The organism is Legionella shakespearei DSM 23087 (genome assembly GCF_000373765.1).
Lineage (GTDB): Bacteria > Pseudomonadota > Gammaproteobacteria > Legionellales > Legionellaceae > Legionella > Legionella shakespearei.
Genome location: NZ_KB892381.1, coordinates 200695 through 258365 on the forward strand (window position 1 = coordinate 200695; position 57671 = coordinate 258365).

Below are 57671 nucleotides of genomic sequence, written 5' to 3' on the forward strand. Positions count from 1 at the left end.
ACAAATAAGGGTGAGCAATACTGCTGGTCCCAGTGATTGCCAGAATGCGTAACCTAAGAGCGGCACTCCATTAGTCATGGCAAATTTGGCTAATGTATAGCCCGAACCCCAAATAAAGCCTAATACAATCAGCAGCAGTATTGCTTTAATGGATTTGAAGTGAGTCATAGGCTGGTCTGATAAATTGAGAGATAAAGGTTGAGCCATTATGCCATCCTATAAATAAATTAACTATAAGATGCAGGGCTTTCACAGATAAGAACTTCCATTTTATCATTAACATCGGTAACATCGAGGCATTAAATTTTTTAGGGAAAGAGCATGAATCTTAATGAAATCCCGGTTCCACATTTGACTACAGCTCATTCGGGTCCCTTGCATCATGTGGAAAAAGTCATTTTAAACCATGTTGCAGTTATCGAAGCCTGGTTCAGGAAAAAATGGAAGGAAACCCCGGCCCCATTGACTTCTTCAGTGGATTTGCGCCATGCAGGATTTAAACTGGCACCGGTGGATACCAATCTTTTTCCTGCCGGTTTTAATAACCTGAATCCGGATTTTCTTCCTTTATGCATTCAGGCAGCTCAGTCCGTGTTGATTGATAATATTCCAGGATGTACTAAAATTCTGATTTTACCTGAAAGCCATACTCGCAATAAATTTTATTTACAAAGTTTAAATGTGATACGCACCATCCTGGTTAAAGCGGGTTTCATTGTCCGCATTGGCAGCCTGGATCCGGAATTGAAAGATCCTGTTGAAATGGAATTGGAGCACGGCGAGAGTGTGTTGATTGAACCCTTGCAAAGGCAAGGTGACAGGGTAGGGCTGGATGGTTTTAGTCCTTGTTTCCTTTTATTGAATAACGATTTGTCATCTGGCATCCCCCCTATTTTGGAAGGCATACAGCAACCCATCAGGCCCACCGCTAAACTGGGATGGGCATCGCGCTTGAAATCCAGTCATTTTCAGTTTTTTGATGAAGTAGCTCAGGAGTTCGCCGCTTTAATCGATATGGATCCCTGGCTCATTGATCCCTATTTCAGTGCTATAGATGGCGTTGATTTTATGGCTCAGGAAGGAGTAGAGCAATTGGCGCTTGAAGTAGATAAAATTTTAGCTTTAACACGAGATAAATACGCCACTTATGGTATAGAAGACAAACCCTTTGTCGTAGTCAAAGCGGATAATGGTACTTATGGTATGAGCGTGATGATGGTTCATGATGGGGAGCAAATCCGTCAATTGAACCGAAAACAACGTACTAAAATGTCTGCGACCAAAGGAAGCCGTAAAGTAGACAGAGTCATGATTCAGGAAGGTGTCTATACTTTTGAAACCATGCCTGATGGAGCAGTTGCCGAGCCGGTAGTGTACATGATTGGTCAATTTGTCGTGGGCGGATTTTATCGGGTACATCAGGGAAGGGGAATAGATGAAAATTTAAATGCCCCCGGAATGCACTTTGAGCCTTTGGCTTTTGCCCAGGCCTGTAATATGCCCTGTGATGAACTTGAAGTGATTGATTATCCTAACCGTTTTTATGTGTATGGTGTTATTGCCCGATTGGCTGCATTGGCAGCTGCAAGAGAAATCAGGGCTGCGGGAGAAGAGTGATGAAACTTGCGGTATTGATGGATCCAATACATCATTTGAAACCTTATAAGGATTCTACGGTTGCGATGATACGCAGTGCCAGAGCATTAGGCTGGTCTTGTGCGTATTTTACTTTGGAAGATTTGTTCTGCCGCGAAGGTAAGGCTTATGCTCGCGCTCATGACATCACTGTTGGTGATGTACATAGCAGTGGTTGGGCAACAACAACAGATTTGGGTGAGCAGCCATTAAGTAATTTTGATATTATTTTAATGCGTAAAGATCCTCCTTTTGACATGGAATATATTTACGCCACCTATGCACTCGATCTTGCTGAGCGGGATGGTGTATTAATAGCCAACAAGCCGCAAAGCCTTCGTGACGCTAATGAAAAATTCTTTACTTTGAATTTCCCCCAGTGCTGTCCAGAGACTTTGGTTTCCAGAGACATTAACAGATTAAAAGCTTTTTGGAAAAAGCATTCCAATGTCATCTTTAAACCATTGGAGGGCATGGGAGGGAATGCTGTTTTCCATGTCGATGAGCAGGGTAGAAATTTATCCGTTATTTTGGAAGTACTGACTAAAAGCCAAACGGTTACTATTATGGCTCAGACTTACATACCCGAGATAAGCACAGCAGGGGATAAACGTGTCCTTATCATCAATGGAGAACCTGTTCCCTATGCTTTGGCGCGAATTCCCGCCAAAGGGGAATTACGTGGTAATTTAGCCGCTGGAGCTACAGGTGTAGTGGTACCCATCACGGACAGGGATCGATGGATTTGTGCACAACTGGCACCTACTCTAAAAGCAAAGGGCTTATATTTTGTCGGTATCGATGTGATCGGTAATTATCTAACCGAAATTAATGTCACCAGCCCAACCTGTGTGCAAGAAATCAGTGCTGAAACAGGCCTGGACATAGCAGGAGATTACATGCGTTGTCTGGAGCAAATCAAGTCAGGAGTAATAAATATATAAAAAACTGTAGCCTATTTTAAATCAGCCGTGCCCTATCATGATTACTTAGGAAGTGGCAATAAACAGCTCAGGCAACATTCTGGATGGTCTGTTTTCCTCTGGCTCGAAATGAATCCCTTCTAACAATCGTGCACCTACTGCAGAATGTTTAAATTCCTGGTAGGATTCACTTGAGACAATCTCTTTGGGCAACATTTGCTCATAAAACGAATAGAAATCCTCTGCATCATGCAGTTTAAAGCCAAAACGATCAAGTAATATCATAACTTCAAAATAGGAATGATGACCTTTGGCTATAAGAGTTGCTGCCACTGATACAAATAACAGTTTTATTTCCCTGGGCTCAAGTGGAATGGCTGTAATGAGATAACTTAAATAGTCACAGGCCGAGCCAGAGGATCCAGAAATGATCGGGAAATTCCGCTGCGTCATCCATCGACCAACATTACTGTTCCTGTCGGGTTTGTATTCAAATTGGGCGGGTGAATAGGATTCAGGGAAATACGCATTGAGATCCTGTGGTGTATTTTCTATGGTTGTTATTCCCAATTTTCTGGTTGTTTGCAAATTGTCTGATTCAGTTGACTTGGCTCCGCGATTATTTTCATGAAATAATTCTTTGGGTCTCAAATGGGAAGCCAATGACTTACGGCCGGATTGAGATTTAAATAATGAGTAGAGGCATAATTCAGTAAGCGTTGGAATGTGCGACTTAGGTGCTTCTGGAACATGTTTAATTTTGTCTGCTTTTAAAAAATAGTCGCAATACAGTTTTAGAAAATAGTTTATTTTAAAAAGATCGGGGCTATCTTTAAGAAATTGCAGTCCTTTAAATTCTTTATATTCATCCTTCATCACAGTATGAAGGCTATACATAATCCGATCATAATTTCTATCAGACTTGTTTAATTCGTGTATCGCTTCCAAACCCTTAAGTATTTTTTCGTATACAGGGGTAAAAAATTCGGGATGTTCGATAAGGTATTTAGCGAGATAGCTTTCAAACAGAGTTATTTCAATGATGTTACCTTCAGAGTCTTTCACGGCAGTTAATTTTAGATATTAAATTGAGTTTAAAATGATATCACAGTGGTTAATATAATTCCAATTTTATTGATCACTATTGTGGATAGCCGATTCACGTCGTCCTGAGCGCGTCTTTTTGCGCGAAGGATCTCAAAATATTTAGCACCATGCCACGTTCAGGAGATCCTTCGCGCCAAAAGACGCGCTCAGGACGACGTAGATCGGGGATGGTATATGCAGGGTGTGATCCCGGCTGCAAGCAGACCGGGCTACGTTATTCATCTACATAATCAGCAGCCGCAGCTTCCTGGTCCACAGCCATATCCTGGGCATAAAGAGCACCATTATCCTGCTCAGCGCCGCTGATCAGATAATTTCTATGTTGCAGATAAGCATCCCTTACAAAGCTGTATTTATCCAATGCTTCATTCATCAAACGCTCTGAATCAAAAAGTTGTGAGCGTAAATCCAGATATCTGAGTCCTACCAATCCATAGGCCAGCGGTGCATTATCGATGTATACATAAGGACTCCAAAGCGCAAATTGGAATAACCACCCAGAACCGTCACGTATGGTGCTTGGTCCTATGAGAGGAATAACCAGATAAGGCGACTTCTTGTCACCCCATTTTGCAAAGGTAAGTCCCAAATCATTGTAATGGGGAGGCAGGCCAAATTTTTCTGCAACGTCAAAGATACCCGCAACACCCAGAGTGGAGTTAATGGCAAAACGCCAGGTGTCTCGGATTGCCCATTTTCCTTTAGCCTGAAGCAGGTCATTCGCTACTGTAGGAAGCATGTCCAGGTTATTGAAGGCATTATTCACCCCTTTACGAACCAGGCGCGGAACCACTTTGACATATACAGTAGCTACTGGCTTTAACATAGTCGCGTCAAAGGCCATATTAAAATTATGTACTTTGCGGTTAAAGGGTTCATAGGGGTCAACCGGATTTGTCCCTCTATGAGCACATCCTGTTAACAATAAGGAACTGACCAGAGTTGCAAACGTTACATTTAAGCGCATATTTTTCTAATTATTTAGAGACTTACGGATGATGTTACACCAGTTTATGCCACTTGAAAACGGGAAGTGTGACAATTCTGAATGCCAGGTAATCCCGACAGTTCAAAATTGCAGTAAAAAGGTAACCGGACCATCATTACAAAGATAAACTTGCATGTCAGCACCAAAACAGCCAGTCTGCACCTGTGGGTGCAGTTGTTGTGCAAGGGTACATAACTGATCAAAAAGTGTTTTACCCAATTCGGGCGGAGCTGCTCGTGAAAAACTGGGGCGCAAGCCTTTTTGGGTATCAGCCATTAACGTAAATTGTGGTACCAATAATAAACCGCCGTTAACCTCTTTAAGGCTTAAATTCATTTTTCCCTGGCTGTCAGAAAAAATGCGGTAATTGATGCACTTGTCCAACATGCGTTTTAAATTCTGCTCTGTATCCTGAGGTTCAAAACCACAGAGTATCATTAAGCCCTGACTGATTTTTCCTACAGTACGAGAGTCAACATCGACTCTCGCTTCGCTGACACGCTGTACTACAGTTAGCATGCATCCAGCCCCTGTTTGGATATTTCTTTGGTAGCATAAATCAAGGCATCAATAATTCCTGACTCACGGTCAGAGTGTCCGGCATCCCGCACGATTCTCAGATTTGAAGCCGGTATGGCCTGATGAAGTTCCCAGGCATTCGCCAACGGAGTAACCAAATCAAAGCGGCCGTGCACTATGTAAGCAGGAATGTGCCTGATTTTATTCACATTAGCCAAAACCTGATTTTCCTCAATAAAGTAATGGTTATTGATAAAATGAGACTCCAGAGTGGCAAGTGCCAGGGCAAAATGAGGATCACTGTATTGGTCTATGACGTAGAGATGCGGTTGTAAACTGCTGCAACGAGCCTGCCAGAGCGCCCAGTTTTTCGCAGCACTCATGCGCGCCAATTCATTAGAGCCTTGTAAACAATCTGCATAGAATTGAGGAATATTAGCCCGCATATTTTCAGGAACCAGGCTCACGAACTCCTGCCAGTAATCCGGATAAACCAGGCTGGCGCCGTGTTTATAAAACCAGTCAATATCTTTTTGCCTTCCTAAAAAAATCTGGTGCAACAAAAGCGCTTTAATCTGCTGTGGAAATTTTTCGGCATAAAGAAGCGCTAAAAGAGAACCCCAGCCACCACCACAGAGGATAAACTCGGAAAGCCCTAAATAATCTCTGATGGCATCAATGTCATCCAGCAATAATTGGGTATTGTTTTCGCTGATTTCCAGATGAGGGGTAGAACGTCCACAACCGCGTTGATCAAAAAGAATTATTCTGTAACGCTGAGGATCAAAAAAACGTCTCAGGTGCGGGTCGGCTTCTGCACCTGGCCCGGGATGAAGTACGATTACAGGCAATCCCTTGGGGTTTCCAGTTTCTTCTATATAGAGCAGATGAGGCTCACTCACTTTTAACTCATGTTGCGCATAAGGCTTAATAGCTGGATATAGGGAATGCATAGTAATCCTTTATTGGTGTAACGTTCGTTAGGTAGTTTAAAGGTAACTCTGATTTAATCGAGTATACTTTAATTAAGACATATTGGCATTTTATATCATATTCAGGTTTATTGAGAAGTGATTTTAGCTCATAAACTCTTTGTCTTTAGCAGTTAAATTGAAGATAATGCAGTCAATTTATTTTGTTGGAATTAAAAATATGAGCATGACCGGACTTCTTAATGGATTGAATGACAAACAATATGAAGCGGTTACCTCCGAATTGGGTAATACCTTGATTCTGGCAGGTGCCGGCAGTGGAAAAACCAAAGTTCTGGTAAGCCGTATTGCCTGGTTAATTGAACAACAGCAATTGTCTCCTCATGCTATTTTAGCGGTAACCTTTACTAATAAAGCTGCGGGTGAAATGAGAAGTCGTCTGAGTTCTATATTGTCTACACCCGTTATGGGTTTGTGGGTTGGGACGTTCCATGGACTCTGTCATCGTTTACTACGCCGTCATTTTCAGGAAGCCAGGCTTCCTGAACAGTTCCATATCCTTGATTCCGAAGATCAGGCACGAGTGATTAAAAGGGTAATTGCTTCATTAAATCTGGATCCTGAACAATGGACGGTAAAGCAGTCGCAATCCTTTATTAATGCGCGCAAGGATGAGGGGCTTCGCCCGCAGCATGTTCATGCATTGAATTATGGACCGACCAGAACCCTGCTTGCTATTTACAGCGCTTACGAACAGGCTTGTCAGGTAGCCGGGGTAATTGATTTTGCCGAGTTATTATTGAGGACTCATGAGTTATTGCGCGATAATCCGGATATCCTTGCTCATTATCGCCAGCGCTTTCAGGCCATACTGGTCGATGAGTTTCAGGACACCAATACCATCCAGTATGCCTGGATCCAGCTTCTTGCCGGTGAACACGCCGCTGTATTTGCAGTAGGCGATGACGATCAGTCTATTTATGGCTGGCGCGGTGCCAAGGTAGAAAATATTCAACAGTTTTCCAAAGATTTTAAAAATACAAAAATCATAAGGCTGGAACAAAACTATCGTTCCACAGCGACCATACTTGAAGCGGCTAATGCGTTAATTACCAACAACAGTTCACGCATGGGGAAAGATTTGTGGACTGCCGGAACATCTGGTGAAAAAATTCTGATCTACAGTGCCTTTAACGAGATCGAAGAAGCGCGGTTTGTCTGCGAACGGATTATGATGGAAATTAACCAGGGAGGCAGCGCTGAAGAAATAGCTGTTTTATATCGTTCAAATGCTCAGTCTCGAGTTATAGAAGAAGCGTTGCTACGTGCCGGTATAGCCTACAGGATCTACGGAGGAGTCCGATTCTTCGACCGGGCTGAGATTAAAGATACTCTGGCTTATTTGCGCTTGCTGATTAACCCTGATGACGATACCGCCTTTGAGCGAATTGTTAATTTTCCTACGCGTGGCATAGGTGAAAAGACTCTGGATGATGTGCGCCATTATGCGAAAGCAGAACAGACGTCCTTATGGCAAGCCGCAAAGGCATTGTTAGGCACAGGTGATATGGCGCAAAGAGCAGGTTCGGCATTAGCTCGTTTTATTGCCTTGATGGAGCAAATGCAGGTCAGAACAGCGGGTATGGAACTGGATGGGCAAATCAGTGATGTCATTCAATCAAGTGGTTTATACGCGCATTTTGCCAAAATAAAAGGGGATAAATCAGAATCCCGACTGGATAACCTGCAAGAATTGATTAACGCGGCCAAACAGTTTCGTTATGAGCAGGACGAAGAAGACGAGCTTCCTCTGGTCAATGCTTTCCTTGCCCATGCCTCTCTGGAAGCTGGGGAAATGCAGGCGGAAGAATACGAGCGGTCAGTCCATCTCATGACCTTGCATGCGGCAAAAGGCCTTGAATTCCCAATAGTGTTTCTGGTAGGGATGGAAGAAGGGGTCTTTCCCGGCAAACAATCTCTGGAGGAGCCAGGTCGTCTGGAAGAAGAGCGGCGCTTGTGTTATGTGGGAATGACACGAGCCATGCGCAAGCTGGTAATTTCCTATGCGGAAGTCAGACGGCAATATGGCCGTGAAGAATACCACAGGCCATCACGTTTTTTACGCGAGTTACCCGAGCAATTACTTGATCAGGTTCGTGTTCAGGCCCGCTATCAGTCTGCTCCATCCCCGGCATTCCGCAACAAAGCACCTTCAGTTGCTGAAAATACGGGGATGCCATTGGGACAAGCCGTGGTTCATGCCAAATTTGGCCAGGGCGTTATTCTGGCTATGGAAGGAAGTGGGGCGCATACACGTGTTCAGGTTAAATTCAGCGAACATGGTGTAAAATGGCTGGTTCTGGCCTATGCTAATTTAACTGTAGTTGGAGAGTGCTCCCATTTTTGAAATTTCAAAGGCTTGTAGTTGATATTTTGGGATTTTTTCGCAAGTCTTGTTGAATTTTTCTTAAGTCAATGCTAGGGTGCGTCTGACTAAAAGTAATTAGGGTAGTGTTCATCAGAACTTTGTTCTGATTTAGGCTTGACTGCCAAATTTATTAAACTATTGATTAATTTATAAGGGGAATTGTGTGAAATTTACAAATTTATTAACGGCAGGAGCGCTGGCAACTTCTCTGGTATCACCCGCAATTATGGCCGCTGATGCTGCTACTGTTGCTCCTATGTCTGATGTACAAAAAAAAGAAATTGAAAAAGTAATTCATGACTACCTGATAAGTAATCCTGAGGTTTTACTGGAAGCATCACAAGCTCTGCAGCAAAAACAACAACAAAACATGCAGCAACAGGCTCAATCGGCAATTCAGGAAAATGCGGATCAATTGTTCCAGGGTAAATTGACTACCGTGGGTAATCCTAAAGGTGCTGTTACTATAGTTGAATTCTTTGATTATCAGTGCATACATTGCAAAAAAATGTCCCCTACACTGGATAGTCTGATTAAAAAGGACAGTGGATTAAGAGTAATTTACAAAGAGTTCCCAATTTTCGGCAAGAGCTCTGAAACAGCTTCCAGAGCTGCTTTGGCTGCTGGCATGCAAGGTAAGTATCAAGCCATGCATAATGCTTTGATTACAACTGAAAAAAGACTCGACAATCAGATCGTTATGGATTTGGCTAAGTCAGTAGGCCTGGACATGAATAAATTAAAGAAAGACATGGACAGCCAGGAAGTAACTGATATGTTGGATGCTAACCGTCAATTGGCTGAAAAGTTACATCTGATGGGTACTCCAGCCTTTATCGTTGCCTCTACTCCAGATGGCAAGTTTAAAGCAGGAAGTGAACCTTCATTTGTTCCTGGTGCTGCAAGTGAAGAATCATTACAAGAGATGATCAAAAAAGCCGCTGGCAACTAGGGTCAGTTGACATTTCTACTATTTTGGCCAAAATGGGCAGATTTTCTACGCTCCGATGCTCACATACTTCATGTATGCTGCGCTTCGGTGCTCAAAAATCTACCCATTTTGGCTCAAACTAGCGAAATCTCAACAGACCCTATGGTTCTAAAATAGTAACGGAATATGAGGTGAGCGGGATCCTGTTTTTTCCTGACCCAACTCCCTCAATCAAAAAACCAATGGAAACGGTATTGAATAAAAATCGCTAATTTTGAGACTTTCATGACAAAACCAACTACATTTCAGGACATCATTTTAACTTTGCAGCACTATTGGTCTGCACAAGGTTGCGTTATTTTACAACCACTCGATATGGAAGTTGGAGCAGGTACTTTTCATCCTGCAACGTTCCTGCGAGCGATTGGCCCTGAGCCCTGGTCGGCTGCTTATGTACAACCGTCCAGAAGACCTACCGACGGTCGTTACGGTGAAAACCCTAACCGTGTCCAGCATTACTATCAGTTTCAGGTGGTATTAAAGCCTTCACCTTTAGACATTCAGGACAAATACCTGGATTCATTGCGTGCGCTGGGAGTAGATCCGCTGGCTGATGACATACGCTTTGTTGAAGACAACTGGGAATCACCTACCCTGGGAGCCTGGGGTTTAGGCTGGGAAGTCTGGCAAAATGGCATGGAAGTATCTCAATTCACTTATTTCCAGCAGGTGGGTGGCCTGGTGTGCAAGCCAGTGACCGGGGAGTTAACCTATGGATTGGAACGAATTTCAATGTATGTGCTGGGCGTAGACAATCTGTTTGATTTACCCTGGTGCAGGACTGCTGCTGGTGTAGTAACTTATGGGGACGTGTTCCATCAAAATGAAGTGGAAATGTCAGCCTATAATTTTGAACATGCCAATGTTGACGAATTGTTCAGACAGTTCGATTATTATGAGAGCGAAGCGCAGAAACTGATTGGGTTGCAATTGCCTCTTCCCGCCTATGAAATGGTAATGAAAGCATCTCATTCATTTAATTTACTTGATGCACGTAAGGCCATATCAGTTACCGAGCGACAGCGGTTTATTTTACGTGTAAGACAATTATCGAGAGCTGTAGCTCAGGCTTATTATGAAGCCCGCGAAGCTTTGGGTTTCCCTATGCAAAAAGGTGTGTAATGGTCAATGATTTTATTTTCGAATTAGGATGTGAAGAGCTTCCTTCTGCAGCTGTCTGGCCGCTGGCTGATGAACTTGCCAAACACCTCTCAGCCGCTTTGGATAAAGCGAAATTAAGCTATGGTGAAGTAAAACGATTTGCCACACCAAGACGTATCGCTGTAGTTATTAAAGAGTTACAGGCTGAACAACCCAGTCAGACGATCACGCGAAAAGGACCTGCAGCTGTTGCTGCATTTGATCAGGAAGGCAAGCCAACTCAAGCTTTGGCAGGTTTTGCCAAGTCATGCGGTGTAAGCGTTGATGAATTAACACGGATTCAAACCGATAAAGGTGACTGGATGGTTTATGAGGCACTGAGTGCCGGTGTTGCAACAAAGCAACTGATGCCTGAACTGGTGAGCCAATCACTGGCTGCTTTACCTATTGCCAAACCCATGCGATGGGGTAGTGGTGATGATGAATTTGCAAGACCCGTTCACTGGGCGGTGATGCTTTACGGTGATGAAGTGCTAAAGCATGAGGTTTTAGGGGTTAAAACAGGTCGTTTGAGCAGGGGACACCGTTTCCATCATCCTCAGGAAGTCAGTATTTTCTCAGCAGCGAGCTATGAATCCCAGATGAAAGAAGCTTTTGTTATTGCTGATTTTGCTGCCAGACGCCAGATGATTAAAGATCAGATAAAGCAATTGGCCGCACCCCTGCATGCAATTGTAGTCATGCCAGATGAGTTGGTTGATGAAGTGACTTCTATAGTGGAATGGCCCGAAGCTTTGATTGCGGGTTTTGAAAAGGAGTTTCTGGATGTTCCTGCCGAAGCTCTTATTGCCTCAATGCAGTCACATCAAAAATGTTTTGCCCTGAAAGACAAAGAAGATAAATTGTTGCCTTATTTTATCACGGTTGCCAATATTTCCAGTACGAAACCGCAACAGGTAGTGGCCGGAAATGAAAAGGTGATGCGAGCGCGCCTGAGTGATGCAGCCTTCTTTTTCAGGCAAGATAAAAAGTCACCCCTAAGTCAGCATATAGCGGCTACCGGACAAGTAGTATTTCAAGTAAAACTTGGCAGTTTGCAAGATAAAACGAACCGTGTGAACGCATTGATGAAGTATTTAAGCAAAGAGCTGGATTTGTCTTTGCAACTGGCTGAACGGGCAACTTTATTAAGCAAATGTGATTTGCTTACCGGTATGGTTGGTGAATTTCCCGAATTACAAGGGCTAATGGGTTATTACTATGCATTGAATGACGGAGAGGACGAACAGGTTGCTCATGCATTAAATGAACAATACATGCCGAGGTACGCTGCGGACAATTTACCACAGTCCGTTTTAGGTTGTGCGCTCTCTCTGGCGGATAGAGTAGATACTTTAACAGGTATTTTTGCCATTGGCCAGAAGCCTTCCGGAGTAAAAGATCCTTTTAAATTGCGTCGTCATGCTTTGGCTGTTGTACGCTTACTTATTGCAAGTCCACAGGCACTTCATTTAAGTTCCCTTATAGATGTCGCTGTTGCTCAATATACGCAGATACTTCCAGTAGAAAAATCACTGATTAGTGAATTAAAACCGTTCATTCTTGAACGGTTACAGTCTTATTATCTGGGATTGGGGGTTAATGCCGATTTGGTGCAGGCTGTTCGTGCGCGCCAGGATGAGTGGCTGTACGATTTGGATAAACGCCTGAATGCTTTGAGCATTTTTGTCACCATGCCTGAAGCGGCATCACTTTCTGCTGCATGCAAACGGGTCAATAATTTATTGAGTAATGTTGCGAGCACTGATTTGAGTGCAGAAATAAATGAGGAATTGATAGAAGAGGGGGCGGAAAAAGCGCTTTATACTCATATCAAACAAATAACAGAAGCAGTTGAGCCTTTATATCGTGATGCAGATTATGGTGCTTTATTAAAATGTCTGGCCAGTCTTAAAGAGCCAGTGGATGCATTTTTTGATAACGTCATGGTTATGGTGGATGATGTTGCGGTAAAAAGGAATCGTTTGGCCATTTTGGCTCGCCTTAAAGTTTTATTACAAGGTGTTGCTGATATATCGATGTTACAACTTACATGACACGATTAATTTTATTAGACAGGGATGGAGTGATTAATCACGACTCTTTGCATTATATTAAAAATGTTGACGAGTTTCTCTTCATTCCAGGCAGTATAGAGGCTATTGCCCGTTTAAAAGCTGCCGGTTATACCATAGGTCTGGCTACCAATCAGTCTGGTGTGTCCAGAGGGCTTTATACTGAAAATGAATTGGCTTTGATTCACGACAAATTAAATCAGGCCGTTCTGGCAGCAGGCGGAGCTATTGATGCTATTGAGTATTGCACTCATTTGCCTCAAGAGCTTTGCGCCTGCCGTAAGCCACAGCCAGGCATGCTCTTTGCCCTGGCCAGGCGTTTTAATTGTTCGCTTGAATCCGTACCCTTTATTGGTGACCGAGTTTCCGACATACAGGCAGCTCTTGCTGCAGGAGCGAGTCCGGTGATGATTTTATCAGCCATGACTGATCGTGAGGGATTGAAAGAGTACCCGCAAGTGCCTGTCTTTTCTTCTCTGGCAGAATATGTGGATCATCTTTTGGTAAGCTCATGAACTCTGTAGTGGCTGCTGTGGGTTATGCCAGTGACGAACTGTATACTGAAGCGCAGGAACTTGCACAGCGATTAGATTTTAGTCTGGATAAAGAGGCTGCTTCCTGTCTGTTTATTTCTGCTGAACGGCTGGCTTTGAAAATACCTGGCTTTTCTCCTCTTTATGCAGATTTTAGTGCAGCTACATGGAGTAAAAGACGAGGTGAGGGGAAAAAGCAGGGATTAGTTCGTGCCTGCAAGCCTGCTGAAGGTTTGAAAATTATTGATGCAACCGCAGGCTGGGGTAGAGATGGGGCTGTTTTAGCAAGCTTTGGTGCGGAGGTGTTGTTATTAGAACGTCATCCGGTGATGGCCTCTTTATTAGCCGATGCCTTAAGCCATCAGACAGAATCCGACCAGCAAAAATTGAAACTATCCCTGAAAGAAACGGATGCTTATTCTTTTTTAAGCACTCTATCAGAAGAAGAATACCCTGATATTGTTTATATAGATCCCATGCATCCTGAGCGACAAAAATCCGCGTTGGTAAAAAAGGACATGCAAGCTTTGCAGCAGATGATTGGTGCTGATGAAGACGCGTTACAGTTGATTGAAATGGCAATTTCCAGAGTGAAGCAAAGGGTGGTGGTGAAATGGCCGCAAAAGGTTAAAACCTTGTTAAAGCCTGACTTAAGCGTTGAGGGTAAAACCGTACGATTCGATATTTACTTTCCGTCAAAGTATAAAAACTGTAGCCTTGATGCAGCGCCAGCGTAATCAAGATTTTCATTGTTGAAAAAGGCCAATTACAAAGGAAAACCTTGATTACGCTGGCGCTGCATCAAGGCTACACTATTTAAAAATGCTTTGCAGCTATTAAGCAAAATCTTCCAACTCTTCCCTTAATCTTTTTTCTTCAAACAAATCTTCAATCTTACGGCGACGTTCTAACTTGGTAGAGGGACTGGCCTCTGGTATTACCGTTGGTGCATCATTTATTTCTTCTATATCATTGTCAAAGTCATCATAACCACGAGTACTCATAGCCGTCTCCTTAGCTAACCCGTTAACTCCATTTAGGGGCTGTTGATATACAGCGAAATGTCAACAGTATGATACGAATATTTTACCCGTTTAAAATAACAGAATTTGGGGTTGAGGAATAGTGGAATTTTTTGAGCAGGTGGGACATTTAATTAAATGTAGCTCGTATTAGCACGCAGCAAATTCTCACGTCGTCCTGAGCGCGTCTTTTTGCGCGAAGGATCTCCAAATACTGGCACCATGCCGCTTTCGGGAGATCCTTCGCGCAAAAAGACGCGCTCAGGACGACGTGGATCGGGTAATAGCAAAGGTGTGTAGAGTCAGCTGTAAGCAGCCGGGCTACGTTTAATTTCAAAGCGTTGCTTGTGGCCCAGATTTCGGTTCCTCTGGTACTTCTGTTTTGGCAGCATTAATCTCACGCTGTTTCGCCATAGCAGCTCTGACTACAGCCGTATCTCCAGGAGCATTTTCTGGCTGTTTATCAGCTTTTCTGTCAGCAGCTAACTGCGATGCTTTTCCATGTAATTTCTGATATGTCTCCGCGTGTTCTTTAAAGAGTTCATCAGGTTTCATTTCTTTACCATTTACCTTGATAATTATTTTATCTGGATCAAACCCTTGATTGATACATGCTTCATAAGCTTGTCTGCCTCGCTCCATACCAAGCTCGCCTTTAAAATTCACATTCATGGTAATGGTGTCATAGCCAGATGCTTTAACTGCCATAGCGATTTGTGACATATCAGCCAGTGGCTTTTGTCGGGGATCCTGATAATAAAGCGGATCAATTCTGGGCATTTCTATACTAAAGGTGCCTGGAGGGTTTTGTACTATTGTCTTACCCGTCAAGGTTTTAAAGTGAGGCAGGTCTGATATTTTTATCCCGGTAATCCTGGTCTTGTCTTCATCAAAATTGACGTCTACACCTGTTCGGTGCTCGGGATTTTCTATCCCTTTCTTTTTCCTCATTTCCTCAGCAATTGCTTCAATTTGTTTACGATTTGTATCATCGAGTCGAGCAAGATGTGCGATAAAGGCAATTTGTTTGTTCTCTTCTGCCGAAGAGCCATGTAATTTGCTTAATGCGTCTGAAGTTGACTTATCAAACTCCTGAAGTTGCTTCTTGTGAGATTCAGAAAGATCCTTCATTAAGGCATTTTTTACTAACTCAACCGATTTTTTTGCTTCAGCATCTTCAGGATTTCCAGGAATATCCAGAGTCGTCATCAAATGTCCGATAAAATCCTTGTTTTTAAATTGCTCTTCCAGGGATTCTTTTTCATGAGTTTGCTGAGTGACAATAGCCGCTCGTGCCTCATCTCTATTCTCTTGCATGGTAGTGATTAATGCTTGTGCTGAAAAAGTTCCTGGCACTTTTTTTACCAGCTCTTTAAATGTGGCTGCTGATTCCGCGTACTCCGCTTTTGCTTTTTGGTATTCCGGAGTTGTCTCCAAGGCTTGCGCTATGCCTGCTCGAACTGCTTTAGCTGCATCATCATTCGCATTAAACTTTTTAAAAAGAGAAGCACCACCGGGACCTTTAGTATTTTCAAAACCATGGTAATCGCTAATTCGTGCAGCATCCAGTGCGTTGAATGCACCAGAACCAAAAGAAACGTTATCTCCTAATCCTATTGCCTCTCTGTATTCGGCCTCCAGTGCTTTTTGCTTTTCAGGTGAGATTGAGTTAAGCAAGGCTTGTGATCTCAGGTATTTACCGATTAGAGGGATATCGTTATAGAAAGGCATATCGTTCACCACATGGAAATGAGTTAAATAAAGTATAACATCTTTTGGTTAAGATAAAATTATGATTTTTCAGGGTTGATTATCAAGAAAGTGCAAAGAAAGCACTAAGGTATTCCAGTAGTATCGCAATTGTAGCCCGTATTAGGCGTCAGCCGTAATACGGGATCGGAGTAGCAAAGAGGTCATTTCCCGTATTACGGCTGATGCCTAATACGGGCTACAAATCGCTTACCAGGCAGGGATAGCCGCATCACCAAACAATTCTTTGGCTTTGGCTTTTACTTCTTCAGAGTTCAAGGCTTTAACAAGTAACTCAAGTTGCGGCCGTTTCTGGGTGTCTTTACGAATTACTATAATATTGGCATAGGGGGAATCTTTCCCTTCCGTAAACAGAGCATCTTTTAAAGGGCTTAAGCCTGCGGGCAGGGCAAAAGTTGTGTTGATGACCGCTGCGTCAACATCGGGTAAAGCACGGGGTAACTGAGCTGCGTCCATTTCCTTGAATTTTAAGTTTTTAGGATTACTTTCCAAAGTAGGCATGCCTGTATTGGTAGCATCCTTTAAAGTGATGAGCTTGGATTCTTCCAGAAGCAGGAAGGCGCGCATTTCATTGCTGGGATCATTGGGTACAGCGATCACACCATTTTCTGGCAGGTCTTCCAGCGATTTATATTTTTTAGAATAAATTCCCATGGGATAAACGAAAGTTCTTCCTATGGCCTGTAAATTATAACCATGGGTAAGGATAGCGGCTTTCAGATAAGGCAAATGCTGATAGACGTTAGCGTCCAGACTTCCATCTTGCAAGGCTTCATTGGGCAGATTGTAATCGTTAAACTCTACAATCTTGATGGTTAAGCCGTACTCTTCTTCAGCGACTTGTTTCGCTGTTTCTATAAGTTCCGTCTCGGGGCCTGCGATGGTTCCTATAACCAGAGTGTTAGGTGATGGTTTGCTGCTGCAGGCCACCAGACTAAGTATTAAAAGCAGATAACTGAGGATTCGCATTAAGGGCTCCAATTATGGGACTGTTTTTTGTTTTTGCCAAACTGGCAAATGACAACAGGCCTAGTTATGTACAAAACGCTTTGCTAAATAATCACCACTCATTTGCATGAGCTGAACTAAAACAATTAACACTACAACGGTTGCTATCATAATTCCAGCGTTAAATCGTTGATAACCATAGTTTATTGCTAAAGTTCCCAGACCGCCAGCCCCCACAGTACCCGCCATGGCCGAGTAATTGACCAGAGTGATTGCTGTTACTGTGATTGCGTGAATGATGCCTGGCTTTGCTTCAGGCAAGATAATGTGACGGATAATTTGCCTGGTACTGGCACCCATTGCATATCCTGTTTCTATCAGGCCGGAAGGTAAAGACTGAAACACGTTATCAACGAGTCGCGCGAAAAATGGGGTTGCACCCAGAGTCAAAGGTACTATGGCGGCATTCATGCCTATGGACGTGCCTACTATGAGTCGGGTTAGGGGAATAATCGCCACTAATAAAATAATAAAGGGGATGGAGCGGAAAATATTAATCAATGCCGACAAGGCTTTGTGAAGCTTGGGATTGGGTTTAATGCGTTTGGACGAATAGAGTAAAATGCCCAAAGGCAAGCCAAGCAGCACTGCAAAAAAAGTACTGATAAACACCATATAGAGTGTTTCGCCAGTTGCGTTAAGTAAATCATATACCATCGGGAAGGACATATCCTAAAATCTCCACTGTTAAATTGGCTTGTTTGCAGCGTTCCACAAAGGCATCCAGTAATAAAGGGTTGGCGGTTAACTCTATGACTACTACACCACAGGTCACTGAGTCAAAACGATCAATATTGGCCAATAGAATGTTAATGTCGACGTTTAATTCACGGCTAGTCTGGCTGATAAAGGGAACTGTTGCTTCTTCACCCTGAAAGAACAGGCGTAATAAAGGCTTATTCGTTGCATAGTCAGCAAGCCTGCTGGTAAGGCACGGAGGTAATTCCGGGCTTAATTTGGCGTAGAGCATGGAACGCGCCAGACTGTCTTCTTTGTTAAATACATTCGACAGGGCCGTTGTTTCTGCCATAGTACCATCCACCATCACAGACAAACGTTTACAGATTTTTTTTACTACGTCCATTTCATGGGTGATAATGACTATTGTTATCCCGTATAGAAGATTAATCTTTTTTAACAAAGCCAGGATGGCATCAGTAGTTTCCGGATCAAGTGCGGATGTTGCTTCATCGCAGAGTAATATTTTGGGAGAACAGCTCAATGCACGGGCTATGGCGACTCTTTGTTTCTGGCCGCCGCTCAGTTGTGATGGATAGGCATGTCTTTTGTCTTCAAGTTCTACAACGGGAAGCAGTTCGTCAATTTTTTGTTTGATGGACTCTTCATCTATGCCCTGGATTCGCATGGGCAGGGCAATATTGTCGTAGACATTTTTTGAGTTTAATAAATTAAAATGCTGGAAAATCATGGCAATTTTATGGCGTGCTATTGCAAGTTCTTTTCTGGATAACTCGGTCAGATACTGGCCATCAATAACGACATCACCCTGTTCAGGGCGTTCTAATAAATTGATGCAGCGCAAAAGGGTAGATTTTCCCGCACCACTTTTTCCTATAATGCCGAAAATCTCACCTTCCTGAATAAACAAATTAACATCTTTCAGGACGGCCTTACCCGCAAAGGATTTATGTAATCCACACAGTTCTATCATTATGTAATAACCTGATTATGGCTGCGGAAGGCTTAAGGGGATAGGAGACACTGCCCGCTTTAGCCGTATTTTCAAAAAAGATAACTCTTTTGAGCGTCCGCAAGCTGAGTTTTCAAATCGACGCTTAGAATCTAGTATACACAAAATAATGCGCTTCACAAAGAGAAATGTGTTTTTTATAGGCATGTTTATTGATGAACCAGTTTGAGATGTGGCAGGGAGTGTAGCTCGGTTGCTTGCAACCGGGATCGAAGTGGCCATGAGCATATAGTCCGGAGCAAGAAACCCCTTGACCCAAGCCTGTCTTTTAGGGAAACCTGCATCCATGCGGTCGATGTGCGCATCCCTGCGCACAACGCCCTAAAAGACAGGCTTGGGTCAAGGGGTTTCCGAGAGATTGTGCCGGTGGCAGGGAGTGTAAAACTGAATCTTGGCACGGTCCGTAGCCCGGTCTGCTTGCAGCCGGGATGGTGCTACTTCGATCCCGGCTGCAAGCAGGCCGGGCTACGGGACTGTGCCATTCCCGAAAGCACGTCGTCCTGAGCGCGTCTTTTGGCGCGAAGGATCTCCCGAAAGCGGCATGGTGCTACATATGGAAAATTAACTTCTTAACTCTTCCCTGTTTTTAAAATAATCCAATGCGGAAGGGTTGGCTAGTGATTGTAAATTGTTTACTGTCTGCCCATGCACTACTTGCCGTACGGCAATTTCGACAATTTTGCCGCTGATTGTTCTTGGAATGTCATTTACCTGCAGAATTTTGGCTGGCACATGTCTTGGGGAGGCGTTCTGGCGAATGGTATGTTTTATGGTGTTAATTAATGCTTCATCGAGTACTTTTCCTTCACGCAATTTAACGAACAATACAATGCGCACATCGTCTTGCCAATCCTGACCTATTACTATGCTATCAATTACGGCATCAACTTTTTCAACCTGCCTGTATATTTCCGCAGTGCCTATGCGTACTCCACCAGGATTTAATACGGCATCAGAACGGCCGTAAATAACCAAACCATGATGGGCTGTTATTTCAGCAAAATCGCCATGGGCCCAGATCCCGGAAAAGCGTTCAAAATAAGCATGAGTATACGCGGTTCGCTCTTTATCATTCCAAAAACCTACTGGCATGGAAGGAAAGGGGCTGGTACATACCAGTTCACCACGCTCTTGCCGAACGGAAACGCCTTCTTCATTAAATACATCAACGTCCATTCCCAAACCAATGCATTGTAATTCACCCCTATAAACAGGCAGAATCGGATTCCCCAGGGCAAAACAGGATATAATATCAGTACCTCCTGAAATAGAACTGAGTTGTATGTCTTTTTTGATTTGTTCGTACACAAAGTCATAATTTTTCGGCAGCAAAGGCGATCCGGTTGACAGAATGCAGCGCAGATGTGAACAATTAAATTGTTCTTTCGGTGTTACGCCAGCTTTTTCAATAGAAGAAATAAATTTGGCACTTGTTCCAAATACAGTCACTTTTTCTTCGTCAATCAATCTGAATAATCGGTCAGACTCAGGATAGGTAGGGGAGCCTTCATATAAAGTCAAGGTAGCTCCAAGAGCTAAAGCTGAAACGGTCCAGTTCCACATCATCCAGCCGCAGGTGGTGTAAAAACATAAATTGTCTTCAGCGCTCAAATCAGTATGTAATCCTAATTCCTTCAGGTGTTGGATGAGCGTGCCGCCTGCGCCATGAATAATACATTTAGGTTTACCCGTAGTACCTGAAGAAAATAAAATATATAAAGGATGATCAAAGGGAAGGGACACAAAATCACAATCACTGGCTTCTTTTATAAAGTCATTCCAATACAGGGCGTTCTTTAAACGTGATGTGTCTATCTGTACATTGATATTGGGGCAAATGACTACTTGTTCCAATGACGGAATGGCCGTACTTAATTGAGCAATTTTTTCAGCACCGCTGTGTTTTTTGCCTTGATACTGATGGCCATCACAGATGAACAATACTTTAGGTTCAACCTGTCCCAACCTGTCTATTGCTGCCTGTGCACCAAAATCAGGGGAGCAGGAGGACCAGGTTGCTCCCAAGGATGCAGTTGCCAGCATGGCAATAATGGTCAATGGCGTATTGGGCATTAAAGCAGCAACCCGGTCACCAACGGTTATACCAATTGCCTTAAGTCCAGCAGCACATTGTGCTACTTCGTTGTATAACTGCGCATAGCTTAGAACCGATTTGTTATTGTCTTCAGCGATACTGACTAAAGCAGGATGAGCATCACGGCGATTTAATAATTTTTGAGCGAAATTGAAGCGGGCACCATTAAACCAGCGAGCGTTTAACATATCATCATAATCATTGAGAATTTGCTGTGGAGGTGTATCAAAAGTTAAACCGAAAAAATCACATAAGCTTTGCCAGAATGATTCGGGATGCCTGACGGACCAGGTATGCAAATCTTCATAGTGTTTAAAATCCTGGCCATTCTTTTCTGCGGCAAAAATCATAAATTGCCACATTCTGGTTTGTTTGGGCTGTTTTGGTGTCCACACTATGTCATTCATGAATCATTCTCTTTAAGTACAGGGATTTGCCAATAATGCATTGGCAACTTTTGATTGGTTCTTTTTACCTAAGACTTTACAAATCATGTCACCGGCCGCAACAATTTTGAAAATATCAACTCCGGTCTCAATACCTAAGCCGTGCATCAGATAAAGCACGTCTTCTGTAGCCACATTACCACTGGCTCCGCGCGCATAAGGGCAGCCGCCCAGGCCTGCAACCGAGCTGTCAAAGCGATGTACGCCGTAGTCCAGTGAGGCATAAATATTGGCTATGGCTTGTCCATAAGTGTCGTGAAAGTGCATGGCTAACTGATTGAGTGATAATAAGCCCAAAGCTTTGTCCAACAGTAAACGGGTTTGTCTGGGGGTGCCTACACCAATAGTATCTCCCAGGGAAATTTCATCCACGCCAAGATCCAGCAGTTTTTGAATGACATCAGCAACCAGTTGGGGCTTGATTTCACCCTGATAAGGACAACCTAAAACACAGGAAATATAGCCTCTTACTTTAATGCCATTATCTTTGGCAAGAGCCATTACTGGCTTGAAGCGCTCTATACTTTCGTCAATGGTACAATTAATATTGCGCTGATTGAATTGTTCGCTGGCGGCGGTAAATACGGCAATTTCTTTAACCCCAACTTCCAGTGCCTTTATCATTCCCCGTTCATTAGGCACCAGGGCTGAATAAGATACTGAAGGGGTTTTCACAATGGAATTAAATACCTGTTCGTTATCTGCCAGTTGTGGTATCGCTTTAGCAGAAACAAAACTGGTTGCTTCTATATGCTTCAATCCGGATTGGCTGAGCAAATTAATTAATTCAATTTTAGCTTCAGTGGACACAAAAGATGACTCATTTTGCAGACCATCGCGGGGGCCTACTTCTATTAGTGTCACATGTTTTGGATAGTCCATAATTATCTCATTTAAGAATCAGTTTCGCTGAGTGAAAGCAATTCTGCACCTTCACTTACCTGTGACCCTACGGAATAAAAAATATCCGACAACACGCCATCCATTGGTGCATGTATGGTGTGTTCCATTTTCATCGCTTCCAGTACGATCAGGCGTTCACCTGCCTTAACCTGTTCTCCTATGTTTTTCAGAACAGCGACTACTGTCGCGGGCATAGGGGCGGTTAATTGGCCTTTATGAGAAGCTGCTTGCGAATTTTGTTTATTCCAGCTAAATCGTTCTATGCTTACTGAACCCTGTTCAGTGAATAAAACAAGCTCTTGTTCTTTGTCATCTACCCAGGCGCGGCAATTGTATTCTTCTGATGTAAGCCTTAGCGTTCCATTCGTCAGATGGGCACTGATAAGCTGTTCTTTATTTAATTTTAGTAACTGCTCGTTACCGTGTAAAGAATCAGGGGATGAGGCTAACTGCAGTTTAAACTGATTTTTATTTACAGGCGTTATCTTGAGTTCAATGGTTTGCTCCTCATGCAGATAGCGCCATATCCAATGAGTTGGCACATGCATTTGCCAGGCAAAAGTTTCTTGTAATAAGGGATCTGTAATGCTGTTGACCACAGCCAGATAATCAAAGCTTGCAGCCATAATGAGAGCCGCGGTTTTATCCGGACTTTCCAGTTGAATGTGTTCTTTAGTCAAAAAATCCGTACTAAGATGGGCTTGCCTGAATTCAGGATGTTTGCAAATAGCCTGTAAAAACGGAATATTGGTTTTTACTCCGCCAATAAAGTAATGCGACAGAGCCTGCTCCAGACGCTGTAATGCTTCTTCTCTGTTTTCACCCCAGGCAATGAGTTTCGCTATCATTGGGTCATAATACATAGTGATTTGTGAAGAGAGGGTCACTCCGGTATCAATACGAAGTCCGTCACCACTAGGTTCTTGCAGAAAGTTCAAGTGGCCAATGGATGGAATAAAGCCATTGCGCGGGTCTTCGGCATAAATACGGCATTCTATCGCATGCCCCCAGGCTTGAATTTCCTCCTGTGACAAAGGAAGTGGCTCGTTAGCTGCAATTTTTAATTGCCATGCGACCAGATCAAGTCCTGTAATCATTTCAGTGACCGGATGCTCTACCTGTAAGCGGGTATTCATTTCCATGAAATAGAAATGCTCGGCTCCATCTACTAAAAATTCAACAGTACCTGCCCCCCTGTAATTAATGGAGCGAGCTACTTCACAAGCCGCTTCAGCCAGGCGTTGTCGTATCTCAGGAGATAAATCAGGTGCCGGTGCTTCTTCAATTATTTTCTGATGCCGGCGTTGAATAGAGCAATCCCTTTCAAAGAGATGAACTACGTTGCCATGATTGTCTGCCATAATTTGTAATTCAACATGGCGTGGGTTGAGTACCAGTTTTTCTATGATCATCGTGTCATCAGCAAAGCTGGCTATGGATTCTCTTTTGGCACCTGCTAACGCATCACTAAACTCAGACTCGTTGTGAACAGCGCGCATTCCTTTTCCGCCACCCCCATTCGCGGCTTTTATTAAAACGGGAAAACCTATTTTTTTTGCCTCATCAAGCAGCCTTGCTTCGGACTGATCGCTGCCGTGATATCCCGGAGTCAATGGGACCTTGGTTTTTTCCAGCATTTGCTTGGCTAATTGTTTTGAAGCCATAGCATCCATTGCTTCGATAGAGGGACCTATGAACACAATACCTGCCTCTTCACAGGCTTTGGCAAATTTGGGGTTTTCAGATAAAAAGCCATATCCTGGATGAATGGCTTGAGCACCACTTTCCCGGGCAGCCTTAATAATATGGTCAATATTCAAATAACTGTCTTTAGCAGCCGCCTCTCCTACATAAAAAGCGCTGTCAGCCAGTTGCACGTGCAGGCTGTCTTTATCCACAGAAGAATAAATAGCGACTGAGTGTATGCCCATGGAACGTGCTGTTTTAATGATTCTGCAGGCAATTTCGCCGCGGTTGGCAATAAGAATTTTATTAAACATGCAAGCCTCTAGTTCCAGTTAGGAGTTTCTTTATTTAAAAATGCCTTAAGGCCTTTTTGTCCTTCAGCAGAGATTCTCTTATGTGCTATAAGTGACGCAGTGTGATACACCAGTTCTTCATTAATTGTCTTATCTGCAACATAACGAGCGAGCGCTTTAGACTGTATTACAGCTTCGGGCGCATTATTCGCGATTTGTTGGGCATAATTGATTGTAAAATCCAGCAGGCTGTCTTCAGGCACACAATGTTGCACCAGATTCATAGACATGGCTCGCGGAGCATCAAATACTTCACCACTCATAAACAGCATCTGAGCGATTCGTTCGCCTATGGCCTTAACTACATAGGGGCTTATCACGGCCGGGATCAAGCCTAGTTTTGCCTCCGAAAAACAAAAGCGGGCTGAGCTGGTTGCTATGGCAATGTCACATGCTGCAGCAAGACCTGCGCCACCACCAAAGGCTGCGCCATGTATCATGGCAATAGTAGGTTTTGGGCTTTGGTGTAAATGAAACATCAGATTGCCCAGCACCATGGTGTCTTTAAGATTTTCTTCTTCACTAAAATCAGCCATGCGTTGCATCCAGGCCAAATCTGCACCGGCACAAAAATGCTTGCCATTAGCTTTCAGGACAATGACCCGTACTTGGGGATTTTCAATAGCTGATTGCAGCTGGTTGTCCATTTCAGTCAGGAGATGATTGTCAAACGCATTGTTTTTACTTACTCTGTTGATGGTAAGAAAGCATACTTTGTCCTGAATTTCACTTAATAAATCACTCATCGCTTTGGCCTCTTGTTACATGCGGAACACGCCGAAACGTGTTGCTTCAATAGGTGCGTTTAATGCAGCAGATAATCCCAGCCCCAGAATTCTGCGTGTGTCCTGAGGTGCTATTACTCCATCATCCCACAAGCGGGCGCTGGCATAGTAAGGATTACCCTGAGTTTCGTATTGAGAACGCATTTGTTCTTTAAACAGGGTTTCTTCTTGCTCGGACCATTCTATTCCCTGTTTGCTGTATTTTTCTCTGTTCACCTGGGCCAATACATTCGCAGCCTGTTCTCCTCCCATAACTGAAATACGGGAGTTAGGCCAGGTCCAGATGAAGCGCGCATTGTAGGCGCGTCCACACATGGCATAATTTCCTGCACCAAAACTGCCGCCAACAATGACGGTAAATTTGGGGACATTGGCATTGGCTACTGCAGTGACCATTTTAGCCCCATGCTTGGCAATTCCAGAGGCCTCATACTTGGAACCCACCATAAAGCCGGTGATGTTCTGCAGGAATATCAAGGGAATTTTACGCTGACAGCAGAGTTCAATAAAATGGCTGGCTTTTAAAGCACTTTCACTGAATAAAATACCATTATTGGCAATGATGCCAACGGGATAACCATATAAATGAGCAAAGCCGCAGACTAATGTGGTGCCAAACAATGCTTTGAATTCATCGAATTCTGAGCCATCAACAAGGCGAGCAATGATTTCACGAATATCGAAGGGCTTTCTGGGATCAACGGGTACTATTCCATTCAGTTCCTGAACATCATAAAGAGGCTCAACAGTCTCAATGCGTTTGATGGTTTCAATTTTTTTGCGGTTGAGATTGCTGACTGCTGTTCGTGCCAGATGCAAGGCATGGGCATCACTGTCTGCATAGTGATCCGAAACACCAGAATGACGGCAATGAACTTCTGCCCCACCCAGTTCTTCAGCTGAAATGACTTCTCCGGTAGCTGCTTTAACCAGAGGAGGGCCGCCTAGAAAAATAGTGGCCTGATTTTTTACCATAATGGATTCATCAGCCATAGCCGGAACATAAGCACCTCCAGCCGTGCAGGAGCCCATGACTACTGCTATTTGCGGTATGTTCTGAGCTGACATTTGCGCCTGATTATAGAAAATACGCCCGAAATGATCCTTGTCGGGGAATACTTCGTCTTGCAAAGGTAAAAATGCACCGCCAGAATCAACCAGATAAATACAGGGCAAATGGTTTGCCAGGGCAATTTCCTGTGCTCTGATGTGCTTTTTAACCGTTAATGGATAGTAAGTGCCGCCTTTTACAGTAGCGTCATTGACCACAATGACGCATTCAGTACCGGCAACTCGTCCTATACCGGCTATTATTCCTGCAGCAGGGAGTACATCATCATATACGTTCCATGCAGCCAGTTGTGAGAGTTCCAGAAATGGGCTGCCTGGGTCGAGTAATTGTTGCAAACGCTCGCGAGGGAGTAATTTGCCATGTTGCAAATGTCGGGCGCGTGCTTTTTCATCGCCGCCGAGTGCGATTTGGTTTACTCGAGTCTGGAGTTCATCCACCAGTGTCTGCATTGCTGCCTGGTTGTCTTTAAATTCCTGGCTGGCAGTATTGATTTGGCTGCTTAATCGGGTCATGACTGTGCATCCTTATCGAATCAAAATGTCGCTTAAAACAATAACAGTCCATATTACCCAGGTAGTAGCGATAAAATGGGGCATTTCACGGCCTTTAATGGCTCTGTAAATTAATGCAGGAATTGCCGTAATGATTATTGGGATGATCATAAGTACCAATACTTTTCTAATCACCAGTCCCCAACCTGTAGGGCTGAATATAGGAGTCATTTTGACACTGACGTAAGTAAAAAACATATCGATATAAACAATGAGCAAATGGGCGTATTTCGAGAAAACTACTACAAGTATACTAAGCAGCAGATAAATGAGAATTTGTCGTAACATGTATATCCTTTATTATTATTTTTCTTTGTATTTCCTATTCCTGCCTTTACTCCCAAGGGGCTGCCATTAAGTTAATTCCGCCGTCCCGCGGCTTGTCCGCGGGATCCAGAGATCTCACTCTGAGCTTAGATCCCTGGATCCCGCGGACAAGCCGCGGGACGGCGGAGTATCGCTTAACTTAATGTCTGCGTCCCGGGAGGGGACAGGTGAGCTTTTCTTATTTTATATTAATTTGCATCGATCTGCCATCGTGTATGGGATAAGGTGCATGGTTTTGTGGTAGCCCGGTTGCTTGCAACCGGGAAAAGAACGTGGGATCCCGGTTGCAAGCAACCGGGCTACATTTCATAGCAATTATAATAGTTCTATAGCCATCGCTGTAGCTTCACCGCCACCTATGCATAAAGACGCAATACCGCGCTTTTTGCCCTGATGCTTTAATGCATTCATTAAAGTAACCAGAATACGTGCACCTGAGGCACCAATAGGATGGCCCAGTGCACAGGCACCGCCAAAAATATTGACTTGTTCAGGATTCAGTTCAAGCTGATGAATGGCAGCCATAGCAACTACGGCAAAGGCTTCGTTAATTTCATAAAGATCAACATCACCCTGGTTCCATGATGCTTTATTCATTACTTTACGAATTGCATCAACTGGTGCTGTGGTAAACCATTGTGGCGCCTGTGCATGGCTTGCATGTGCAACAATACGTGCTAAAGGCGTAACTCCACGCTTCTCGGCATTGGCAGCACTCATTAAAATCAGACTGGCTGCGCCATCGGAAATAGAGCTGGAGTTTGCAGCAGTTACTGTACCATCAGCCTGGAAAGCAGGTTTTAATTGCGCTATTTTGCTCAATTTACCTGCATCAGGGCCTTCATCAGTATCTACAGTGACATCCCCTTTGCGAGTGCTTAAAGTAACCGGAACAATTTCATCCTTAAAGGCATCGCTTTCAATAGCTTTCAATGCTTTGGTCATTGATTGAATGGCGTATTCATCTTGTTGTTCACGGCTGAACTGGAAATGTTTGGCAGTTGCTTCAGCAAAACATCCCATGAGTTGTCCTCTGTCATAGGCATCTTCAAGGCCATCAAGGAACATATGATCTTTTAATTCTCCGTGGCCTAATCGGTAACCTGAGCGTGCCTTGGTGAGCAGGTAGGGTGCATTACTCATGCTTTCCATACCACTGGCCAGTATTACATTGGCAGAGCCGGCAAGAATCAGGTCGTGAGCGAGCATTGCTGCTTTCATACCTGATCCGCACATTTTATTAATTGTTGTTGCACCAGCAGAGTTGGGAATTCCTGCTTTAATAGCCGCTTGTCTTCCGGGTGCTTGTCCAATACCTGCCTGCAACACACAACCGGTAATGACTTCATCTATTTCTGCTGCAGCGATGCCTGATTGAGCCAGGGCTGCTGTATGAGCTATTGCGCCTAATTCGGGAGCTGACAATGCGGACAGACTGCCCAGCATTCCACCCATAGGTGTACGTTTTGCTGCAACAATAACTACATCATTATGTTCCATGTCTTTAGTTCCTTATGCTGTTTCGTTAAAAAGTTCACGTCCTATCAGCATTCTTCTGATTTCAGAAGTGCCGGCCCCAATTTCATACAACTTTGCATCTCTTAATAAACGTCCGGCAGGGAATTCATTGATGTAGCCATTACCCCCCAGAATTTGTATTGTTTGCAGTGCCATTTGTGTCGCTTTTTCAGCAGCATATAAAATGACTCCTGCTGCATCTTTACGGCTTACCATGCCCAGGTCACAGGCTTTGGCGACTGAGTACAGGTACGCCCTGCAGGCACTTAACTCAGTATACATGTCAGCCAGTTTGCCCTGGATGAATTGAAATTCACCTATAGGCTGGTTGAACTGCTTGCGTTCATGCACGTAAGGGAGCACTACATCCATGCAGGATTGCATTATTCCCACTGGACCTGCTGCCAGAATAGTGCGCTCATAATCAAGGCCGCTCATTAATACTTTGACGCCCTTGTTCATTTCGCCCAGTACGTTTTCTGCCGGAACTACACATTCTTCAAAGACTAATTCACAGGTATTGGAACCGCGCATTCCCAGTTTATCCAGTTTTTGCGCTGTCTTGAATCCGGGCATTCCTTTTTCAATCAGAAAAGCAGTGATGCCTTTACTGCCTGCCTGTTTATCGGTTTTGGCATAAACTACCAGTACATCAGCATCAGGGCCATTGGTGATCCACATTTTTGTACCGTTGAGGATAAATGTATCACCAGAGGCGCGTGCATGAAGTTGCATACTGACAACATCAGAGCCTGAGTTAGGTTCACTCATGGCCAAAGCGCCAATGAATTCCCCGCTAATCAGTTTAGGCAAATATTTTTGTTTTTGCGTACTGTTTCCGTTTAAATAGATTTGGTTGACGCATAAATTGGAATGGGCGCCATAACTCAGGCCCACAGAAGCCGAGGCTCTGGAAATTTCTTCCATTGCTATGGCATGGGCGAGATAACCCATATTGGCTCCGCCATATTCTTCACTGACGGTAATGCCCAGCAATCCCATATCCCCAAGTTTTTGCCATAAATGGTTGGGGAAGGTATTACTTTCATCAATTTGTGCGGCTAATGGAGCGATTTCGGTACGGGCAAAATGACTGACGCTGTCTCTGAGCATGTCATAAGTTTCACCCAGTTGATAGTGTAAGCTGCTGTGCATGGATGACGTCCTGTTTTTTACAAAATTCCAAAGACTATACCCAAACACGTTAACCTTGTCTATTCACTGACACACATCTTGGCAAGCTATTTTTTTATTGATACTTTACCTCGTTTAAAAAATAACCTAACCTTAAGCCGAGCGTATAGGTTTTATCCGGAATTTGTTTTTCGCGATCTGTTTCCGGTTTTTTATACATAGGAGAGTTGCTCATGCGTAAATTAGTACTGTGGGGACATAATGCCGATGAATATCGGGAAATGTTTGATTTGTCTCCAGATGAGATGAATTCCCGAATTTTAGAATATGGCTGCGGTCCTAGCGCAGTTAATGCCCAGCAAGCCAGCCGTAAACATCAGGTAGTCAGTTGTGATCCTTTATTCGTACTGGACAAAGACACGTTATCATCCAAAGCGGTGATGATTTTTTCTGGTATGGTTGACGAGGTGACGAGTGAACAGGCGCGTTTTGATTTCAGCCGCAGCGGCAGTCTTAAGCACCTGATCGCTGAGCGCCAGGAAGGTATGAAGCAGTTTTTTGCCGATTACGAACAGGGTAAAAAAGAAGAACGATATCTTGGTATCACTGATTATCATTTACCTTTTGCTGATTTTACTTTTGATTTTGCCTTAAGTTCCCATTATTTGTTCGCCGATTTGGATGATCAGACAGTAGAATTCCATTTGACAGTCATTCGTGAATTGGCCAGGGTTGCCAAAGAAGTGCGTATTTTTCCTTTAATTGACAGGGAAGGAAATACCTCGGAATTTTTAGGTCCGGTACTACTTGGTTTGCAACAGGACAATTATGGTGTTGAAGTAAGGGAAGTTGACTTTCATCTCCATAAAACCGGTAATGCAATGCTGAGAGTCTGGGCGCAACAGTGTGTTGTTTAGGGGTATTTATGTATTCATTAGTGCGCCCTTTACTTTTCGGACTTGAAGCAGAACAGGCCCATCATTTGAGTTTATCCCTGTTGAATTATGTTCCTCAGTTGTGTTTTAAAAAGCCGGTAACTAAAGAAATTAAAGCTATGGGCTTAACCTTTCCTCATGCTGTTGGCCTTGCCGCAGGGCTGGATAAAAACGGTGAGTACCTTGATGGTCTGGCCAAAATGGGTTTTTCCTTCATCGAGTTAGGCACCGTCACGCCTAGGTCTCAAGTGGGAAATCCTCAGCCCCGATTATTTCGTCTGCCAAAAGCTGAGGCCATTATTAACAGGATGGGGTTTAATAACCATGGGGTCGATGCCTTAGTCAATAATGTGCGCAATTCGGCCTACAAAGGGATCCTCGGTATTAACATTGGCAAAAATAAAGATACCGCTCTGGATAATGCAGCAGAAGACTACCTTTATTGTTTACGTAAGGTATATCAACATGCTTCTTACGTTACTATCAATATTTCATCCCCTAATACTCCTGATTTGCGCAAATTGCAGCAGGGCGATTATTTCGCAGATTTGCTGTCAAAGCTGCAGCAGGAACAGAAAACACTGCAAGACCAGTTTCAACGCCATGTTCCTTTAGTAGTAAAAGTGTCTCCAGATGAAACTGATGAACAGCTGAAGCAAATGACAGAAGCGATTCTTGCTCATGGCATAGAAGGAATTATTGCTACCAATACTACCTGCTCACGGGATTTGGTCAGTCATTTGCCTCATGGAGAAGAGCAGGGCGGTTTAAGTGGCAAACCCTTGCTGGGACAATCGACTCGTTGTTTACGGTTATTAAAACAATACATCGGCGATGAGGTGACTTTGATCGGCGTAGGGGGTATTGATGATTGTGCCAGTGCCCAGGAAAAGATTAATGCGGGTGCTTCATTGGTACAGGTGTACAGTGGTTTGATTTACAAGGGACCGGGATTGGTTCATCAACTGGCAACAGGTTTGATGAGTAGCGGTGGAAGTAATTAATGCTGATTACCAAAGCATTGGCAGCGCGAATGGAAGCCTGTATCAAACAGACCCATATTGAAGTCACCAGACAGTACTCCCATGGAACCTTATTGGAAATCAATGGGGGCGCTGCCTGCTTTTCAGGCTTTGATTCCTTTTTGTCGCAGGTTGTAGGCTGGGGCTTTGCAACTAAAGCAAAAGAAATGAAAGCAGAAATTGAGCGTATAGAACATTTTTATCACTCCCTAAACCACAAGCGCGTCGATATTGAATTATGCCCTTATACAGGTCAGCAATTGGGGGCTTTTTTAAGTCAACGCGGTTATAAAATCAGTGAATTAAATAACATTTCAGCTTTGGATGTGACGAAATGGCAATGGATTGAACTGGATGAAGAGCAGTTCACTATTCAAAAAATCTCTCCAGATGAATTTACAGAGTGGTCAAAACGAATCGCCAAGGGCTTTGGCTACCCTGAAGCTCAGGAACAATTTTTTCATTACATCAATGCGCGGGGGAGTTCTGCATTTGCTGTTTATGACAACGGACAGATAGTCGCGGGCGCAACTATCGCCATGCATGGTTCTGTCTGTGATTTGGGAGTGACCAGTACTTTGCCTCTGTACAGGGGGAAAGGATTACAAAAAAAACTGATTGCAGCGCGCCTGAATTTTGCCAGTCAAAATAATATGGAAATCGCTACCGTGACGACAGAGCCAGGCTCTGTTTCTGATTTGAATGTACAAAAAGCGGGATTTCGCAGTGCTTACACGCGTATCAAAATGACTTTGGAACAGTAATTTATGCACTATTCCGCCGTACCGCGGCTTGTCCGCGGTATCCAGGAATCTAAGTTCGAGGAGAGATCTCTGGATACCGCGGACAAGCCGCGGTACGGCGGAGTACTATGACGACAGAGCCGGATTTTGTCTTCGATTTGAATGTGCAAAAAGCAGGGTTTCGCAGTGCTTATACGCGTATCAAAATGATTTTGGAACAGTAATTTATGCACTATTCCGCCGTACCGCGGCTTGTCCGCGGTATCCAGGAATCTAGAGATCTCTGGATACCGCGGACAAGCCGCGGTACGGCGGAATACTAAGACGACAGAGCCGCGACCGTAAGGAAGCGGAACAGTTCGATGCACTCCATTGTTGCTTATTCATTAGGTGTACATCCAAAATTTCCGCTCCCTTACGGTCGCGGCTCGGTTTTCTTTAGGTAATAAGAGCATAAGGAAACAGAAGAGGTAGTGCTGATAAATAAATCATTTTCGTGGGGATACTTCAGGTCACGAAGCCTTTGCACCATGCCAAGGCTTCGAGACAGCGCTACGCGCTTCCTCAGCCCGAACGGCATCGAAGTAACGACTGGATAAATCAATCTTCTTATTCCGAACTCACGTTAATTCAAGTACTAATTCCTCCGTCTCTCGGCTTGTCCGCGGTATCCAGCGATATCACTCCGAGTTTAGATCCTGCGGACAAGCCCCAAGACGGCAATCCTCTCCCAAATCTACGTCGTCCTGAGCGCGTCTTTTTGCGCGAAGGATCTCCATGTACTGGCACCGTGCCGATTTCGGGAGATCCTTCGCGCAAAAAGACGCGCTCAGGACGACGTGGATCTTGGGGGCGACATCGAATCATTGCATAAAGAATAATTGAATAAAAGGGTAAAACTTGGCACTTTATGTGAATAAGAGTTACAATCAGAGCCATTTGCTTACTTGAGAGCTGCGATAATTAATGAAAAACCATACCATGGTTAAAACCAGTGTTTTATACAAACGCTTGTTTACTTATGTGAAACCCTTCTGGCCTATACTGCTGTTAGGAATTTTTGCCAACATCTGTTATTCGGCTATAGATGCCGGATTTACCTACATGACCAAAATTTTTATGGATAAAGGGTTTATCAATATTGATTTGGACTTTGTGAAAAAAATTCCTCTCATTGTTTTAATAGGTATTACCTTGAGAGGCTTAATCAGTTCACTAGGCAGTTACTGCATGACCTGGGTTGCCCGCTCCGTAGTAAAAGTGCTAAGGCAAAGGGTATTCGCGCATATCATTCGTCTTCCCGCTGATTTTTATGATGAAGCAACTTCCGGACAAATGCTGTCAAAAATTCTTTATGATGTAGAGCAGGTGGCTCAGGTGAGTGCTGATGCTTTAACTGATTTTGTCCAGAACGTCTGCCTGGTTATCGGGCTTTTAACCGTGATGATGGTTATTTGCTGGCAATTGTCGCTGATGTTTTTATTAACCGTCCCTTTTGTTGGCATTATAGTAAACTACACCAATAAACGGGTCAGACGCATCAGCCATAAAGTACAGATGACTATGGGTGAAGTTACTGAAATCGCAAGTGAGGCGATTGAAGGTTATAAAGTAGTACGCATTTTTGGTGGTGAACGCTACGAAACAGGTAAATTTAATCAGGCAACCGAGAATTCACGCCACAATGATATGAAGGTAGCAGTGAGCAAAGCACTGAATGTTTCTGGTGTACAATTTGTCATTGCCCTGGGTATTGCGATGATTATTTTCGCTGCTATTCAGTTATCCACGGTCATTACGGTCAGCGCAGGCTCTTTTCTGGCAATCATTGCTGCCATGCTGCAATTAATTAAGCCTATGAAAACATTAACTACTTTGAATGCTACCATTCAGAGAGGGCTTGCCGGGGCTGAAAGTGTCTTTAATCTTCTTGATATGCCTATAGAGAACGATTCCGGTATGGTGCTGGAACAAAAAGCGAAAGGTAAAATTGAATTTAACCATGTTTCTTATGGATACAGACAGAGTGCCCATGTTCTGCATGATGTCAGTTTTACCATAGAAGCGGGAACCTCCGTTGCTCTGGTCGGACATTCCGGGAGTGGTAAAACCACCATTGCCAGCTTATTACCGCGTTTTTATGATGTATCGCAGGGAGCCATTTCCCTGGATGGCGTTTCAATCAATGAAATAAATTTATCAAGCCTGCGCCAGCAATTGGCTCTGGTGAGTCAAAACGTGACCTTGTTTAATGATACTTTGGCAAATAATATTGCTTATGGTACTTCTCATTTTACCCGTGAACAGATTGTTCATGCTGCAAAACTGGCATACGCCGATGAGTTCATTTCCTTATTACCCAATGGTTATGACACACGCGTGGGTGAAAACGGTATTTTACTGTCGGGAGGACAAAGGCAGCGCATCGCCATTGCCCGCGCCATTTTGAAAGACGCTCCCATACTCATTCTTGATGAAGCCACTTCAGCACTGGATTCCGAGTCGGAGCGATACATTCAGGCTGCTTTGGAACAGGTGATGAAAAATAGAACCACACTGGTGATTGCCCATCGCTTATCCACTATAAAAAATGCGGATAAAATTGTGGTCATGCAACAGGGGCGTATTGTTGAAGAGGGTTCGCATCTGGAATTGCTGCATTTAAATGGCCATTACGCTCAGTTATATAAAGTGCAACAATCCGGCATGATTCTAGAGGAAGCAATTGCTTAATGTCCTTTGTCATTGATAAATTATGGTATGGCAAGCATCCATTACAATGGACTCTGCTGCCATTTTCCTGGTGTTACAGTGCTGTGGTGCGAACCAGACGATGGTATTTGCAACGCTATTGCCAATCGCATTATGAGGTGCCCATTATTGTTGTGGGCAATATAACCGTAGGTGGGGTAGGGAAGACGCCTCTGGTGATTGAAATTGCTAAAAAAGCACAACAAAAAGGTTTACGTGTGGGAATAGTCAGCCGGGGCTATGGTGCCAAAGTCCGCAATTTTCCTTATGAAGTGCAGCCAGATGATTCTACAGAACAGGTTGGCGATGAACCTTTATTAATCGCACATAAAACGGGCTGCCCTGTCGTCATTGCTCCCCAACGAACTCAGGCCATTCAATTTCTTCTGGAAAAGCATTCTCCGCAGATTATTATCAGTGATGATGGTTTACAGCATTATAAAATGGGACGTGCCGTAGAAATAGCTGTAATTGATGGTACCAGAGGCTTGGGCAATGGTTTTTGCTTGCCTGCAGGACCCTTGAGAGAGCCTGATGCACGCTTAAAGCAGGTTGATTTTCTTGTGGTTAATGAAGGCAGCTGGATAAATGCTTTTGAGATGAATTTAAAGCCTGGTAAACCGGTTCAACAGCTTTCACGAGAAGAAGCAGAGCCTGATTTATTGCAGGGCGACATTGCTGCTGTAGCAGCCATTGGAAATCCACAACGTTTTTATTCCACTTTGAGTCAATTAGGGATAGAATTCACGCCATATTCTTATCCTGATCACTACCAGTTTCAATCCGGAGATTTTGATTATTCAGAATCCCTTATTATTATGACGGAAAAGGATGCCGTAAAATGCCGTTCTTTTATGAATGAAAAAATGTATTATTTACCTGTAGAAGCCAGGTTGAACGATGCGTTTTGGGACGCATTATGGTCACATAAACATTTACAAGGTTATTGCTGATATGATACCAAAACGAATTCGGTCCGTTTTACTCTCAATTATTGTGTCTGTCAGTGCGACGGTGTACGCAGCTGATGGCGAAGAAGTCATCGAGGCTCTGCAACCGGTAGAACCTTTAGTTGGGAGCTGGGCTTTTTCTGGTATGGTGACTAATGAAAGCGGTGACCGCTATGGTTATTTTTTTCAAATGCAAAGACAAGGTTCGGACTTTCATGCAAAAACCGCTCTTATTGACGGACAGACAAACACGCTGATTTTCTTTTACGAAAGTGATGAGAAAATAGAAAAATCCACCCAACTCAATTGGCATGTGGGACATTCTTTTATACGTTATAACCCTATCAATGACAGTTGGATTTTTGGGGTAAAAACAGACGATGAGAAAGGCTTTAACTTTAAAGTAGACATGCTAAAGCAGGCCGAAGACAAGCAAACTCTGGTATTAAGGCCTGGAGTGGAATTACAGGCATTACAGACCAGCAGGTTGAATGGGCATGTGCAAACCGGCAGCGATTCCAAAGAGCAATTTGTAACCGGTAATAACGCCTGGTTTGGCAAAGTATGGTTTAGCAAGGAACAAGCTTCTTCTCATGACATTAGTACCACGTTTTGCAGATTGAACAATGATAATGGCTTTTATTCAGCCAATCTTAAAGAGGCTGATGCCACGAGTGCTGCTGTAGCTGGATGGCGAGATGCCACTGGAAATAAAGTGAAAATGTCACAATTTATTTCTATGAAGTCGCTGGATAATAACCAATGTGTACTCAGTCTGGCTTTGCCCAAATTAAATTTAAAAGTACGGAATACTTTGACGTCTGATCAAACTGCTCCTCTGTCTGTTGCTGGTTTTTCTAACGATCAGCATAAAGGCTTTTGTTTTATCACCAATCAATCCTTCGCTCAGATTAAAGAATCTGCCCTGACAGTAGTTTCTGCAACAGCTTAACCTTTCCCGTATTACGCTGCGCTAATACGAAATCTGAATCCTGGCAGGGTGCTATTTACGGAAGCACGTCGTCCTGAGCGCGTCTTTTTGCGCGAAGGATCTCCCGAAGACGGCATGGTGCCAATATTTGGAGATCCTTCACGCAAAAAGACGCGCTCAGGACGACGTAGTTATTATGGGATCGAAGCCTCTGATCCTCCTATTGCGATTTTTCAGGAAGAAAATGAGCTAATAAACTGGCTAAAACCAGAGAGAAGGGAATGATGAGCAGTGCAAATTGGTAATCACCGAGAGTATGCTGGCCCGGACTTGCATTGGACATATCCAGTATATAGCCGACCAAAGGTTGTAATAAGGGGGCAGACAGCATAGCCAAAGTATTGGTAAACCCGGTACAAGTGGATAAAGATTCTGCCGGAGCCAGCTCATTGGCAATAGAAAAGGCGAGCATGTACGCTCCGCAACATAGTCCTATAGCGAACAGTAAAAAACCCATTAAAGCCATACTTTTGGTCGGTAAGAATAAAGTGATAAGCACCAACACTGTGGTGGACAGACAGGAGGCATGAATAAGCGGCTTGCGTTTGGAAAGACGTATCGATATTTGCCCCAAAACAGGGCAGCTTACTCCTGCACCCAAGAGTATCATTGAGGTGAGTATGCTTGCTGCTTCAATACCACAATTGAGTTTTAGTTGCAAAAAGGGCACCGCCCACATGGCACCAAAAACGGTGATGACAGAAAATTCGAGGCAGACGAACAGGCCGTTAATCCAGGCCAGTTTGTTTTTTATAATTGCCAATAATTGTTGTTTGTAATGGTGATTAGTGCTGCGCTCTGGCCTACTGTCGGGGATAAAATTCCAGCATAAAAAGGCAATGAGGAGGCCAATAAACCCGGCTCCGCCAATAAAATAGCGCCAACCAAAAGAGCTGATGAATGAGCCCATGCCGATCATGCCAAATACGGTTATTGTGAAGCCCAGCGTTTCTGAAGCTCCGATCATAAAAGCATATTGTCTTAAGGGATAGTGTTCACGCAGTAAGTGAGATAACCCCACAAAAGCAAAGGCTGAACCGGCACCAATAACTAATCGGCCTAAGAAAAGCAGGGGCAGGGTGGGTGCTGTAGCAAAAATGAAACAGCCCAAAGCACACAATGCGGCATTCCCATACAGAAGTGTTCGTGTGTTATAGCGATCAAAAAGCATACCTACTGGTATTTGCAGGGTGGTGTACACATAGTAAAACGAACTGCTGAGCAAGCCTGCGGTAAGGGCAGAAAGATTTTGCTCGTGCATGATTGCACCCACAACTATTCCTGATGAGAGTTGTAAAAAAAACTGGAACAATAAAAAAAATACGCCTATTAGCCAGATGATGGTTTTTGTTGTAGTGTGCTGTGTCAACGTTATTCGCTTCATTTAAAGAAACAGAATATATAGGATAGGCGAGTGAGTGTAAATTTTTTTATTTATTCCTAGGCGAAAAAATAAAAAACTGTAAGGTCGGGGGGCTTGCTTCTTGCTCGAACAGCCGTATCCCGTTGCGTAGCCCTGTCTGCTCGCAGCCGGAGGTGAGCAGACCGGGCTACGGTCGTTTCCAGGTTTAGTGCGCTAAAAAATTATGTGTGTGGTGAGCGCCTTGTTTGGGCGCTCTTTTTGAAAGTATCAGAGAGAAGGAGCAGCTGGAGCGAATTCAATACCGGCAATTTGTTTTTTATCATCGATTATTCGATTGAGTAATCTCAACTCATCAACTGCACGTGATTTGGATGATTCGGTATGTTCCAATTCAGTATTTAAGGCAAATATCATGTCTGTTGTCTGAATAAGTTCTGTTTTTAAACTGGCTGAATCCGCCTTATGGCGATCAGCAGGAGATGCTCCGAGAGCTTGACGTGCCAAATAGAACTCAGCACCACTTGATGATTCCATCATACTTGCAACAGAACGCGAATATTCTTCTTCCTGTTGTTGAATGAGAGGTTCCTGGGCATCCAGTTCGTTGATGTTCCTCCTGATAGTCAGAAGTTGTGACGTGTATTTGGCAAGTTGGTTATTTACCCGTTCCAATCTTAATTCAAGACGTACAAAATGGTCGCCATAGGCATGATTTATCTTGGTTAATTGGGTTAAGTCCAATCCCATAAAATAAGTTCGAAGTTCGTATAGAGTTTTATTAGGAAACCTGGCCATTTGATATACCCCCTTTATATATGTAGGATGGGCATCCTAGCATACCATCATTAAGAGAACATTAAGTCAAGATAGTAGCTCATTAGAACTGTTACTGTTCACTCCATTAAGAGAACTACTGCTTATCGATAGGTACATAGTAAATATATTATGTATAATAATAAATACAACCAATCATAGTAGCATGCTGATGAATTTAAGGGATTTACATTATTTTACAGTTCTTGCAGAAGTAAAACATTTTGGTGAGGCCGCAAAGCGTTGTTTTGTCAGCCAGCCTACTTTAAGCATGCAAATTAAAAAGCTGGAAGAAACTCTGGGGGTTGTTTTATTTGAACGGAACAATAAGCAGGTTTTTCTGACCGACCAGGGGAGCGCTTTATTATCCAGAGCAAAAAAGGTTTTGATGTTAATTGAAGAAATGAAAGATTTGGCCCGTCATGCGACAGATCCTTTTACTGGAGATTTGCGCCTTGGGGTTATTCCTACCGTAGCGCCTTATTTACTTCCTTTAGTGATGCCAGATATCAAGAGCAATTTTCCTGATTTGAAAGTATGGTTAATTGAAGATCAAACGCAACGCTTGTTGGTGAAACTGGAAGGAGGGGAGATTGATGCTGCAATTATGGCTTTGCCTGTTGATGGTTCTTTTGCACATCAGACTTTATTCCAGGAAGCCTTTTATTTTGCCTGCAGTGTTTCTCATCCTTTAGCAAAATCCAAAGCTATTGCTGTCAACGATTTGAATAATCAATCCATTCTGCTTTTGGAGGAAGGGCATTGTTTACGTGAACAGGCTATGGCTGTGTGCCAGATGGCGAAAGCGAGTGAATTCGCTGACTTTACAGCTACCAGTCTGGAAACATTAAGATTGATGGTTCAGGCGGGGATGGGGGTTACCTTGCTTCCAGCTTTAGCAATTTATAGCGAACCTTCAGATTTATTAAGCTATATTCCGTTTAACCCACCAGCACCATCACGAACTCTGGCTTTATTCTGGCGTCCCGGATCGCCGAAAGCTCGATGTCTGCATGCAATCGCAGCCCTGATTGTCAAAATTATTGAAGCATTGCTACAGATCAATTTTAAGCAGAATCGATAATAATTGAAGATGTTCATTTATTTCATTTTGCAGTATTCTCTTCAGGTATTACAAAACAGATCAAATAACTATGAACAAATATTTTATTTATGCTTTTATTATTTTCCTTGTAAGTAATCTCAATGTAAACGCTCAGAATGTGCCGAAATTCAGCATTGTCGCACAGACCTCAATACCGAAAGTATTAATGGCGAATCGTATTTTATCCACTCAGTATCTTGTAACCAACAATACCAAGGTCACACGTACTTTAATGTTAAGCCCCATTCAGGGGGTGATTCAGAATCCCGCAGGTCCAAATGCCTGTTCTAATCCTTTTACCTTGACTCCCGGGAAGTCATGCCTTTTAAATATTACGCTAATTGCATCGCAAATGGGGGCAGGGGTTACTACCGGACCTGTGATTTGCAAAGCAAATGCGAATAAAACTCCCGATCCTTTCTTGTGTTCCCGGCCAGCGGAAAAGGATAACCTGAATGTAAAAATTATCTCTTGCACCTCATCGACCTGCCTTAATTCATTAAAAGAACAACAAATAAGAGCTATAACTCGTTCTTATCAACAACAATATGCAATACCTGGGGTGCTGGCGGGAATATGGATACCTGGTCAGGGGGATTTGATTATAGAGGATGGTGTTGCTGATTTAAGTACGAACAGACCGATATCGACAGCAGATCATTTTCACATAGCCAGTATTACCAAATCTTTTACTACAACGATTATCTTGCAATTAGCTCAGGAAGGCCGTTTGAATTTAAACGATCCCCTCAGTGAGTTTGACATTGCTGTTCAAAATGACAATGCTACCCTGGGTGAGCTGGCTGACATGCGTAGCGGTATTTTTAATTACAGTGCTGATGCAACGTTTATTCAGGAATTTGCTGCGGATTTGTTAAGAGCATGGTTGCCCCAGGAGCTTGTTGATTTTGCTAGTGCCAATCCTGTTTATTTTAGTCCTGGTAGCAGTTGGCATTACTCGAATACCAATACAGTTCTCCTTGGCATGATCATTGAGCAGGTCACCGGTCATTTTATTGGTAATGAACTGGCAAATCGTATTTTTAAACCTTTAGGTTTAAATCAAACAGGCGGTGTTCATCTACCCACAGAGTTGTTTAGAGAGTATCTGTCTATTTTAAATCTGTAATTAAGTGCCGTAGCCGTAATACGGGATGTATTACGGCTGGTGCCTGATATGGGCTACAGTTTTAATTTGTGAACCTTTACCAGCATTCCAATTTGTGGATTGTCGAGGTAGTACACGGTACCTGCCTTTAAGCGCTGATTTTGGGATACGGTAAATGAGCCTTGAGGGTTAGATGGCGGGGAACAGTGCAACTCTGCATTAAATGTGTAGTAATTGCTTTGCTCTACTCGTATAGTTCCCTGTATTTCCCATCCTTTATTATTGATAAGGGGTAAAGATACGGTGCTTTTATTACTGGCGGGTTGTATCCAGGAGTAACGGCCTAGTACCGGATAGCGCGACCTGTGGGTTAACTGATAATATTCATCTCCTAATCCGGCTTGGGAAGGGGGGAGTAAATTGTAAGGTCTGGATGATTTTCCCCCGCTTTTCAGTGCTATTGCATTCTTACTAAAAGGAATCAGTCCTGAGTTATCCAGGTCACTGCTCGCAGAGGCTTTTTGCGGATGGGCAAAGAGGATGAGATCAATCTGGTAACTGGATTTAGCCAGGGTCAGGCTGGAGTATAAGATACTGATTGTTATTATAAATAATCTGCACATGGCCATGTCTCTTGCACTTTTTTCCAGTATTATACCCAAGATCCTTTAAAATGCACTGCTTTACCCCTTTGATTTTTAGCCCAATCATTCCACCACAATTGGAGGGAATTTATCGGCATAATTTATGGGTCTTTTACTCAATTCTATAGCGCTACGTAAGGCTGTTTTAATAAAGGTATCCGTTAATTCATTGCGAGGATGGCAGGCCGTGGGGAATCCCTCATCACATTGTTGTCTGATAGTCCCATTGAGAGGGAGTTGCCCCAGTAAAAGGCTATGGTGCGATTCGCACAAGTTCTTTGCTCCTCCTTCACCAAATATTGCATCCGTATGGCCGCATTGGCTGCAGATATGAGTAGACATGTTCTCTACAACCCCCAGCACATCAATGCCGGTGCGTTCGAACATAGACAGGGCTTTTTGTGCATCCAGAGTGGCTACGTTTTGTGGTGTAGTCACTACGATTGCCGCAGTCAGGGGAATTTTCTGAACCAGCGTCAGTTGAATGTCACCAGTACCTGGCGGTAAATCTATAAATAAATAATCCAGCTCATCCCAGAGGGTAATATCCAGCATTTGAATTAAGGACTTGGCAAGCATCGGGCCGCGCCAGATCAAAGCTTGCTCCGTATTGGTCAGGTAACCTATAGACATAGCCTGTACACCATGAGCCTGCACAGGAACATAACGATCACCTTGTAATTGCACTGGCTCTGTTTTTCCCAGCATTAAAGGCATGCTTGGGCCATAGATATCGGCATCGAGTATACCAACCCGGGCACCGGCGCGAGCCAGAGCTGTTGCAAGATTAACTGTTACTGTTGATTTACCCACACCTCCTTTGCCAGACGCTACCGCAATGGTATTTTTTACGCCTCTTAAGCCTTTACCAACGAGCTGGGTTTTATGGGCTTTGATAAACTGGTTTATAGTAAGTTCAATCTGATGGTCAGGAAAGTGCGTCTTTAATACTTCCTGCACCAGTTTTTTATAATCATTTTCTAATAAATGCGCAGGAAAGCCGGCAGTAATAGTGACATTGAGAGCAGTGGGCGTACTGTCTATCTTATAGGCCAGATTCATTTCCTTGCCATTGAGGCCAAGAAAGGGATCTGCCAGGTTATCTATCAGGTGTATCACCTTGTTTTCAACCATCATCTGCTTCTCCCCTAGGTAAAAATTGGCAATAATAACGCAGGAAGCGATCCTAAACTAGCTAAATATCAACAGACTCTGCTGTAGCCACTGCCATTAAGTTAAGGAGTTCCACCGTCCCGCGGCTTGTCCGCGGGATCCAGGAATGTCACTCTGAGCTTAGATCTCTGGATCCCGCGGACAAGCCGCGGGACGGCGGAGTAGCGCTTAACTTAATGGCAGGTCTGCTGTAGCTTCCATTTGATATTCCCAACTATGCCAATGATTATTGGTCAGGTAATAAAGGCCGCAATGGATAGGGAGCCTGGTTCGTTCTGATAAATAGTAGCCATATTCATTGAGTTGCATTTGATGTTGTTCCAAAGACTCCTGATCTTCTTTACCTGTTTTGAAATCAATAATCCAGAACTTGCCCTGATCTTCAAAAACCCTGTCGAGGATTCGAGTGGCTAATTTATTTTGATGCGCTACCAGTAACTCATATTCATTGCATTCTTGTTCATGTTTTGAAAGTATCCATAAACCTCGAGGGTCTCGAAACATACGGGTAATCTGGTCTTTAATCTGTTCCAGGATTAATCCCTGGCTTTCATTATCAAAGCCGAGGCTGATGCATTCCTGCTGGACCAGATTCCAGGGAATTTGCTCCAGACTTGCAGGATGATGGTCACAAATCCACTGCAAAAGCCGATGGCAAATGATTCCGGTTTCGCGTGATATCCCCGTTTTTACATCGATCTTTTGTTTGTTGGGATTAAAATTCAAAGCCACAGGAATATTTTGATAAAAATCCAGGGGTAGTTTACTGAGTGCAGGCAGTGAGTTTTCCGTGAGTTCTGCAGTTTCTTCCGCATCATGTTGGCTAAACTCCTGATGCTTTAACATGCAGCGGAACGAATTTTTAGAGTTTCTTCCCGAGCTGTCAAATAAATACAGGCGCGATTTGGCACGCGTTGCTGCTACATAAAGCACTCTTTGCGCTTCATAATTATTTTTTTCTTCATCCAGTTGTGTCAGATAATCATACAAAGGACAGTGTTCCTGATGAGCTCCTTTGAGAGGAGAAACCAGTAATAGGCTATCCTGATGTTCAGTGGGTAATTTGAGCCACCGCAGCATGGATTCGTCACTTTGATTTTGCCGCGAGCCTAAGCCTGGTAAAAATACAGTATCAAACTCCAGTCCTTTGGATTTATGAATGGTCATGATCTGCACAGGGGAGGGGGTGACTTGTTGTGAATACAATTTATTCAATTCGCTAACGAACTCGTTCATATCGGGCAAACGACCATTCAGTTCGTAACGGTCAAGCAATACCCATAATTGTTCCAGATCAACACGCTGGTAATGGTTTAAAATTTTATCTGCATGCAGTTGTTTCAAGGTGTTGAGTACCCACTCGGACAAGCGAGTCTGGTAACGCTGGGTCAACGCCTGATGCATGACCTGAGTAAAAAAACGTGCCCGTGTTCTGCCCTCATCGCTTAAACCTGCAATGTGTTCCAGTTGCAATAAAGAGCTGTATATTGATTTGTATTGGTTATGCTGGGCAATTAAATGAAGATCCGTTATTCCAAGGCCACAATAAGGCCCGCGCAAAACTGACAACCAGGACAATCTGTTGCCCGGATTCAACAAAGCCTGAGTCAAAGACCAGACATCTCGCAGGTGAACCAGATTCGCCAGTAAATCAATATCAGAACCTTGATAGGGAATATTGTTTTGGCGAAGAAGGGTGATAATATCAACCAGCTGAGTGCGCGAGCGCACTAAAATAGCCAGACTTTGTTGCGGATTTGTTGTTAATTCATGTTCTATAAGCTGAATGATGCATTGCGCTTCCTGTTCTTTGCTTTTAAATGCCACCGCATGAATGGCAGAGTGTTCATCGCCTTTAATTATATTGACTGAAGGATGAAAAGAAACGGCTCCGGATTCAATATCAACCTGTTGGGGAAATACTTTGCTGAACTGGGCGTTGACCCAATTGACTATAGTTTCTGTAGAGCGGAAATTGCAACGCAACTCAAGCGATTGTAAACGGACTGGACCTATGCCCTGTTCTTTAGCACGGAAAAACAACCCTACCTCAGCCTGGCGGAAGCGGTAAATGGATTGCATGGGGTCGCCTACGATAAACAGCGTCTTTCCATCATCGTTTTGCCAGCCTTGAACCAATTTTTCCAGTAATTCAAATTGGGTGATGGACGTGTCCTGAAATTCATCCACTAATAAATGATGGATGGCATTATCCAGATACAGAGCCAAATCGGCAGGATTATCAGCATCACCCAATGCGGAAAGCGCCTGTTGCGCTATACCTGTAAAATCAATTTCATTCTGTTCGCTGAAAATCAGGTGCAGATGGCCTACTAACAGGGGAAGCAAAAGAAAAAGTGCCTGTAAGACATCCCATTGCCCGGGATCGTATTCAGGGTTTGGCAGATTGCTGGTTTGTAACAAGGCATCAAGAAATTCAGGGTATTCGTTTAATTGTTCCAGCAGCGCACTACTTTCTGATTTTAAGCGTTTGAATTCTTCAGCAGAACAGTCGCTTTTATTTAAACCTACATGATGATCAAAACTCTTGCGCAAACCGTTATCACTACCAAGCACCAAATGGCAAAGGGCTTTTGCTGTATCCTGATTTGATTGTTGGAAATCATACCAGTCTTTCAATAGGTATCGCTTCGAATCCGGCTTATTTTCTATGGTCGCCAGTTCTCGCGACAGTTGCACCAGTTCAGCTGCCAGATTTACAGGAAGGCTTTTTTTAAAACGATTTAATTCGTGTTGTTCGATATGACGCAATGCCTGCTCAAACAGCGCTTTATCTTGCGCTTTGGCCTGAAATAAAGGCGACAGCCATTGATCTCTTTGGCTCAGGAGGTTTTTGAACAGGGATATTAAGCGATCTTGCCTGTTATCCAGGTGTAAGAGCAGGGTTTTTATCGCCTGTTGGTATTCAGGTGTTTCTATAGCAAAGCTAATGCATTGGCGTGCTGCTCTGACATAATAGTTATCTGGCTTATCGGTAATCTGTGAATAGGCAATTTGCTTTTCCAGTAAAGGAATAGCCTGGTTAATCATCTGGCAAAGGGAATCGATGGTAATAATTTTCAGTCTATTGGGTTGCTGCAGCAAATCCCAGTTAAAGGCCTCACTGCGTTTAAGAGCCTGACCTGCAAAATCCAGAGTTTTTTGCTGATGAGGACTTGCAGCCTGGTGATTGCTTGCAGCCTGTTGTAAGGCGATCACAATCCGTTCGCGCATTTCGCTGGCTGCTTTACGGGTAAAGGTCAAAGCAACGATTTGCTCGGGGGCAGTCACCGTACTTAACAGGCGCAAATAGCGTTGGGTCAGTATTTCCGTTTTACCAGAACCGGCCGGTGCCTGAACTATAAAAGAAGAGCCTGGGTCAGTAGCCAGGCTCCTTTGCTCTCCATCAATCAGTGTCATGTAATCAGTCCAGAACCACTTCTTCCGCCGGTGGCCTCAAATTGTAATGCGAACTCATGCAATGGCCATAAGCTCCGGTATTGGCAATTAACAGAATGTCGCCTTCTTTGGTGACTGGCAATAATCTGTCGTATCCCAGCGTATCTCCAGACTCACAAATAGGCCCTACAATATGCGAAAAGCCTACTTTTTCGTCATGAAGACGGCTTAGATTAACAATCTCATGATAGGCACCATACAAAGAAGGTCTGATCAGTGAGTTCATTCCAGTATCAATACCGATAAATTTCACTTTGCCTTTTTCTTTGCATTGGGTTACTTTTGCCAGAATGACGCCGCTTTCTGCCACAAAATATCGTCCTGGTTCAAGCCAGATTTGTAAGTGAGGATAACGTGCCTTTACTGCCAGCAGGGATGCATCCAGAGAAGCAAAATCCAAAGGGTGCTGGCCTGGTTTTTCAACAATACCCAAACCGCCACCCAGATTAATTGAGTGTACTTCTGTAAATTGATCGGTCAGGGATGCCAGCATCAATGCGGTTTGTTGCCAGAGTTCAGGGGTTAAGATCCCGCTTCCTGAGTGAGCGTGCAGTCCGATAACCTTAATGTTATGCTGCTGTGTCAGGGACAGGATCTGTCCAATATCAGCTTGCGTGATACCAAATTTCGATTCATTACCACCCGTTGATACATGCTTGTGATGGCCGGCACCAGTACCTGGATCAATGCGTACAATCACATCACGGTTCTTAAAGAGTTCAGGCCAATATTCCAGAGGATAAAGGCTGTCTATAGTGACATAGCATCCTACAGAAAGCGCATATTCATATTCTGTTTTCGGAGCAAAATTGGGGGTGAATAAAATACGCTTTCTATCTATGTTGGGGAAAAGCTCCAACACCAGATTTAATTCCTGAATAGAAACACACTCAAAGCCTATCCCCTCCTGTTCCAGGGTTTTTAAAATGGAAGGATAGGGATTGGCCTTAATCGCATAAAACAGTGAATCAATAGACTTCAAAGCAGCTAATTGTCTGGCTCTATTAGCCTGAGTAGGGCTATGATAGACATAACAGGGCGAATGCATGCTGCTGGTCGTAAGCAGACGATCGCGTTCGGTTTCCCACCAGGGAACAGGACGTGCACTGGGTTTACCGAATTCTTCATGCCAGCTTTTTGAGTAATAAAAAATTTGTGGGTTACTTTCTATCAGCAGGTGATGCAGCTTTTGACAGAGTTTGTCTGCCTGAGATTCGTCCACCACAAACGTCAGGTTTAAATCATTAGAAGCCAGGGACATCAGATACACTTGCTTTGCATCAAAAACTTCCAAAGCTGGGCCAAGATGAGGCAGAACGGTTCTGATATGATGTCCAACCAGACTGACTGCACTACAGGGTTCTATCAGTTTGGCACGACCGAACTGATTCAGTTCTTCGAGCAACACATTAATGGCGGCACGGTCATGCAGCTTTACGTTATTATCCAGCGACATGGTGACGTTAAATTCAGAGGATGAAAGCAAGTCAACCGAAAAACCATGCTTTTTAAAGGAGGCGAAGACGTCAGCCAGGAAGCCAACCTGTTGCCACATGTTCAGGGTATCTATAGAGATAAGTAAAATACTGTGTTTTACCTGAATGGATTTAATCAAAGGAGCTGATTCATCAATATCTTTGGTAATCAGCGTTCCTGAATGTTCTGGCATTTGAGTAAATTTTACTGACATGGGGATATTGGCGCGGCGCACCGGCGGAATACAATTAGGGTGAAGTACTTTTGCCCCCATCGAAGCAATTTCCTGAGCCTCATCATAATTCAGTTGTTTTAATAAGCGCGCATGCGGCAGTTGATGAGGATTGGCTGTATAAATGCCAGGAACATCAGTCCATATTTCACAGGATGCTGCCTGTAATTTTCCTGCCAGAAGGGCGGCTGAGGTATCTGAACCTCCACGGCCTAACAAAACGGTTTCACCATGTGGGTTGGATGCGAAAAAACCTTGGGTGATGACGGCCTGTGCCCCACTGCTTAAAAACTTCTCAACTAATTGTGAATCATATTCGCTGTCGCAGCGGGCGGAGAGATAATTTACTGCTTCGCCGCCAAGAGCAGGGGTGCTGACTAAAAGCTCCCGGGCATCTTGCCAAAGGCAATGGATTCCCCGATTGTTTAGAAACTCATGGCCAAGTCTGGTCATCATCAACTCTCCCATACTCAAAATCTGGGCATGGGTTTTAGCCGGTGCCTGTTTCAACAGAGCTATTCCGGTGAGCCATTGTTGCAGTTGATGCAGATCCTGGGCAATAAGTTCAGGATTGACTTCCAGAGATTCAGCAAGATTCAGGTGACTGTTGCGTATATCGGTATAAATGCCTTGATGTTCATCTAACAGAGCGGCTTCTATCGCTTTTTCAAGTTTGTTCGAAATTTGGGTCAAAGCGGAACAGACAATTACCGGCTGCACTCCTGTTGTAAGGTGCTTTTTGGTAATTGCAGCAATATTGTTCCAGGTGCTCCTGGTAGAAACACTGGTGCCGCCAAATTTCGTCACTATATGTTGCATAATAAATTTCCGCTCAAAATTAAAACACAGTAGCATGGACTAAAGTGTCTGTACAAGTAGTTAAGTTGAGTTATGGCTCAGAAATCAATATTTTACATCAACTACAGATTAAATGTGGATAACCTGTCGGTATTAAATGGGCATGATGGCCTTATTGAGGTCACTGTGGTTTAAATATCATTACTTATTGAATCTATTAACAAAAAATTGTCAAGAAACATTTGAATTAAGATTAAATTACTTTATTATCGAATGTAGCTTTTCAAACAGTAATTGTTTTTGAATTACAATTTTTAAATTAACGAGTGTGGAGTGAAAACATGCACAAACCCCTAAGAACGCTTGTCAGTGCTGCTGTTATTGGAGTTCTGGCTACCAGTGCCGCCCATGCCGGTGGTTTTTCTTTGTATACCGAGAGCAGCCCCGCTGCAACAGGAAACTTTGGCGCAGGTATTGCTGCTGAAGGTGGAGATGCATCTATTGGATGGTATAACCCTGCTGGTCTGGTCCTGATTCAGGAACAACAAGCTGTCTTTGGTGGTGTTGGTGTGTTCCCTAAAGCGGAATTAAGTGGTGTTAGTACTTTCCGTGGTCCCGCAGCTAATTTGCCAGCGTACACCCAGTCATTCACCGGCCTTAATGGTGGAGAAAACGCCTTTGTTCCAGCGTTCCATTACGCATTACCTTTAGGTGAAAATGCCACTTTTGGTTTAAGTATGGTTTCTCCTTTTGGTCTATCTACAGACTGGGGAATTGATTCACCAGTACGTTATCAGGCTACTTATACGGAGTTGATTACTACTAACGTTTCTCCTGAAATTGGTGGAAAATTGACTGAGAATTTCTCTCTGGGAGCTGGTCTGGATTTGCAATTTGCGCGTGTTAAATTCAATCGCGTACTGGGTCTGCCTACTCTTTATGGAAATCCGTTAGCTATTCCTGAAAGCAGTAGTGCTATGGGAGCTGATTCCTTGAGTTACAATAAAGGTCATTCCTTTGGTGTGGGTTTTCATGCAGGTGTTTTGGCTATGTCTACCGACAAGCACACTCGTGTTGGTTTGAATTACCAATCCAAAATGAAACATACCTTTCATGGTTATAGCCGTCTGAGTGGGCGTTTGGCTGGTACTAGTGGTAATGTTTTTATGCCAGCTACTCTTGATCCTACCTCTATTAGCCGTTCTAATGAACTAACAAGTAACAATATAGAATTGCCTGATGTAGTTACTTTGAGTGCTTACCGTGATGTGAATGAGAAACTGGCGTTATTAGGCTCTGTGGTATACACAGGCTGGGGAGTGTTCAAGACAATTCAGTTGAATAATGTTCAGGCTCCTGCTGTTTCTAATGGTGCGATCACTCCTTTGGGGACTTTGAGTCAAGCACATGCTAATTCTACTTCAACACAAAATTATAAAGACGCGTGGCGTTTTGCAGTGGGTGCGAACTATCATCTGAATCCTCAGTGGATGTTGAGAGTCGGTGGTGGTTATGATGCTACGCCTACTAATGACGTTGACAGAGACGTGCGTTTACCTGATACTGATCGTTGGGCTCTTTCTGTTGGTGCCCATTATCAGATGAAGCCAAATATTGGTATTGATGTCGGATATACCCATTTGTTCGCAGCAAGCAATCCTACTATTAATAAAACGGATGCAATTACCTCAACATCTAGTTATGGTGTAGTAGCTGATGGCAAAGCAAGAGCTGATCTGGTTGGTATACAAGCAGTGTGGACTATGGATCACGTAATGCCACAACCAACCAAGTAACTTTAGTAGTAAGTAAAAAAAACCACGCTGATGCGTGGTTTTTTTTGCTAATTAATTATGCTGCAAGCCAGTTGCTTGCAATTGAGCTTTCTACACACTCCGATCTACGTCGTCCTGAGCGCGGTATTGTGCCAATATTTGGAGATCCTTCGCACAAAAAGACGCGCTCAGGACGACGTAGATCGGGTAAGGGTTAAGATAGGCAGAAGAGACAGCAGATGTAGCCCGGTCTGCTTGCAGCCGGGATCGAAGTGGCACTCATCCCGGCAGCAAGCAGCTCCCTCTTCTACACATCTCTGAGAACACAATCTGGGATTGACTCCCACCTTCCTCAGCTTGTCCGAGGGATCCAGGGCTTCAGGAAAGAAACACAGTCCCTGCCAGTATAACTGTTCCGCTTCCTGACGGTCGCGGCTCGGTTTTCGGTGCACGATGAAGTCAATACGAACGCACGAAAACCGAGCCGCGACCGTCAGGAAGCGGAATTTTTGTTGCGGCACAGAGCCTGATTTAGTGCGTAGCCCGGTCTGCTTGCAGCCGGGATCAAAGTGGCACAATTCCCGGCTGCAAGCAGACCGGGCTACGCTCACTTCTTGTTGTGCTCTTAGGAAAAATCTTATTCCGCATCTTTAGTAATAGTTGCTTCACCAGGACCATTAACGGTCAAAGTGTAACCATTTCCAGATATCTTTTGAGGAGTGATTGTTCCACTATCCAGATGCATTGAAACATAACCTATATCCACTGGCGTAGCAGTATTAGTAGCCATTTTAATTAATGCAGAGCATTTGCCTGCAGAGGTGTGTCCATAACAGGCTATTCGAACCATATTCCAGGGAACCTGACGGGTTGAATGTGCCTTGGTGGGATGAGGTGATGGAATAGTGCCTGCAACGTAGGCATTGGATTCAACATCAGTATTGTTATGAGTAGTTAAAAAAGCTGGAACTGCCAAAGCGCTGGCGGCACTTAGACTTAAAGCTAAAGCCGATATACTTTTAAGCATTGAATTCATTCAGTTCTCCATCGATATTATAATAATTAATTTAAGACAAATCTTTTTAACTATAGGGGATTGTGCTTCCTTCGGCAAGACAAAAGACTTGCAGAAGGTGTTTTGTGGTTTTTATTTGTTGCACAATGAGTTATTATTGTCCATTATTGCATCAATAATCGAGCAACGTCCTTGGCAAAATAAGTGATAATAAAATCAGCTCCAGCTCTTTTTATCGCCGTTAAGCTCTCTAAAATAGCTTGATCTTCATTGATAAGATGATTTTCTGCCGCACATTTTATCATGGAATACTCACCGCTTACCTGATAAGCGCAAAGAGGGATTTCAGTAAACTGCTGTTTCAGTTTGCTGATGATATCCAAATAAAATCCGGCAGGCTTTACCATGATCATGTCAGCCCCTTCTTCCAGATCCAGAGCCGTTTCACGAACGGCTTCTTCGCTGTTGGCAGGATCCATTTGATAGGCTTTACGGTCGCCAAATTGAGGGGCGCCCTGAGCTGCCTCCCTGAATGGACCATAAAGACAAGAGCAGTATTTGGCGCTGTAGCTTAGAATAGGGATGTGCTGATATCCTGCATTATCCAAAGCAGCCCTGATTGCTGCAACCATTCCATCCGTCATACCACTAGGGGCTACCCAATCAGCACCTGCCTTGGCATGGCTCACGGCTTGCTTTCCTAATAAATCCAGAGTTTTGTCATTATCTATACGTTCACCTTGTAATACGCCACAGTGTCCATGGTCGGTGTATTCACAAAAGCAAAGATCAGTAATAATCACTATATCTTTATTTACCGAACGAATTTTTTTGACTGCCTTTTGAATAATTCCATGATCATTAAATGACTCACTGCCGCAAGCATCCTTATGGGCCGGTATACCGAACAGTAAGACGGCAGGAATACCCAAACTGCTTAAGGTCTGAATTTCTTCAGATAAAGAATCAAGCGGTAGTTGAAATTGGCCAGGCATGGCCTTAATTTCTTTAGCTTCGCTCAGTTCTTCGCTGATGAACAAAGGAGCAATAAACTGTTGTGGATGTAAACGGGTTTCTCGCATCAACGCCCGTGACATAGGACTTCTTCTTAACCGGGTTAATCTCAAGGGTAGGTTATATTCACTCATGTTTCATTGCTCACTTGCTTGATGTATATAGAAAATCGATACCATTTCCGGTATCACTGCTACTGACTTGTATGCTTAAAAACTTATTTAACAAGTACTTAAGTGTAAGTACGTTGGGATCCGCTTGCGATAAGCCAACGTTATAACTTAAATAAATGCGTTTGGACAGTGATTTCCCCACTACCAGAGCGGTGGAATCACTTACCTGGTTGGTTACCAGATTGTAATTGCTACTGCTTTGTACATTAAAATCAAAACCAAGGTTTTCTTTCAACTGTTCCAATAGTTGGGTTCCATTAGTTCCTGAGCCAAGGTTCATCGATGAAATAGCCGCCAGAAGCAGTTGTCCTCCTGCCTTGTTGGCTTGACTTGCTGGTCTGCCTAAAACCAGCATGGACAAAATGTCTGCTTGTGACAGTATGGCTGGATTGGAAAACAGCTGTATTTTCGGATTGGTTAATCGTCCGGATACTTCAACACCTACAATGATGTTACCGCGAATGTTCGCATTTTGCAGATTATTACTGTTAAAATCGAAGAGTTGGTTGGAGCTGGTAAGCGTGCCTGTTGAGGTATCTATTTTCTTTTCAGCCCGCAGGTTGATGCCAGGATTATCCAGTCTTCCACCGGTAAAAATTAATTCTCCCTGGGCTATGGCAAGATCTTGTCCATAAGCTTTGTATTCACCTTTTTGCACATTTAATTCGCCGTTGGCATTTACAGGTCCCTTGGGCAATTGTTTTAAATTAACCGCACCAGTCAGAATTGCATGCAATCCCTTGGCATTAATTTCAACGTTTTCACCCATGACAACCTGAATGTCCATAGAAGTATTAAACAGAGAAGGAGAGGGCTCATCCACCTTTTTCTTGCTTTTAAAGACCACATCATCAGGAACAGTAATGCTGTTGGAAAACGATTGCGGTTTAATTTGTGCAAAGGGCACCAAAACAGAGCCTGAAATATTCAGGTGTTCAGGGGTAAAATCCAATTTAAGCTGAGGTGAGATATTAATCTGGTATTCTTTAGTATTGATTAGAGGAAAATCATTCCCTTCTACTGACAGGTTGCCATTTATGGCTGCATCCAGTGGCCCTCGTCCTTTAATAAGGAGCTTTTTGCTGCCAGAGCTTATGGAGCCTGTTGTTTCCCAATGTTTCTTTTTGCCAATAACGGTCAGGTCTATATCATTCAGAGCAAGGCCTAATTGAGGAAAACTGACACTTGCTTTAGATAAATGTACTTGACTTTCTATTCGTGGTTTACTCAGGGTGCCGCTGGTTTTGAGTGATGCAACTAATTGTCCCTTGGGATTACTGATTTCCGGGCTCAGATTTTTTAAAAAATCGAAGGAGTTAAACAATAGTGACAGCTCAGCTGAAACAACCTGATTACCGGATATGCCCTGAGCGGGATTAAACTCGGGAAGATTGAAATCCAGTTTTATTTTTGTATCCTTATCAATGGTCAGGGAGCCTTTTCCGGCAAATTGTTTCGGTGAAAGTGTTCCCTTTAAAGTGCCTCCCATAAACTGTAATGAGGAAAGGATACTGTCTTCAGGCAGTTGATAATGCCCTGGAGCAATGGTCAGGGTAAATGAGCCTGTGTCTTTCTCTTTAATAGCACCTTTGAGGGCGAGTTGAGTGTACAGCCCCTCGCGCCTGGATTTGGTATCAAACGCTTGAGATGCATTGATGGTAAAATCCCATTGCCAGGGGATAGTGCCTTCAATAGCAGAGGTGATTTGCCAGTTATCTTGCTGAGGACTGTTTATTTTAGTTGCCAACTGAATGTTTAAATGGGGCAGCTTACCGGAGATTTTTACACGTCCTTCAGGACTGCTTAAGCCTTTTCCCTGTTCATCTTGCCAGTTAAAATGACGCCATTTGATGATTTGGTCGAGTTCTGTCTGGTTTTTAATACTCCCATGTAATGACAATTGCGCCGGTCCGCTGATATCACCTGTCCAGTGCAACTGCTCCAGATCTCCACCAATGTTGATAGTACCCTTGGGAAGTGATTGATTTTTGCTGTTGGAATTGAGCTTTATGATTCCCAGAAGGGTATGGGGAGCCTGAGTCTCTATTCGTAACTGACTGTCCACATGATGACTTAATGCGTCGCATTGCAGGGACTCAATTTTTAATTGTTCCCTGGTCAACCCTATTTTAGCTTTTACTTGTTCCAGTTTTAGTTCCGACCCGACAATTTCGATTTTTTTGGCTTTCAGGCTATCGATTTGTAACTGGTGCTGCAAAAGGGTTTTAAAGGTCCAGCTCAGTTTAAATCCGGTTATTTTTACCTTGGTATCCTGATATTCGTACTCTAATTCGTCCGCAGAAAACTTATCTATGAGACGTCCCTTTAAATGGTGTACTTTAAATGTGCCAGGAATAAAGAGTTGACTTAACTTAATGGTCGTATATAAGCCGGGTGTGGTGCTGACTAAAAAGGTCACAAGACACATTAGGCCAAGCAGCAATAAGAGGATGATGTAGACTATTTTTGTAATGAGCTTAATCATAAGTCAGGCCCCATATTGATTACCAGACGCGGGTTTGAGCTGGCTCTTTCCAGGCGGTAGTTCACTGCCTGAGCCAGGCCTATTTTAATTGGCCCTATGGGTGAAACCCACATCAGGCCTCCACCTATATCGTATTGAAAATTTTTAGTAGTTGGATTGTACACATCTCCGGCATCATAAAAGCCGATAAGATACCAGTTCTTTTTCGTTTCCTTTTGGATTTCAAAACCGCCATAACTGATAATGCGTCCAGGGCCTATGGAGTTAAAGCTGTAGGCCTTCAAATTATCATTACCTCCCAAAAGCAGGGCAAGAGTTAAGGGGAGTTGATTGATATTATCTGTTGCAGTAATCCCCTGAATCGTATGGCCATAAAGTCGCAGTCTCAATGAATCTATGGTAATTGCTGCTTTGGCATCAAAAGAAAGCTGGCCAAAACTCAGATTGGAAAAGGTCAGTTTATTAGCCCCTAAAGCATTCAGCGTGACATTATATCCTGAAGGGGAAAACAGCAGGCTTTGGGTTTTTGATAAGGTAAATGTTGCTTTCGGATACAAAAGAAACTGATTATTCTTGGGTTGTAAGGAATAATTAAAGCTTTCATATAGACCATTAAGGGACAAATTACGTTGAAAGTTATTCAGGCGGTGCTGCTGTCCTAAGGACAACAAGTATGCGTTACTGTAACCCGTGTCGTAGTTCAGATTGGAAAAATTACCTGTCAGACTGTATTGGTCGGTGACTGGATTAGCGCCAGGTACTACGTATTGCGCCTGGATTGCATTTTGAACCATTGAACCTTGGGCCAAAGCATTGAATTTGTGCCCTCTGCGGTTTACCGGCGTGATATTTAATCCAGCCCGACCCCTTATACCCGTATCGGTTCCATAACCAGCCCCAATAGTATATGAATATTTCGACACAGGTTGTAAGTGGACAGCTACAGGGACAGTCTGTTGGTCTGTTATATCGGGTTTAACCAATACAGAACTGAAATAACCACTGTTTGACAGATTATCATTCAACTTGAGAATTTGATCAGTTGAGTAAGCCTGGCCGGGACGAAAAGGAACAAAGCGATGTAATAACTCAGGGTTTATGTTGGTAGGATCAAATTGGATCTGACCAAAAAAATACAAGGGACCTGTATCAAGAATAAGGGTGATTTCGGCCGTATTATTGGCTTCATCAATTAAAATTTCTGCTTTTTGAAATGTTGCATGCAAATAGCCCTGGTTCTCGGCGGTATTCAACATATTCTGTTTGGCTTGATTGTATTGTTCTGTCAATAAGGGATCATTGCGGTGCAGCGACAATTCATTTACTGTTTTCACTAACGCCGGATTTTGCCGGCCTTCCCCCTTGAGTTCCACGCGCAGCGAGGAAATATGAACCTGTGCCCCAGGATATATGGCTATATTGACCTGCTGATTGTTGATTTGCCTAAGCTCTATCTGGGCTCTGTAATAGCCAAAAGGCTGCAGGGCTTTTATGATTTGCGAACGTAACTCATCCTGGCTCATTTCGCCCAAGGGTTTTAATTGCTGCAATTCTTCCAGACGTTTTTTTACATTAGTCCGCACTTTACCTTTAATCCCGGTAATCGTCAGACTTGCAGGCTTGGCATTGTCTGCCATTGTCGGAACACAAACAACAAAAAACAACAGTATAAATAATGTATACGTCCACTTCTTCAAAACATTCAGCATTCTAGGAATCGATTGCCTCCATTTGCTTTAATTTGTAGATCAGATCCAGGGCTTCTCTGGCTGTTAAACGGTCAGGATCAATTCGGGCTAATTCATGGGCCAGCCGGGAAGGCTGTGCTTTTCTTATTTCAGGCTCTGATAATTGATAGTGCTTTTTATTTTGCATGTTACTTAAATGATCATGGGCCAGTTTTAACACTTCCGCGGGAATACCGGCAAGTTCGGCCACTTCCAGCCCATAACTTCTATTGGCTGCACCTTCTTCCACACGGTATAAAAAGATAA

General features: G+C 43.5%; 46 protein-coding genes (2 of these 46 only partly in view). 17 read left to right on the forward strand and 29 right to left on the reverse strand.

Annotation, left to right across the window (positions count from 1 at the left end; translation table 11 throughout):
* A protein-coding gene (locus B094_RS0100845; RefSeq protein ID WP_018575891.1) for a DMT family transporter crosses the window boundary here: on the reverse strand, positions 1–207 show its start. Its footprint begins 729 nt before the window's first position; only the first 207 of its 936 coding nucleotides appear in the window; its start codon is at positions 205–207; its stop codon lies beyond the left edge, outside the window.
* A 114-nt stretch (positions 208–321) separates the two neighbouring features.
* Between B094_RS0100845 and gshA the strand changes: the two genes are divergently transcribed.
* Positions 322–1617, forward strand: a complete 1296-nt coding sequence (gene gshA, locus B094_RS0100850) for a glutamate--cysteine ligase (protein WP_018575892.1) — start codon at positions 322–324, stop codon at positions 1615–1617.
* The gene (gene gshB, locus B094_RS0100855) at positions 1617–2579 is read left to right on the forward strand and encodes a glutathione synthase (protein WP_018575893.1); all 963 of its coding nucleotides are present in this window, start codon (positions 1617–1619) and stop codon (positions 2577–2579) included. Before gshA ends, gshB begins: the two co-directional genes overlap by 1 nt.
* A gap of 45 nt (positions 2580–2624) precedes the next feature.
* Here gshB and B094_RS0100860 read toward each other — a convergent pair whose 3' ends face one another.
* From B094_RS0100860 to pip, 4 genes are all read right to left on the reverse strand, one after another.
* Positions 2625–3623 (reverse strand): hypothetical protein, encoded by a 999-nt coding sequence (locus B094_RS0100860; RefSeq protein WP_018575894.1) that lies wholly within the window; start codon positions 3621–3623, stop codon positions 2625–2627.
* A 256-nt stretch (positions 3624–3879) separates the two neighbouring features.
* A complete protein-coding gene (locus B094_RS0100865) occupies positions 3880–4632 on the reverse strand; it encodes an MlaA family lipoprotein (RefSeq protein ID WP_018575895.1) in 753 nt (250 codons plus the stop codon).
* Positions 4633–4734: 102 nt separating this feature from the next.
* Positions 4735–5172, reverse strand: a complete 438-nt coding sequence (gene dtd / locus B094_RS0100870; protein WP_018575896.1) for a D-aminoacyl-tRNA deacylase — start codon at positions 5170–5172, stop codon at positions 4735–4737.
* A complete protein-coding gene (gene pip / locus B094_RS0100875; protein WP_018575897.1) occupies positions 5166–6125 on the reverse strand; it encodes a prolyl aminopeptidase in 960 nt (319 codons plus the stop codon). The genes dtd and pip overlap by 7 nt, the downstream gene beginning before the upstream one ends.
* 166 nt (positions 6126–6291) lie before the next feature.
* Between pip and uvrD the strand changes: the two genes are divergently transcribed.
* From uvrD to B094_RS0100905, 6 genes are all read left to right on the forward strand, one after another.
* The gene (uvrD, locus tag B094_RS0100880) at positions 6292–8511 is read left to right on the forward strand and encodes a DNA helicase II (protein WP_018575898.1); all 2220 of its coding nucleotides are present in this window, start codon (positions 6292–6294) and stop codon (positions 8509–8511) included.
* A 184-nt stretch (positions 8512–8695) separates the two neighbouring features.
* Positions 8696–9484 (forward strand): DsbA family protein, encoded by a 789-nt coding sequence (locus tag B094_RS0100885; RefSeq protein WP_018575899.1) that lies wholly within the window; start codon positions 8696–8698, stop codon positions 9482–9484.
* Positions 9485–9748: 264 nt separating this feature from the next.
* Positions 9749–10645 carry a glycine--tRNA ligase subunit alpha gene (gene glyQ, locus B094_RS0100890; RefSeq protein WP_018575900.1) on the forward strand — a complete coding sequence of 299 codons (897 nt, stop codon included), beginning with the start codon at positions 9749–9751 and terminating at the stop codon, positions 10643–10645.
* Positions 10645–12720, forward strand: a complete 2076-nt coding sequence (gene glyS / locus B094_RS0100895) for a glycine--tRNA ligase subunit beta (RefSeq protein WP_018575901.1) — start codon at positions 10645–10647, stop codon at positions 12718–12720. Before glyQ ends, glyS begins: the two co-directional genes overlap by 1 nt.
* A complete protein-coding gene (gene gmhB, locus B094_RS0100900; RefSeq protein ID WP_018575902.1) occupies positions 12717–13253 on the forward strand; it encodes a D-glycero-beta-D-manno-heptose 1,7-bisphosphate 7-phosphatase in 537 nt (178 codons plus the stop codon). The genes glyS and gmhB overlap by 4 nt, the downstream gene beginning before the upstream one ends.
* Positions 13250–14008, forward strand: coding sequence for a class I SAM-dependent methyltransferase (locus B094_RS0100905; protein WP_018575903.1), 759 nt, complete (start codon positions 13250–13252; stop codon positions 14006–14008). Before gmhB ends, B094_RS0100905 begins: the two co-directional genes overlap by 4 nt.
* Positions 14009–14107: 99 nt before the next feature.
* Here the strand turns inward: B094_RS0100905 and B094_RS17410 are convergent, their stop codons facing one another.
* From B094_RS17410 to B094_RS0100970, 13 genes are all read right to left on the reverse strand, one after another.
* Positions 14108–14275, reverse strand: coding sequence for a PA3496 family putative envelope integrity protein (locus tag B094_RS17410; RefSeq protein ID WP_018575904.1), 168 nt, complete (start codon positions 14273–14275; stop codon positions 14108–14110).
* Between the two features lie 351 nt (positions 14276–14626).
* Positions 14627–16024, reverse strand: coding sequence for a hypothetical protein (locus tag B094_RS0100915; protein ID WP_018575905.1), 1398 nt, complete (start codon positions 16022–16024; stop codon positions 14627–14629).
* Positions 16025–16252: 228 nt separating this feature from the next.
* Positions 16253–17032 carry a MetQ/NlpA family ABC transporter substrate-binding protein gene (locus B094_RS0100920; protein WP_018575906.1) on the reverse strand — a complete coding sequence of 260 codons (780 nt, stop codon included), beginning with the start codon at positions 17030–17032 and terminating at the stop codon, positions 16253–16255.
* A 60-nt stretch (positions 17033–17092) separates the two neighbouring features.
* Positions 17093–17740, reverse strand: coding sequence for a methionine ABC transporter permease (locus tag B094_RS0100925; protein ID WP_026253809.1), 648 nt, complete (start codon positions 17738–17740; stop codon positions 17093–17095).
* Positions 17718–18743: a methionine ABC transporter ATP-binding protein gene (locus tag B094_RS0100930; RefSeq protein ID WP_018575908.1), complete on the reverse strand. Its 1026-nt coding sequence runs from the start codon at positions 18741–18743 to the stop codon at positions 17718–17720. The genes B094_RS0100925 and B094_RS0100930 overlap by 23 nt, the downstream gene beginning before the upstream one ends.
* A 600-nt stretch (positions 18744–19343) precedes the next feature.
* Entirely contained in the window at positions 19344–21284 is a 1941-nt protein-coding gene (locus tag B094_RS0100935) for an acetoacetate--CoA ligase (RefSeq protein WP_018575909.1), read from the reverse strand.
* 12 nt (positions 21285–21296) lie between these two features.
* Positions 21297–22205: a hydroxymethylglutaryl-CoA lyase gene (locus B094_RS0100940; RefSeq protein WP_018575910.1), complete on the reverse strand. Its 909-nt coding sequence runs from the start codon at positions 22203–22205 to the stop codon at positions 21297–21299.
* An 11-nt stretch (positions 22206–22216) separates the two neighbouring features.
* The gene (locus B094_RS0100945) at positions 22217–24226 is read right to left on the reverse strand and encodes an acetyl-CoA carboxylase biotin carboxylase subunit (protein WP_018575911.1); all 2010 of its coding nucleotides are present in this window, start codon (positions 24224–24226) and stop codon (positions 22217–22219) included.
* 8 nt (positions 24227–24234) lie between these two features.
* Positions 24235–25011 carry an enoyl-CoA hydratase-related protein gene (locus tag B094_RS0100950; RefSeq protein ID WP_018575912.1) on the reverse strand — a complete coding sequence of 259 codons (777 nt, stop codon included), beginning with the start codon at positions 25009–25011 and terminating at the stop codon, positions 24235–24237.
* 15 nt (positions 25012–25026) lie between these two features.
* Positions 25027–26634 (reverse strand): carboxyl transferase domain-containing protein, encoded by a 1608-nt coding sequence (locus B094_RS0100955; protein ID WP_018575913.1) that lies wholly within the window; start codon positions 26632–26634, stop codon positions 25027–25029.
* A 12-nt stretch (positions 26635–26646) separates the two neighbouring features.
* The gene (locus B094_RS0100960) at positions 26647–26961 is read right to left on the reverse strand and encodes a hypothetical protein (protein ID WP_018575914.1); all 315 of its coding nucleotides are present in this window, start codon (positions 26959–26961) and stop codon (positions 26647–26649) included.
* Between the two features lie 354 nt (positions 26962–27315).
* Entirely contained in the window at positions 27316–28500 is a 1185-nt protein-coding gene (locus B094_RS0100965; RefSeq protein WP_018575915.1) for a thiolase family protein, read from the reverse strand.
* A 12-nt stretch (positions 28501–28512) separates the two neighbouring features.
* Entirely contained in the window at positions 28513–29673 is a 1161-nt protein-coding gene (locus B094_RS0100970) for an isovaleryl-CoA dehydrogenase (protein WP_018575916.1), read from the reverse strand.
* 212 nt (positions 29674–29885) lie between these two features.
* Between B094_RS0100970 and B094_RS0100980 the strand changes: the two genes are divergently transcribed.
* The 6 genes from B094_RS0100980 (at position 29886) to B094_RS0101010 (ending at position 37005) form a co-directional block, all read left to right on the forward strand.
* Positions 29886–30569: a class I SAM-dependent methyltransferase gene (locus B094_RS0100980; protein WP_018575918.1), complete on the forward strand. Its 684-nt coding sequence runs from the start codon at positions 29886–29888 to the stop codon at positions 30567–30569.
* 8 nt (positions 30570–30577) lie between these two features.
* A complete protein-coding gene (locus tag B094_RS0100985) occupies positions 30578–31591 on the forward strand; it encodes a quinone-dependent dihydroorotate dehydrogenase (RefSeq protein ID WP_018575919.1) in 1014 nt (337 codons plus the stop codon).
* Positions 31591–32373: a GNAT family N-acetyltransferase gene (locus B094_RS0100990; RefSeq protein ID WP_018575920.1), complete on the forward strand. Its 783-nt coding sequence runs from the start codon at positions 31591–31593 to the stop codon at positions 32371–32373. Before B094_RS0100985 ends, B094_RS0100990 begins: the two co-directional genes overlap by 1 nt.
* A gap of 945 nt (positions 32374–33318) precedes the next feature.
* Positions 33319–35085 carry a lipid A export permease/ATP-binding protein MsbA gene (msbA, locus tag B094_RS0101000; RefSeq protein ID WP_018575922.1) on the forward strand — a complete coding sequence of 589 codons (1767 nt, stop codon included), beginning with the start codon at positions 33319–33321 and terminating at the stop codon, positions 35083–35085.
* On the forward strand, positions 35085–36056 hold the full coding sequence (gene lpxK / locus B094_RS0101005) for a tetraacyldisaccharide 4'-kinase (protein ID WP_018575923.1): 972 nt from the start codon (positions 35085–35087) through the stop codon (positions 36054–36056). The genes msbA and lpxK overlap by 1 nt, the downstream gene beginning before the upstream one ends.
* Position 36057: 1 nt before the next feature.
* Positions 36058–37005: a hypothetical protein gene (locus tag B094_RS0101010; protein WP_026253810.1), complete on the forward strand. Its 948-nt coding sequence runs from the start codon at positions 36058–36060 to the stop codon at positions 37003–37005.
* Between the two features lie 199 nt (positions 37006–37204).
* Here the strand turns inward: B094_RS0101010 and B094_RS0101015 are convergent, their stop codons facing one another.
* Positions 37205–38428 (reverse strand): MFS transporter, encoded by a 1224-nt coding sequence (locus tag B094_RS0101015; RefSeq protein WP_081621008.1) that lies wholly within the window; start codon positions 38426–38428, stop codon positions 37205–37207.
* A 246-nt stretch (positions 38429–38674) separates the two neighbouring features.
* On the reverse strand, positions 38675–39202 hold the full coding sequence (locus tag B094_RS0101020) for a hypothetical protein (RefSeq protein ID WP_018575926.1): 528 nt from the start codon (positions 39200–39202) through the stop codon (positions 38675–38677).
* 190 nt (positions 39203–39392) lie between these two features.
* Between B094_RS0101020 and B094_RS0101025 the strand changes: the two genes are divergently transcribed.
* Positions 39393–40304 (forward strand): LysR substrate-binding domain-containing protein, encoded by a 912-nt coding sequence (locus B094_RS0101025; protein WP_026253812.1) that lies wholly within the window; start codon positions 39393–39395, stop codon positions 40302–40304.
* Between the two features lie 70 nt (positions 40305–40374).
* Positions 40375–41454 (forward strand): serine hydrolase domain-containing protein, encoded by a 1080-nt coding sequence (locus B094_RS16380; RefSeq protein WP_018575928.1) that lies wholly within the window; start codon positions 40375–40377, stop codon positions 41452–41454.
* A gap of 53 nt (positions 41455–41507) precedes the next feature.
* On the opposite strand, the gene B094_RS0101035 is transcribed toward B094_RS16380, so the two are convergent.
* The 4 genes from B094_RS0101035 to B094_RS0101050 form a co-directional block, all read right to left on the reverse strand.
* Entirely contained in the window at positions 41508–42056 is a 549-nt protein-coding gene (locus B094_RS0101035) for a CsiV family protein (protein ID WP_026253813.1), read from the reverse strand.
* A gap of 84 nt (positions 42057–42140) precedes the next feature.
* Positions 42141–43214, reverse strand: coding sequence for an iron-sulfur cluster carrier protein ApbC (apbC, locus tag B094_RS0101040; RefSeq protein ID WP_018575930.1), 1074 nt, complete (start codon positions 43212–43214; stop codon positions 42141–42143).
* Between the two features lie 204 nt (positions 43215–43418).
* Positions 43419–46670, reverse strand: a complete 3252-nt coding sequence (locus B094_RS0101045) for a UvrD-helicase domain-containing protein (RefSeq protein WP_018575931.1) — start codon at positions 46668–46670, stop codon at positions 43419–43421.
* Between the two features lie 4 nt (positions 46671–46674).
* Positions 46675–49236, reverse strand: coding sequence for a bifunctional aspartate kinase/diaminopimelate decarboxylase (locus tag B094_RS0101050; protein ID WP_018575932.1), 2562 nt, complete (start codon positions 49234–49236; stop codon positions 46675–46677).
* 320 nt (positions 49237–49556) lie between these two features.
* On the opposite strand from B094_RS0101050, the gene B094_RS0101055 reads away from it, so the two are divergent.
* Positions 49557–51011: an OmpP1/FadL family transporter gene (locus B094_RS0101055; protein WP_018575933.1), complete on the forward strand. Its 1455-nt coding sequence runs from the start codon at positions 49557–49559 to the stop codon at positions 51009–51011.
* A gap of 616 nt (positions 51012–51627) precedes the next feature.
* Here B094_RS0101055 and B094_RS0101060 read toward each other — a convergent pair.
* The 5 genes from B094_RS0101060 to mutS all read right to left on the reverse strand — a co-directional run.
* Positions 51628–52026: a hypothetical protein gene (locus B094_RS0101060; RefSeq protein ID WP_018575934.1), complete on the reverse strand. Its 399-nt coding sequence runs from the start codon at positions 52024–52026 to the stop codon at positions 51628–51630.
* A 143-nt stretch (positions 52027–52169) separates the two neighbouring features.
* The gene (gene hemB / locus B094_RS0101065; RefSeq protein ID WP_026253814.1) at positions 52170–53153 is read right to left on the reverse strand and encodes a porphobilinogen synthase; all 984 of its coding nucleotides are present in this window, start codon (positions 53151–53153) and stop codon (positions 52170–52172) included.
* Between the two features lie 10 nt (positions 53154–53163).
* Entirely contained in the window at positions 53164–55677 is a 2514-nt protein-coding gene (locus B094_RS0101070; protein ID WP_018575936.1) for a translocation/assembly module TamB domain-containing protein, read from the reverse strand.
* A complete protein-coding gene (locus B094_RS0101075) occupies positions 55674–57314 on the reverse strand; it encodes an autotransporter assembly complex protein TamA (RefSeq protein WP_155823459.1) in 1641 nt (546 codons plus the stop codon). Before B094_RS0101075 ends, B094_RS0101070 begins: the two co-directional genes overlap by 4 nt.
* A 73-nt stretch (positions 57315–57387) precedes the next feature.
* On the reverse strand, positions 57388–57671 hold the end of the coding sequence (mutS, locus tag B094_RS0101080; protein ID WP_026253816.1) for a DNA mismatch repair protein MutS. It continues 2254 nt past the right edge of the window; 284 of the gene's 2538 nt are visible here — the last part of the coding sequence; its start codon lies off the right edge, out of view; the stop codon is at positions 57388–57390.

Bases quoted from the DNA above. Each gene is read 5' to 3' on its own strand.
- B094_RS0100985 (WP_018575919.1), top strand. From the start codon at position 30,578: ATGTATTCATTAGTGCGCCCTTTACTTTTCGGACTTGAAGCAGAACAG.
- B094_RS0100980 (WP_018575918.1), top strand. From the start codon at position 29,886: ATGCGTAAATTAGTACTGTGGGGACATAATGCCGATGAATATCGGGAA.
- B094_RS0100965 (WP_018575915.1), bottom strand. From the start codon at position 28,500: ATGGAACATAATGATGTAGTTATTGTTGCAGCAAAACGTACACCTATG.
- gmhB (WP_018575902.1), top strand. From the start codon at position 12,717: ATGACACGATTAATTTTATTAGACAGGGATGGAGTGATTAATCACGAC.
- B094_RS0101050 (WP_018575932.1), bottom strand. From the start codon at position 49,236: ATGCAACATATAGTGACGAAATTTGGCGGCACCAGTGTTTCTACCAGG.
- B094_RS0100865 (WP_018575895.1), bottom strand. From the start codon at position 4,632: ATGCGCTTAAATGTAACGTTTGCAACTCTGGTCAGTTCCTTATTGTTA.
- B094_RS0101025 (WP_026253812.1), top strand. From the start codon at position 39,393: ATGAATTTAAGGGATTTACATTATTTTACAGTTCTTGCAGAAGTAAAA.
- B094_RS0101045 (WP_018575931.1), bottom strand. From the start codon at position 46,670: ATGACACTGATTGATGGAGAGCAAAGGAGCCTGGCTACTGACCCAGGC.
- B094_RS0101070 (WP_018575936.1), bottom strand. From the start codon at position 55,677: ATGATTAAGCTCATTACAAAAATAGTCTACATCATCCTCTTATTGCTG.
- B094_RS0101060 (WP_018575934.1), bottom strand. From the start codon at position 52,026: ATGAATTCAATGCTTAAAAGTATATCGGCTTTAGCTTTAAGTCTAAGT.
- B094_RS17410 (WP_018575904.1), bottom strand. From the start codon at position 14,275: ATGAGTACTCGTGGTTATGATGACTTTGACAATGATATAGAAGAAATA.
- gshA (WP_018575892.1), top strand. From the start codon at position 322: ATGAATCTTAATGAAATCCCGGTTCCACATTTGACTACAGCTCATTCG.
- B094_RS0101075 (WP_155823459.1), bottom strand. From the start codon at position 57,314: ATGGCAGACAATGCCAAGCCTGCAAGTCTGACGATTACCGGGATTAAA.
- B094_RS0101035 (WP_026253813.1), bottom strand. From the start codon at position 42,056: ATGTGCAGATTATTTATAATAACAATCAGTATCTTATACTCCAGCCTG.
- B094_RS0100905 (WP_018575903.1), top strand. From the start codon at position 13,250: ATGAACTCTGTAGTGGCTGCTGTGGGTTATGCCAGTGACGAACTGTAT.
- B094_RS0101020 (WP_018575926.1), bottom strand. From the start codon at position 39,202: ATGGCCAGGTTTCCTAATAAAACTCTATACGAACTTCGAACTTATTTT.
- B094_RS16380 (WP_018575928.1), top strand. From the start codon at position 40,375: ATGAACAAATATTTTATTTATGCTTTTATTATTTTCCTTGTAAGTAAT.
- apbC (WP_018575930.1), bottom strand. From the start codon at position 43,214: ATGATGGTTGAAAACAAGGTGATACACCTGATAGATAACCTGGCAGAT.
- pip (WP_018575897.1), bottom strand. From the start codon at position 6,125: ATGCATTCCCTATATCCAGCTATTAAGCCTTATGCGCAACATGAGTTA.
- hemB (WP_026253814.1), bottom strand. From the start codon at position 53,153: ATGAGTGAATATAACCTACCCTTGAGATTAACCCGGTTAAGAAGAAGT.
- B094_RS0100915 (WP_018575905.1), bottom strand. From the start codon at position 16,024: ATGCCTTTCTATAACGATATCCCTCTAATCGGTAAATACCTGAGATCA.
- dtd (WP_018575896.1), bottom strand. From the start codon at position 5,172: ATGCTAACTGTAGTACAGCGTGTCAGCGAAGCGAGAGTCGATGTTGAC.
- msbA (WP_018575922.1), top strand. From the start codon at position 33,319: ATGAAAAACCATACCATGGTTAAAACCAGTGTTTTATACAAACGCTTG.
- B094_RS0100950 (WP_018575912.1), bottom strand. From the start codon at position 25,011: ATGAGTGATTTATTAAGTGAAATTCAGGACAAAGTATGCTTTCTTACC.
- B094_RS0101055 (WP_018575933.1), top strand. From the start codon at position 49,557: ATGCACAAACCCCTAAGAACGCTTGTCAGTGCTGCTGTTATTGGAGTT.
- gshB (WP_018575893.1), top strand. From the start codon at position 1,617: ATGAAACTTGCGGTATTGATGGATCCAATACATCATTTGAAACCTTAT.
- B094_RS0100955 (WP_018575913.1), bottom strand. From the start codon at position 26,634: ATGACCCGATTAAGCAGCCAAATCAATACTGCCAGCCAGGAATTTAAA.
- B094_RS0100930 (WP_018575908.1), bottom strand. From the start codon at position 18,743: ATGATAGAACTGTGTGGATTACATAAATCCTTTGCGGGTAAGGCCGTC.
- B094_RS0100945 (WP_018575911.1), bottom strand. From the start codon at position 24,226: ATGTTTAATAAAATTCTTATTGCCAACCGCGGCGAAATTGCCTGCAGA.
- B094_RS0101010 (WP_026253810.1), top strand. From the start codon at position 36,058: ATGATACCAAAACGAATTCGGTCCGTTTTACTCTCAATTATTGTGTCT.
- B094_RS0100960 (WP_018575914.1), bottom strand. From the start codon at position 26,961: ATGTTACGACAAATTCTCATTTATCTGCTGCTTAGTATACTTGTAGTA.
- B094_RS0100920 (WP_018575906.1), bottom strand. From the start codon at position 17,032: ATGCGAATCCTCAGTTATCTGCTTTTAATACTTAGTCTGGTGGCCTGC.
- uvrD (WP_018575898.1), top strand. From the start codon at position 6,292: ATGCAGTCAATTTATTTTGTTGGAATTAAAAATATGAGCATGACCGGA.
- lpxK (WP_018575923.1), top strand. From the start codon at position 35,085: ATGTCCTTTGTCATTGATAAATTATGGTATGGCAAGCATCCATTACAA.
- B094_RS0100935 (WP_018575909.1), bottom strand. From the start codon at position 21,284: ATGAATGACATAGTGTGGACACCAAAACAGCCCAAACAAACCAGAATG.
- glyS (WP_018575901.1), top strand. From the start codon at position 10,645: ATGGTCAATGATTTTATTTTCGAATTAGGATGTGAAGAGCTTCCTTCT.
- B094_RS0101015 (WP_081621008.1), bottom strand. From the start codon at position 38,428: ATGAAGCGAATAACGTTGACACAGCACACTACAACAAAAACCATCATC.
- B094_RS0100940 (WP_018575910.1), bottom strand. From the start codon at position 22,205: ATGGACTATCCAAAACATGTGACACTAATAGAAGTAGGCCCCCGCGAT.
- B094_RS0100990 (WP_018575920.1), top strand. From the start codon at position 31,591: ATGCTGATTACCAAAGCATTGGCAGCGCGAATGGAAGCCTGTATCAAA.
- B094_RS0100970 (WP_018575916.1), bottom strand. From the start codon at position 29,673: ATGCACAGCAGCTTACACTATCAACTGGGTGAAACTTATGACATGCTC.
- B094_RS0100925 (WP_026253809.1), bottom strand. From the start codon at position 17,740: ATGTCCTTCCCGATGGTATATGATTTACTTAACGCAACTGGCGAAACA.
- glyQ (WP_018575900.1), top strand. From the start codon at position 9,749: ATGACAAAACCAACTACATTTCAGGACATCATTTTAACTTTGCAGCAC.